Here is a 56,606-nt window from a genome sequence, read left to right as displayed (position 1 = left end):
ATTTATTCCTGTATCTCAATGCTGCCCATTTCTGTTTCCAGCTCAAACTGCACCCAGTCCCCGTAGTTCCCGTTGCTTTGTTCACCGTCATAGCTGCCTCTATCCGCCACATCGGCACCAAACAGATGGATTGCACCCATTCCAGATTCTGTTTTGCACTCCCAGCTGTAACGAGCAGGTTTTGGCATGGTGAGTTTCACCTGGCCCATATCCGTTTCCAGTTCCACATAGGAGACAACATTGCCTGTCAGATCCACTTCTCCCATATCCGATTCTACTTTTAGGGTAACTGCTTGCAGATCATCCACCACTACCTGGCCCAGGCCTGCCTCAATCTCCATTTTTTGTGTATGAATGGAGTCGGCATGGATGCTTCCTGTTTCTGTTTTCAGCTCCACCTGTTCCATCGTCTCTCCTGCGGGCAGGGTCAGATACAGCACGCCATCTGGATCTGCTTTAGAGTCCACCTTAATTTCCCAGGTTCCTTTGTGCAAGCTGCTTTTAATGTATTCGGTGGGGATGTCCTGAGCTTTTAATGCAAAGGCCTCCCCCTGGTTAATTTCCACCTTGACCTTTTTGCCGGAAACTTCAATTTGCCCCAAAAATCCAGAAGGAACAAACAGCTCCTGGGCGCTCTGGGTTTGGCCTGTCAGCTTGCCCAGGGTGGTATTCAGTCCACCAACCCAAACCGTAATTCCCTCATCTGCTGCATCCTCTACGCTGATGATGCGGTTGTTGGCCAGCGCCTGCATCCAGTCTGCTTTAAAAAACGCCCCCAAGGCCAAAAACGCAAGGCCCAGTACAAAACAACCAACCATTCCGGATAAAATGCCCTTAATCCATCGTTTCATGTCCACTTTCCTCCTTTTCGGCCTGGCGTTTGCTCTGCCAGTTTTTCAACCTATGCCAAATCCACAACGGAATTTTTACCACAAGGGTTGTAAGCCCCAGCATGGCAAAGCCCAGCGCAAAATCAAAAAACGCCATGGATATGGTCATAAGCACGGTGCCAAACCCCTGGTCCATGCTTAGGAATGCCCGAATCAGTGCTCCAATGCCGCCGGCAAAGCACCCCAGTGCAGAGACAGCAAACCCTACAATGATTCCCAAAACACTTAGCGCTATACCAACTACGCAAGCTGCTGCGCCAATCCAAAGGGGAAACAACACCACCAGCAGCAAAATCATAAGCCCTTTTTGGGACTTCAAGTTCTTGATTGGGCTGGTTGCAGGCTGATTGTACACGGGCGCTGCCGAAGGCTGTACCGGAGCACCTGGTGCTCCATCCGTTTCCGGTTTGCATTGCGGCACATTGGCCCGAATAATTGCAGCCACCTTTTCGGGGCTGCCCAGCTGCTCAATCAGTTCCTGCTCTCCTTCGGGGCCAGCTTCCTCAAAGCATTCGCTGTAATACTGCATGGCCTCCTGCTGCTCCTCCGGTGCAAGGTCTGCCAGCAGCTGGCTCAGCCGATTCAAAAATTCCTGTTTTGTCATTGGACCACATCCCCCTCTAAAAGCATTTGATCAATCTGCGCCCGGTATTCCTGCCATTCTGCACGATACTGCTCCAGGGCCTGGCTGCCTGCAAGGGTCACACGATAGTACCGCCGGTTACGCCCTGCATATTCCTGGTCGTAGGTATCCAGATACCCCTCTTTTTGCAGCCGCCGCAGCACTGGATACAAGGTGCTTTCACTCACCGTCATAATACTGCGCACCTCCTGTGTGATGCGATACCCGTAGCTGGGCTCCTTTGCCACAACACTCAGTACTAACGCATCCAGCAGTGCCGCCCCAATATTGAAGGCCACAGCCATTCCCCCTTAAATTTATAATTGCAACTATATTATATTTCATATAATATTCTGTGTCAAATAGTTTTTATCTCCAAACGCTTCTGCACAAAAATACACCCCCTGCGCAAAGCGCAGGGGGTGTATAAAGCGATTGCTGTAACCAGCACCATCGGTTATGCCGCAAGGGTGGGGGTTATCTTACTGCTTTTTAAAAATAATAAGCTTGGAAAAAATATAATTGAACACAATCACCAGCACCTGTGCCGTAAGCTTTACCAGCAAAAACCACAGGTTCTGCCAGGCCTGCGGCACCAGCATGGCGCCAATGATGTCCACTCCCAGCCACATCAGCAGTACATCCATCACCATGGTACCCAGCCGGCAGCCCACAAAGGAGCCAAATTCCCGCAGGGCCTCCATGCCCTTGCTGGTGCTGCAAAACACCCAGGTTCGGTTGGTTCCATAAGCAAACAGAATGCACAGGATGTTATCCACCAGCGTGTTAACGGCAGTGGACAGGCCCATCCACCGAAACACCACTGCCAGCACAACATTCAGCAGGGTGGCAAGCCCGCCAAAAAACAGATAGCTGATTTGCTCTCTGTAAGTGACCAGCAGCTTTTTCAGCTGTTCCATCAAGCTTCCACAATCTCCATGGAGCGGATAACCACCGGCTCCACGGGCTTATCCTGCATACCGGTGCGCACATTAGCAATCTCGTCCACAACATCCATGCCATTTACCACACGGCCAAAGGCTGCATAGCCGCCGTCCAGGTGGGGAGCATCCTCGTGCATGATAAAGAACTGGCTGCCTGCGCTGTTGGGGTCCATGGCACGGGCCATGCTGATTACGCCACGGGTGTGCTTGATGGGGTTCTGCCAGCCGTTGCGGGCAAACTCACCCTTGATGTGCCAGCCGGGGCCGCCCATGCCGGTGCCTTCGGGGCAGCCGCCCTGAATCATAAAGCCGGGAATAATGCGGTGGAAGGTCAGGCCGTCGTAAAAGCCTTCCTTCACCAGCTTCAAAAAGTTTTCTACGGTGATGGGTGCGGCCTGGGCATCCAGCTCCAGGTCGATGGTCTTGCCGTTTTCCATGGTGATGCGTACCATATTCAAATCTCCTTTTATACCATTCATTCTGTACCGTGGCCCCATGGGCTCGGTGCACTCTGTTTTTTATTATACCACGAAGCCGTCCAGGATGGTATACCTGGTTCTCCATCGGATTGCTGCACCGCTCCAACCCCTTGGCAGCTTCCCTTCCGCTTTAATCAAAAGGGCGGGGCGCAAACTGCGCCCCGCCCCTTTGGTGTATCACTGCAATAGCTGCTGTGCTGGGTCAATCCTGCATCTGGGCAGCCTGCTCAATGATTTTGGTGCAAACATCCTCGCCCAGTGCCGCATTCAGGCACAGATCATAGTAGCGGGCCTCACCCCAGCGGTTTTGGGTGTAGTAGTTGTAGTATCCGGCCCGGCGTTTATCCTCCTTGCTGATGGCCAGCTCCATCACACGGTCCTCTGTGCCGGGGGCAAAATCACCGCAAGCCAGCGCAAACTGTTTGCGGTACTCCATGGGTGCGTGCAAAAATACCCGCAGTACATCCTCCCGCTGGCGCAGCACATAATCTGCACAGCGGCCCACAATCACGCAGGGTCCCTGCTTTGCCAGATCCTCAATGATGCGGGCCTGAATAATATACACCTGGTCATTGAGGGGCAGTTCGCTGCCCATGGTGTACAGATTGTACAGCAGGCTTGTGGTGTGCCGCCGTTCCACCGCAGCCACCGACTCCTCGGACAGGCCGCTTTCTCTGGCCGCCATGGTAATCAGTTCCTTGTCGTAAAAGGGAATGTTCAGTTCCTGTGCCACACGGCGCGCAATGTTCAGTCCTCCGGTGCAGTGCTCCCGGCTGATGGTAATGATTCTGCGTTTCATACAAAAACCCCCTTTATTTTATCCCGACCCAGCGCAGAGCGCCGGATTATGGGTTACGACCCCTTCAGCTCTGCCACCAGGGCATTGCCGGCGGAATCGATGGAATACACAGTGATTTTGCCCTGTCCCAGCAGCTGGGCGGGAATTTGCACAGCTCCTTCGGGACTTTGTTCCAGGTAATGGAATGTTTTATGTCCTGTGGTTGCACGGGCCACGCCGTCTGCCACGGTGCAGGCCAAGGTTCCCTTTTGGGAAGCAGGCAGCTCCAGCAGCTCCCCTTCCAGGTCCTCAAAGGCATAGCAGCCTGCCTGTTCCAGTATACGCAGATGGCAATGCTGCCGATGAGGACAGCCAACCTCCGGCTCCTTCTGCTTGCCGGTAATTACCACCGCATCCCCCGTGTATACCGCCCAAAATTCCTGCGCCAGGTAACGATGTTCGGCCTGACGGTCGGTGGGGGCCAGGCTGTCGTTTACCAGCACATAGACCTTGTCATTCTCCAGCTCAAACCCACGAATGGACATACACTGATCCACAGCTGTTTCAAAGGACCCCGGCAGATAGGGCAGCCCTTTTTCTGCCGCCTGTTCCGGGCTGCTTGCATAACGCACCCGAACGGCCACCGAGTTGCCCAGTTTAACCTGCTTCCAGATTTCCTCCGGCGTCAGGTAGGCTCGGTAACCCTGGTAGCCATAGCTGCTGGCCAATGCCACCAAAAATGCATGGTTGAAACAATTGCCGGCTCCATGGTCGTACATCCCCCAGGCCAGCTCCTCCGGCAAGGCATCCTTGCCCCAGCGGTTGATCATGCTGGCCAGGGCAATGGGTGCGCTCATAGTGCCTTCAAAGTGAGGATCCCGGTTTTTTTCGCTGTAAGCAGGCAGCCGCAGCAGCCGCCCATAGGGCTGGGCCTCCTGGTGGTGCCACTCAACAGGGCGCACGCTGGCTGCCAGCAGCCGCACCAGGGGGGTAATGTGCACATCACTTGTGTAAAGGTAGATGCGCATCTGGGCCTGCGTGGCCCGTCCTGCGGGAATATGCAGGGTGTCCCCCTCTATATAGGCAGGCTTTGCCTGGGCTTGCTGGATGCTTTCCCGGGCAATATGTGGGCTCCACTTGCCAAAGCTCAGCCAGCCGGTCCACTCCCCATCCACCAGAACACGAGCCTGGGCCTCTACCACCGTGCCCGGTGGTGTTTGTGCATTCCAGCTGATGCCCAACTGCCGGAACGCAGGAAAGCGGATTTCCGGCGAGGTAAAGCACCCATATTGCAGATACCCCCCTGCCGCTTGTTCCAGGCATACGGCATTTTCGGTGAGAGCCACATTGTCCAGCCCACCCTTTGTAAAAGCGTCCGTGCCGCTAAGGATGTATAGATTTTTCAGCATCGGGTATCCCCTCTTTCTTGGGGGCACAAAGCTTGCTCCCCGCTGTATTGCATAATTTTGGAATAACTTTATGGTACCGGTTTGCGGCCTGGCTGTCAAGCATTGCTCTGCCCACCGGTACGGCGGGCCTGCCAGCGGCCATCCGGTTGCCGTTGAAAGGCGCTTCCGCTGGCGGCATTCAGCAGCGGCAGAATGCTGCAATCATAGTTGCACAGGGTATTCAGGTGATAAAACTCAAAATGTTCCGGCTGCTGCATATACTCGGGGCTTTCATCCCCTGCAAACATCCGCCAGCCGCTGTCTGCCACGCCGGGCAGATTCAGCGGCTGCTCCCTGTAGAGGTATCCCACCGGCATGCCGTCCACGGTAATCCGGTCGCTGGCCAGGCAGGCTACCTGTTCGCCTCCTTCGTAGCCCACCAGCAGGGGCCGCATCTGGGAAGGCGGTATTCTGTACTGTTTGCCGGGCTTCTGGTACCAGGCATACCCCTGCCAGCCCTCCTGGCTGGTGAGCAGCCGTTCCAGCAAGCGGCAGTTCAGCTCCACATATTCCTGCATCTGGGCCTTATCCACCTGGCCGGAGTCCTTCATGGCCCCCCGGAACAAATCGTAGCAGGCACCGCACAGATAGCTGGCGGCATATTCCAGCCAGCTATGGCAGCGGCGGGCGGCTTCGGTGCTCAGTTTGTCTGCCCGCTGCCAAAATTCCTCCTCCTCCATCCAGCCGGCTGCGTAACCCAACCGAAGCAGGGTCAGCCGCTCGGCACAGTCAAAGGCAAAAAAGCCCTGGCGGCCCGCAATGGGAGCCAGCAGCTGGGCAAAGTCCCGGCAGGCTTCAAACAAAAACCGGCCCTCTGGCTTCAGTTCATTCACATCAAAACAAGGGCTTCCCTTCCAAAAAGTTCTGAACTGCTCGTATTGCATCTGGGTGTTGTACTCTTTATCCAGAAATTTTTCCAGGCTTTCCAGGTTATGCACTCCATAAAGGCGGTTGCAGTGGCTGCGCAGCTGATCTCGGCTGGGCTGGTCTGGGCAGCGGTACAGCCGGTGAAAGCTCAGCGGTCCCTCAACGCCGGGCACCTTTCGCAGGGCTCCCACGCCGCTAAGCAGCAGTGCAAAAGTTTTGGCATCGCATTCCTTCGCCTGGGCATTGGCTGCCATGGGTTTCATTTTATCCAAAAAGGCCAGCAAGGCCCCCGCCACATCGTAGCGCTGGGCCTGCTGGGCCCGGCGCCGGTTGTGATTGAATACATTCATACAGTTGTTTACTCCCTCGTTGCTGATGTTGCCGGTTGAAGGGGCACACCGGTGCTCCTTCGTTCCTGGGTTTGTTTTCATTGTAGGCTTGCTGAGCAGGAATTGCAAGTGCCAGCTGGTATACCCCGAGCACTTTTCCACAATTGGCAGCTCCCGCTGTGGAAAAGTCTATCCGACTGCACCGTCTCCCCCTGTTTCGTAGGGTTTTGCCTCACCGGTTCAGACGAACCAAGGCCCCCGGCACTGCTGCCGGGGGCCTTGGTTCTGTGTATGATGACTCAAAATTAAAGGAGAAAGGTTAGTTTGCCAGCAGCTCGCCGCTTACAATATAGACCACCCATTCAGCCAGGTTGGTGGAGTGGTCACTCATCCGCTCCAGGTATTTGGCAATCATCAGCTGATCCACACGCTGGCGGATTTCATCCGGATTCTGCTTCATGCGTGTGCACAAATCTTCCACCACCTGCAGGAAGTAATCATCCTGCAAATCGTCCTGGGCAATCACACTGCGGGCCTTTGCTTCGTCCGACTCCACAAAAGCAGTTACGGTGCTGTTCACCATGGATTTCATCAGGCTGAACATCTTTTCCATCTGAGCGGGCAGGTCCACAGCAGGCTTTACTGCCATCTGAACCACATATTCCGAAATGTCGCTGCAATGGTCCGCAATGCGCTCCAGGTCGGAAATCATCCGCATGATGGAAGCAATGCGCCGCCAGTCGCTGGCCACAGGGCCCTGGGTGATTACCAGCTCCAGGCAAGCCTTTTCGATGCTGCGCTCCATCTGGTCAATCACATCATCCCCCTGGATGATTTCCTGAGCAGCCTTCACATCCACCTTTTGCAGTGCCTTCCAGGTTTTGTCGATGGAGTCCTCAATGGCAAGGCCCATCTGTTTAACAGAATCGCAAAGCGCCTGTAATTCGTTGTTGTAGTTCCTACGCATGATATTTTATCCTCCCATCAACCAAACCGGCCGGTGATGTAGTCCTCGGTCTTTTTGTCCTTGGGGTTGGAGAACAACTCCTTGGTGGGACCATACTCCACCAGAGTGCCGGTCAGGAAAAATGCAGTCTGATCCGAAATTCGGGCAGCCTGCTGCATGTTATGCGTTACAATAACAACAGTATACTGCTTTTTCAGTTCATCCATCAAGTCCTCAATGCGCAGGGTGCTGCCGGGGTCCAGTGCGCTGGTGGGTTCGTCCATCAGCAGCACCTCCGGCTGCACAGCCAGGGCACGGGCAATGCACATACGCTGCTGCTGGCCGCCGGAAAGGCCCATGGCGCTCTTTTTCAGGCGATCCTTCACCTCATCCCACAAAGCAGCACCACGCAGGCTCTTTTCCACCAGTTCATCCAGCTCGGCCTTGCTGTGGTTGCCATGCAGCCGGGGGCCGTAGGCCACATTGTCGTAGATGCTCATGGGGAAGGGGTTGGGCTTTTGGAACACCATGCCAATGCGGCGGCGCAGCTCGGTTACATCCACATCCTTGGCCAGCACATTCTTGCCGTGGAACAAAGCCTCGCCGGTGATGGTCACATTGGGCACCAGGTCGTTCATGCGGTTGATGGTTTTCAAAAAGGTGGACTTACCGCAGCCGGAAGGGCCAATGAAGGCAGTAATCTGCTTTTCGGGAATCTCGATGTTGATGCCCTTCAGGGCCTCGGTCTCACCGTAATACAGGTGCAGGTCCTTTGCCTGCAAGATGGTCTCGCTCATTTTGCCTTCTCCTTACCATTCAGTTTCTTTTGTGCAATGCGGGTAGCCACATTGATGAGGAATACCATCAGCAGCAGGATGGCTGCAATGGCAAATGCCACCTCAAACTCGCCTCGCTCCGAAGCGTAGATGTACAGGGCAACGGACAGGGTGCCGCCGCCGCGGGTGTAAGCTTCCAGCAAATTGGAAGCGATGATGCTGGCAGAACCGGCGGTAAACAGCAGCGCTGCGCTCTCGCCCACAATACGGCCCACCGCCAGAATGCAGCCGGTGATAATGCCGCTGAGGGAGGAGGGCAGAATGATGGTGCGAATCATGTACCACTTGGTGGCGCCCAGTCCCAGTGCGCCTTCCCGGTAACCGGCGGGCACGGTTTTCAGGCTTTCCTGGGTGGTACGAATGATGGTGGGCAGAATCATAACCACCAAAGTCAGGCTGCCGCTCAGCAGGCTTACGCCAAAGCCCAGCACCTGCACAAACACCAGCATACCCACCAGACCATAAATGATGCTGGGAATACCGGCCAGAGTCTCGGTGGTAAATTCCACCACTGCAATAAACTTTTTACTGGTGGCGTACTCGGTAAGATATACCGCCGCACCCACACCCAGGGGCAGTGCAATCAACAGAGTAAGCACAATCATGTATACCGTATTTAAGATGTTGGGCAGAATACCAATGGTGCCCCGCAGAATGCTGGGCTTGGTGGAAATCAGCTGCCAGGAGATTTGGGGCAAACCCCGTACAAAGATATAGCCCAAAATGCTTACCAGCACGGCCACGGTCAAAAAGGCACAGCCATACACAATGGCCTGTAACAAGCCGCCCTTCAGGCGGCGCTTTGCAGTGTGATTCACCCTCATTCACCTCGTTTCAAAAAAGTATGCAGTGCCCAGTTGATGAGCATAATAAACAAAAACAGAATCAGACCAATGCTGAACAGGGCCTGCTTTTGCAGGCTGCCCTCCGCTGCATAGCTCATTTCGCTGGCAACGGCGGTGGTCAAAAAGCGCACGCTCTTAAACAGTCCGGGCATGTTGGCCACGTTGCCGGCTACCATCATAACCGCCATGGCCTCGCCCACGGCACGGCCTGCACCCAGAACAATGCCTGCCACAATGCCGCTTTTTGCAGCGGGAATGCTTACTTTAAATACAGTTTCAATCCAGGTGGCACCCAGGCCCAGGCTGGCTTCCTCGTATTCACGGGGTACCGCCCGCAGGGCGGTTTCGCTTACCGAAATAATGTTAGGCAGTACCATGATGGTAAGCACCAGAATGGCACTGAACAGGGTGCTGCCGCTTTTCAGTTTAAAGAAATCCATTACAGCGGGCACCAGCACAATCATACCAATCAGGCCGTATACCACGCTGGGAATACCCGCCAGCAGTTCCACGGCCGGGCGCACCGCATTGGCCAGCTTGGCCGGGGCCAGCTTGGACAAAAACACAGCAGTGAGCACGCCCACCGGCACGCCCAGCAGCAGTGCACCAATCATACCCCACACACTGGTAAGGATAAAGGGCAGAATGCCAAACTGAGGTTCTGCTGCGGTGGATTTCCAGACGGTACCCAGCAGAAAATCCACCGGACCTACCTGGATAATGGCAGGCAAACCTGCCCAGATCATGTACAGGGTAATGAGCGCCACTGCGGCAATGGACACCATGCCGCACACAAAGAACACCCCGTTCATGATGCGCTCAATGCTTTGTTTTACTTTCATTGGTTTTCCCTCTCCATAGCAAAGTTTTGAGTCTATCCTTTACACACAACGCAGCGGGTCACAAATCCGCTGCAAAAAAACCGCCGGAAAAACGCTCAGGGAGAGTGTGTTGTTCCGGCGGTAAAACCTTGTTTGCTTCTTCATTTCGCCGGCTGTACCGACCTTACGAATTCACAAGCAAAGGCCTTTAGCCTTCCGCTCATACAACAGGAACTGCACCTGCGGCACGGATGAGATCTGCTGCATCCTCGCTGAGTGCAAAATCAAAGAATGCCTGGGCCTCGGGCTTGAGCTCCTTGTCCGCCTTGGTCACGAACACAAAGGGACGCTGAATCTTGTAGCTGCCGTCCTTCACGGTCTCCTCAGAAGGAACAATACCGTCTACGGTCACAACCTTGGTGTCTTCATCCACCGAAGCCAGAGAAATATAGCCAAAGGCGTTGGGGTTTGCTGCCACAGCAGCCTTTACTGCGCCGGTGCTGGTGAGCTCCTGCTCGTATGCACAGACATCCTCCACGCCTACAACGCTTTCAAAACCATCACGGGTGCCGGAACCAGCCTCACGGCCTACCAGTACCACCGGCATATCAGGGCCGCCAACCTCACTCCAGTTGGTGATTTCGCCGGTTGCCAGCTGAGCAATCTGCTCCATGGTCAAATCTTCCACGGTGTTTTCCTGGTTCACCACAATGGCAATGCCATCCAGTGCAAACACAGTTTCTTTCAAGCCCTGCTCCAGCTCGGAGTCCTTCAGGCTGCGGCTGGACAGGCCAATGTCCAGGGTGCCGTCTGCGGCACCGGTAACGCCTGCACCACTACCGGTGGGGTCATAGGTTACGGTTACCTGACCGTCCGCTTCCATAAATGCTTCGCTCAATGCGCCAATCACTTTTTCCACACTGGTGGAACCGCCGGTGGCTACCGAGCCGCTCAGGCCAGTACCTTCTGCCCCGCCGCCGGAAGAAGCTCCGGAACAGGCGGTCATGCCAATCATCATTGCACAGGCTGCGGCCATTGCCAAAACTTTCTTCATCTTCATGGTTCGTTTCTCTCCCTCTTGGTTGTATTGCAAACCGTATGGTCTTTGGTTGTTGTGGTGCGCCGGCATCAGGCCTGTTCTGCCGGCAAAATGGTTGGTGTTTTGCTATCCCCCTTTGTCGGGGGGCTGAGATTATTATACCTGTTTGTTTGAAAAATCCTCTTGCACATTTATGTTAGGGTTTTGTTAAATCCATTCCCAAATTGTAAAGAAACTTTACAATTCTTTCTAAGACTCTCCTAGCCTTTCAGCTCACCACAAAAAAGCTCCTGCGTCTTGCACCAGCGTCTTTGGGCCTTGTTTTTGGCATGCGCTTGCTGTTTTGCCTGCACCCTTGCTTATGGCAAACAAAAAAGCCGCCTGCGCAGTGCGCAGGCGGCTTGCCTTACGGCCTTGTTTGACCGCTGTTTCCATAGGTTACAGTTCCAGCTGCTGCAGCCGAACCAAAGAAAGAATATAAATTTTAAGGGCTTCCAGCAGTCGGCTAATCTGTGCTGCCTCGTTGGCGCCGTGCATGGGGCCGCCAAACTCCGGCAAAACCGTATCGGCCCGCTCGGGGCCAAAGCTTACTGCACAGGGGAAGTGCCGGGCATAGGTGCCGCCGCCCATGGTAAAGGGCTTTGCATCCTCGCCCGTTACCTCGTTGTAGGTTTTCAGCAACACCTGAATGGGCTCTGCATCAGCGCTGATGTAGAAAGGCTCCCGCCAGCTGGCACCCTCCACATGGCCGCAGCCCTCAAAAGCCTGGTTCAGACGGGCTTCAATCTCCTGGCCAGTGATGCTGGTGGGGAACCGGCTGTCTAAATCCTGGCGCAGCCGGCCATCCTTCAGCACAATCATACCGCCAATGATGGTCAGGGGGTCAAAGGCCTCGTCGCTGGCTGCAACCCCTACACCGCTGCCATCGGTGGCCTGGTGCAGCTTGCGCAGCCGCTCCAAAAAGGCGGTTTCCTTGGGGGTGCACAGCTGGTTGTCCAGCAGATAGTCCACAATCAGGCCGATTGCATTCACGGTACCCTGGGGCATAGCCGCATGGCCGCCCTTGCCCCAGCCACGAATGCGCACTGCACCGTTTTCCTGCTCCAGGGTAATGCCTTCCCGCTCCTGCAAAGTCTGGAAGTCGGCCTTTACCAGGCAGCTGGCCCGGTCCGGCACCACATTGTGGGCCACGCCACCGGTGAATTCCAGCAGATTGCCCTCACCCAGCGGCTCCGAAACAATTTCGCCATTAAAGCCACCCTTTTCGCCGTTGCACAGAGGGAACTCCGCATCTGGAGAGAAGCAGAACGCCGGGGCAGGATAATGCTCCAGGTAGTAGTCCACATCCTTCATGCCGGTTTCCTCGTTGGCTCCCAGCAGGGCCCGCACGGTGTAACGCAGGGGGATGTTGTGCTCCTTCAAAAATTTCAGGGCATACAGGCACAGCACGCTGGGGCCCTTGTCGTCTGCCACGCCACGGCCAATAATCCAGTCCTCTTTTACCTGCATATCAAAGGGGTCGGCGGTCCAGCCGTTGCCCTGGGGCACCACATCCAGATGGGTGATGGTGGCAATCTGCCGGTCGCTCTCACCTTTCAGCTGGGCCCAGCCCATGTAACCCTCGCAGTTGTTGGTTTCCAGGCCCATTTCGGCGGCCATCTTCAGTGCTTCTTCCAAGGCAGCGGCGGGGCCTTCGCCAAAGGGCTTGCCGGGGGCCGGAGTGCCTTCCACACTGGGAATATCCACCAGGCGTTTGATATCGGCCAGCAGAGCCTCCCGGTTGCGCTCCACAAACTCATCCACTGCTGTGCGCAGCTGTACATCTATCATGGGTTCATCTCTCCTTATGTCCGCAGGGCGCAAAGCACCCTGGTAATTGGTTTGCTTTATTGTAGCACAAACCGCCGCAAAATGGTATAGTTTTTGCTCTTGCAGCCCAATTGCGGCGGGCTGCTGCCCATGGTATACTGAACAGGTTCCCCCTGGATTTTGTGCCCGGTCTTTGGGCCGGACTTTCGTTTATTTTTAATAGTAAGGAGTTCTTCCATGAACAAACAACGGCTGAATCTTGTTTTTGCACTGATCATTCTGGCCGCCGCCGGGGTGCTGTTCTGGTTCAACAGCCAGCGCAGCAGCGGCGGCATGGCCCGGCTCACCTATGGCGATGCCCCCAACCAAACCATCCTGGACATCCCCCTGAACCAAAACAAACGCTACGACATTGACACCGGCAGTTACACCATTCATTTGCAGGTTCAGGACGGCCGCATCGCCTTTGTGGACTCTCCCTGTCCCGACCACAACTGCGAAGGCTTTGGCTGGCTCAGCCAGGAGGATGACTGGGCCGCCTGCCTTCCTGCAAAGGCCAGCTTGCTTGTGCTCAAGGGAGAAAGCTAGTGCTTTTGTGCCATTTTTTCAAAAACAGCGCAAATCCCGTGGTTTTCCTCCAAACCTCTATTGACAACCACGCTTTAGAGTGCTACCCTAAAGGTACAGCGGTTAGCATCCGCTAACTTAAAAACAAGAATCTCTTCCAGCTGCACCACAGCAGCTGCTGTCCAACAGCCCTCGGCCTGTGGCCGAGCCCCAAATCAAGCTCTGGCGGTTTGCAGTTTGCTGCCCCAGCGCTTGGCCTGTTTTGTTAAGGAGGAACACCCTTTATGACCTTGAAAGATGCAAAGGTAGGCAGCACCGTAACCGTTCGCAGTGTGGGGGGCGAAGGTGCCTTCCGTCGCCGTATTATGGATATGGGCATCACCAAAAAAACCCAGATTCACATCCGCCGCCTGGCCCCTTTGGGGGACCCCATCGAAATCACCGTGCGGGGATACCAGCTTTCCCTGCGTAAGGACGACGCAGCCTGTGTGGAGGTGCAGCCTGCCTGACGGCAGACCGCCCCGCTGCGTCTCCTTGGGCCGGTGGGTTAGCAAAGTCTAACCCGCTATGCCCCACATTATTTTTTGGAGGAATCAACATGGCCACTACCATTACCATTGCTTTGGCCGGCAACCCAAACTGCGGCAAAACCACCATGTTCAATGCCCTCACCGGCTCCAACCAGTATGTTGGCAACTGGCCGGGCGTTACGGTGGAAAAAAAGACCGGCAAGCTTAAAAGCGATACCTACCTGGAGGACGCCAACATCACCGACCTGCCCGGCGTGTACTCCCTTTCTCCCTATACGCTGGAGGAAGTCGTTACCCGTGACTACATTCTGCAGGAGCACCCCGATGTAATTTTGAACCTGGTGGACGCCACCAACATCGAGCGCAACCTCTACCTTACCACCCAGCTGATTGAAACCGGCATTCCGGTGGTGATTGCTCTGAATATGTGCGATTTGCTGCGCAAAAGCAAAACCACCATCGATATTCCGGGCCTTTCCGCCCGGCTGGGCTGCCCCATTGTGGAAACCAGCGCCCTCAAGGGCACCGGCCTGGTGGAGGCCGTAAACCAGGCCATCCAAACCGCAAAACGCAAGGCCCCCAAGCCCGCCCCCATCTTTGACCAGGCTTTGGAGCAGGTACTGGGTCAGATTACCAGCCAGCTGCCCAGCTCGGTGCCCGCTCAGCAGCAGCGGTGGTATGCCATTAAGCTGCTGGAGCAGGACAGCAAGGTGCTGGAGCAGCTGGGTTTTGCCAAGGACTCCAATCCCTTCCTGGCCTCTACCAAGGCGGTGGAAGCACAGTTTGAGGACGACGCAGATGCCGTGGTAACCGACCAACGGTATCAGTACATCCAGCAGCTGGTGGCCGCCGTGGTAAAACGCCATCAGAATGAGCGCACCTTGTCCGACCGCATCGACCAGATTGTTACCAACCGTGTGCTGGGCCTGCCCATCTTTTTTGCCATCATGTGGGCGGTATACTTTATTGCCGTTTCCACCGTAGGCACCTGGGTCACCGACTGGACCAACGATGTTCTGGTAGTTTCGGTGCAGGAGGCAGTGGCTGGCCTGTTTGCCTCGGCAGGTGTAAGCGAGGTTCTTATCGACCTGGTTTGCAATGGTATTATTGGCGGTGTGGGTGCCGTGCTGGGCTTTGTTCCCCAGATGGCCATTCTGTTTTTGTTCCTGAGCTTTCTGGAGGACTGCGGCTACATGGTGCGCATCGCCTTTGTGATGGACCGCATTTTCCGCCACTTTGGCCTGTCCGGCAAAAGCTTCATTCCCCTGCTGATTTCCTCCGGCTGCGGCGTGCCCGGCATCATGGCTTCCAAAACCATCGAGCAGGAAAGTGACCGCCGCCTCACCATCATGACCGCTACCTTTGTGCCCTGTGGTGCAAAGCTGCCCGTGATTGCTCTGCTGAGCGCCGTCATGGTGGAATACGCCACCGGCAGCAAGCTGCTGGCCGCCAACCTGGCCCCCATCATGTATGTGGTGGGCGTGGCTGCGGTGCTGCTTTCCGCCATCATGCTCAAAAAAACCAAGCCCTTTTCCGGCAAGCCCGCTCCCTTTGTTATGGAGCTGCCTGCCTACCATATGCCCTCTGCAAAAACCGTTCTGATGCATGTATGGGATCGGCTGAAGGGCTACCTGATTAAGGCAGGTACCGTTCTGTTTGTGGCCTGTGCCATCATGTGGTTTTTGTCCAGCTACGGCTTGGAAAACGGCACCTTTGGGCTGGTGGAGGAAACTCAGAACTCCTTCATGGCCCTTCTGGGCGGCCTCATCGCCTTTTTGTTTGCTCCCCTGGGCTTTGGCGAGTGGCAGCCTGTGGCCGCATCGATTTCCGGATTCACCGCAAAGGAAGCCATTGTTACCACCATGGCTGTGCTGGCCAATGTATCTGAGGACCTGGCCGAAGAAACCAGCGTGGTGGCCGGTGCCATCCACTCCTGGTTCCCCTCCATTGCTGCTGCGGCTTCCTTCCTGGTATTTAACCTGCTCAACAGCCCCTGCCTGGCGGCCATTGCCACCATGGCCAAGGAGATGCAGGACCGCAAGTGGTTCTGGTTCGCCATCATCTACCAGAATGTATTTGCTTATGCCGTTGCCCTGATGGTTTTCCAACTGGGCGGCCTGGTAAGCGGTGCCGTATCCTTTAATTTCTGGACTGTGGTGGCCCTGGCGGTGCTGGCAGGCATGCTGTTCCAGCTGTTCCGGCCAGACCCCAACAAGGCCAGCAGCTCGGTTTCTAAAACCGCTGTGGAGTCTGCTCGCTAAACAATTTTAATAGTTCACCCGGCCAGCTGGCCTGGTGCTCCGGCATCCGGCAGCCCCCTGGGCTACCGGATGCCTTTTTTCAAGAAAGAAGGTAGATTTTTTATGTCCCCTGCGGATTTTGTTGTAATTGCCGTTCTGGCCCTGCTGCTGGTTCTGGCTCTGGCTTTCATGACCGGCCGCTTGGGCGGCAAAAAAGGTTGCTGCGGCGGCTGTGCAGGATGCAGCAGCGCCGGTGCCTGCGGCATTTCCTCCCAGCAGCAGGCCCAGGCCACCCACACCTTTCGGGTGGAGGGGTTACAGTGCGAACGGTGCGCCAAAGCCGTGGAACAGGCTCTGGCAGCCCTGCCCGGCGTAAACCTGGTACACTGCGATGCAAAAACCGGCACCGGCTGGCTCAAGGCAGAGGGCGAGGTATCCCCTCAAAGCATGGCCCAGGCGGTGGAAAAAGCCGGCTATCGGCTGCATCAAGGCTGACCCCTGCCCCGCTCTGTGCAAAGGCCCGCTTCTGCCTTTTGCACAAGCGGGCCTTTTTTTAGCCGATTTATCACAAACGCCCCTGCACTTTGTGCAGGGGCGTTTCGCTTTGTTATGGGCAAGCAGGGCAAAAAGCCTGTCTCTTTTTGTTATGCCAAACTCTCCGGCTATGGCTTTTATCCCTGCTGGGCGGGAGCGCTGCGCTCATCCGGCAGGCCGGACAGGTAACTGTTGGAGCCAATGCACTCCATAGCCTGCTCCATGCTCTGGTTGCCGTCCCACACCTGCTGGGCCGCCTTCATGCACTGGGCGCTGCGGTGGGCAGCCTGCTCCAGCAGCTGCCACACCGTTTCGGTCTGCTGCTGATGGGTAAAGGGGTTTTTCCATACCTGGGGCAAACCCTGGCCCTCATCTCCGCCCCGCAGGTGGGCCGGAGTTACATGGCCGGTGATGAAACCTCTGCCGCCAAACAGCGGCTCCACCAGCCAGAACAGCCCGTATTTCAGCCGCAGTCGGCTCACAAACAAGCTGCGCATCAAGCGGGTGTGGGCAAAGGTATCCTGCAAGGCTGCAAGGCTCACCTGCTGGCCCAAGGTCTTTTGCAGCGCCGTTTGCAGCAGTGCTGCCGCCTGGGTACAGCTCTTACGGCTCATAAGGGGGGTGGTGTCCTGCACCGGAACGCTCCCCTTGCCGGTATCCCGTTTGTGGAGCACGCTGTCCAGCGCAATTTCAAAGTAGCCATGCCCCCCCGCCATGCCGTACAGCTGGCCCGGCCGGGTAATGGCCACCACATAAGGATGCACCACGCAGTCGGTGGCATAATGGCACAAAAAGCCCAGCACATAGCTGCGCTCCTGGGGGGTCTTGGCCTGTTCAATCAGGCTCTGCAAAAACACTCCGGTATTTTCATCGTGAAGCCTGTCCCCCAAAAGGGGCAGATTTTCGCCCCGCTTGGCCGCCTTGCGCCATACCCGGTAGCAAAACAAAACATCCGGTCCGTTGGCTCCACAGGCAAAGGCCTCCCTGTCCGGCACCATGATTTCGGCCAGCTGGGCCGCCTGCCGGGCGGTGCGCACATGGGTATACCCTTCGGGCATACACTCACCTCTCTCACATAAGTTATCCTAATTTCTGTTAATTGCAAAGGGCGGGCAGAGTGCTGTTATCCCCTCTGCCCGCCCTTATTTTACACTTTTCGAGTTCTTTTTTCAAACATTCTGTCCACAGGCAGTCTGCTGCTGCTTATTGATGCACCGGGGCAATACAAAAAAGTAAAGACCGGCACCCACAAAAAAGATGAGCAGCAGGCTCAGAATTCCCCAGGGTGCGGCAGCGCTGTCCACCATTTTAAGCACCTCCGGCTCTGCCTGGCTGCGGGTTAAGCCCATCTGGGCCAGCTTTACATTGGCCGCAACCGAGCTGCTTACGCCCACCAGCGCCGGGCCCATGATGGCACTGAACTTGCCAAAAATATCATAGAAGCCAAAAAACTCGCCGCTGCGCTTTTTATCGGGAATCATCTTGCCAAACATGCTGCGGCTCAATGCCTGGATACCGCCCTGGCTGGTGGCCACCAAAACCGCCATCACCCAAAACTGCCAAACTTCTCTTAAAAAGAAGGCATACACCGTTACGCCCATGTAAATGCAGATGGCCACACCCACCATGCGCCAGGCCCCAAACCGCTCGCTGGCCTTGATGTACAGCAGGCAGAAGGGCAGGCCCAGCACCTGCACCAGCAGCAGCGCCAGCATCATGCTGGTGGAGTCCAGACCCAGGGTATCGCCGTAGCTGGTGGCCATGTGAATGATGGTGTTCACCCCATCGATGTAAAAGAAGTATGCCAGCAGATACACCAGCATGGCCTTGTGCCGAACGATTTCCTTTATCGTACCTCCAAGGCCCAGCACCGCCCGGCGCACAGCACCCTTTGGCGCCTCGGTGTAGCTTTTCTGCTGGACATTTTTCAGCATGGGAAGGCTGAACACAAGCCACCACACGGCGGTCATGCCAAAAGCGAAGGACAAACAAAACAGGATTTTATCGCTGCCCAGCACCAGATTCAAAATCAAAAACACCAGCAGCGGAATGGTAGAGCCGCCAATGTAGCCCATGCCGTACCCCATGGTGGATACCTTGTCCATCCGGTCCTCACTGGTAACATCGCTCAAAAAACTGTCGTAGTAAAGGTTTGCTCCCGCAAAGCCAATGGTGGATAGGATGTACAGCACAAGCACTGCCATACCCACCCGCTCCGCTGTGCCGGGGGTAACAAAGTCCATCATGGGGGCAGCAGCCAGCAACCCGCAGGATACCACGCCCACCAGCATAAAGGCTGTAAACAGCTTTTTGCGCATTCCTTTAAAATCGCCCAAAACACCCAGCACCGGGGCCAGCAAGGCCACAATGCCCATGGCCGCACTGGTGGCATAGCCCCAGGTGCTCATGCCAGAAGCAGCATCCGCCATGTAGCCCACCACCGTATTGTAAAAAATCGGCAGGATTGTAACCACAATCACCGAATGGGCACTGTTGGCCCAGTCATACATCATCCAGCTTTTTTCCTCTTTTGAATAGCCGTTCAAAAGCTTTTTCATGTTCCACCTCTCCAAAGCCCCAAAGGGAAAAATAGTTCTATTTTTTGAAGGATTCCTAGTCAGTTTAGCACGGCAGACCGGAAAGCACAACCAAATTTTCGCAAAATATTCCCTTATCCGCCCCAAACAAACTTTGCGTTCCTCTGCCAATCCCTTTTGCCCAAGGGTTTGCTCCCTGCGCAAACCTGCAAAAATCAGCCCCCTGCACCAAGGTGCAGGGGGCTGCTTTTTGTGTTGTAATATGGCGTTAAAATCCGGGAACTCGCTGCAGTTCAGCCGGCTGGAACACTTTTAAAAAACCATTCCATCAGGGGGCATCGGCATTTTCCGCCACGGCCTGCTCGTATCCCTGTCGAAAGCCTTCCTCGTAACCTTCGTTGCGGGCTTGTTCTTGCTGTTCTTCCTGTGCCATGGACTCCAATTCCTGCTGGCTGTACCAGCCGCCATCCTGCCAGTAGCCAACCTGTACTTTCTGGGTCAGGCCCTCCAGGCTCAGGCCCAGCTCCACCTGGCTGTTGCAATCCAGCGAGTACATGACCTCACGGCCCTGCTCATCCAGCCCTTCTGCTTTCAAAAACAGCCGCCTTGTGTGAATCTGTTCCAGTGCCGGTTTTATCTGCTGGGCCAGCTGGGCCAGTTCTCGGGCGCTGTTCACCGGGGCCAGCCCAACCGCGTCCACCGTAACATCCGCTGCCTTTTCCAGGGTGGGCTGGGTGCCGTCCAGCGGCGTGCTTGCCCACACATTGACTTTGCATTCCTTCAGGCTGTCCTGGGGCAGCTCCTTGACCAGAATCTCCATGGCCTGCTGCTCTAACCCCACCTGCTGTGCCGTTCCATAGGCTTGCTGATACCGCAGATACTGATAAATCAACCCTACCCCCATGCTGCCGCACAGCAGAAAAAAGCACAGGAACATACTCATTATATCGTACCGGAGTTTTGCCTTGGTTTTGCTGGCGGATGCCACCAGCACTTCCATACCCAGCGCCACCAACAGCAGCGGGCAGAGTTTTGCCGCCAGCTCCAGATTAATGGCTGGCACCCAGTAGCTGGCCGCAAGCACTGCGCCGCCCAGTACCAGGGCCAGGCCCATGGTCACGGTGCCCACCCGGCGCACCGGAGCCTCCGGGGCCCTGTGTGTTTGCGAGCCTTGGGCCATGGATTCCGTCTGCATCATAACATCTGCCCTCCTTTACTGTTCCGGGTCGTAGGGGATATAGTCCGGCTCCTTGTCTGCACCAATCTTTTCGTCCTTGCTGCTGCCGCCCCGAATAAGCCACACGCCTGCCGCCACAAACACCAGGCCCACCGCCAGATTGGGCAGCCCCTGAATCAGGGAGCGCACAATGTTTACCAGAGGGTTATCATAACCAAACCAGTCGCTCAGGTACCATACCCAGGGGTTGATGAAATTTTCGTACAGCATATAAACGCCCACCAGCACCAGACCGCCGCCCACCAGCTTGTTCTTGCGCCGGGCCAGCTCAAGGCCTTCCTGCCAGTGATCCAAGCCCAGGCAAAACTCATCGGGCGGGTAGATGCCGTTTTTCATCTGTGCACGCAGATTCAGCGCATCAAAAAAGCTGTACATATACGCCACACCGCACAGCACCAATACGGGGGTAATAAACATCGCCCCCACCATAATAATCAGGGCAAACACCAGCACCTGGCTCAAGCCTCGTTTCATGTAACCCTGATACATCTGGCCCGCACCGGGCACAAAGGCAAACAACAGGGTAAGCAATGGATTTTTAAGCATAATCAAATCACTCCTTTATGGAATCGTCTCGTTCAAATAGCTGTGCAAGCCAGCCTTGCAAATCCGGCTGTCGGTTTTGTTTTTGCTGGGTATCAGGGTGGTGCTGCGGCCCCAGCCGCTCCAGCCAGCCGGGCTTTTTGTCTGGCACCTGCTGGCTTTGGCTTGTGTGGGGCAGGGGATTGCTGCTTTTCTGCAAGGTATCCAACGCCCCGGTAAATACTCCGCTGTACCAGAAGGCCCCTGTAATGGCCACTGCTGCCACCGCTGCCGCATAACGCTGCACCTGCGTGCGCACCTTCCTGCCAAGCAGTCTGCGCATTACCGGCAGAACCTGGGGTGTGGAGGGCTCCATCAGCTGCGGTTCTTCCAGCAGCTGGGTATACCGCAGCAGGCACTCATCGCAAAAACTCAGGTGCTCTGCTGCTTCCAGCCTTTGCAGCTCGTCCAGCGTACCGGCAAGCAGGGCCTGCAATCCCTCATCTGTTAAATGTCCATTGTTGCAAAACAGCTCCGGCATTCACAAAACACCCCTTTCCTTGATTTGTTGCTGCAACAGTCTTTTGGCCCGGTAAATTTGGGTATGTACCGTTTTGGGCGGCCTGCGCAGCGCCTGGGAAATCTCATCCACACTTTTTTCCTCCAAGAAATACAACACAGAAACCTGTAAATAGGGCTCCTTCAGCTGCCGTACCAACTTGCCAATGGCCTGGGCCTCCGCCTTGCTCACGGTTAAATCCTCCGGGCCGGGTTCAAAGGTAAGGGCCGCAGCGGTGGAACCCTGAGGCATTTTTTCATCCCCAGGTGCTGTGACCCTGCGGTTCCAGGCACTTTTTAAATGATCCTTTGCCTTGTTGGTGGCAATACGGGCCAGCCAGGGCCGGTAGCTTTCCGGCGGGCAATCTTCCATATGGGCAAAAGCAGACACAAAGGTTTCCTGGGTCAGGTCTTCTGCCAGCTGATGGTCCCGCACCAGCTGGTAGCACACGGTGTACACCAGCCGCTGATATTGCTCCACCAAGGTGGAAAATTGTGCATGGGTCACACCGCCCGACCTCCCTTCTGTGTTTCTTTCTCTCATGTAACGACGGAGGGGCTTCAATCTACTTCAATCTTCTGCAAAAATTTTTATCTGCCATTGGGCTCCTTTCTGTTCCGCAAGCAGTTTGCATTTATTTTACATGATAACAAGCCGGGCAAACAAGCAGCAAATGCCAGCATTAAGCCAATTTCTTTTGGGGCAGGGCATTTGGAGCCTCAAGTTGCTTTAAAAACCAGCTGGCAATTTAACCAGCTTTTTACGCTGTACTGCAAGCAAACCTTACAACCCCTTTGCTACACTAAACGCAATCCCTTTTATTTCATCGACAGGAGGAATTACCATGAACACCCCCCATTGCGGCCAGCCCACTGCTGCCCAAAAACGAATGATTTTTATGCTTAGTATGTCTCTGTACGGCCTTGCCACCCTGTTTACCGAACTCATCCCCAAAATTCAGGTGGGCCTTGTGGAATTTTCGGTGGAGTACTTTTTGTTCATCCCCCTTACCCTGGCCATTCTCTTTGACCCCCTGAGCGCAGCGCTGGGCGCTTCCACCGGCGAGCTGGTATTCAGCGAGATTATGCTGGGCCAGTTCAGCGGGCTGGGCGAGCTGGAAAAGTTTGCAACGGTGGCCATTGGCGTTTATGTGGCCGGCCGGATGGTGCGGGACCCCCGCAACAAGCTTTCGGTGGGCATTGCCGCCTTTACCGGCACCGCACTGCAGCTGCTGATGGGCACCATTGTGGACATCCTGAAGGTGCAGCTGGCTGTGGAGGACTTTGAAGCCGTTGCCGGCCTGCCGGAAAGCGTTTATATTACCGAGGGCTTTGCCTTTTTGAACGATGTTTTGTTCTCCGGCATTCTGTTCTGCCTGCTGCCCACCCTTTACCTGGTGCCCCGCCTGTACGGCAAAATGGAACCCCTGCTGGGTATGCAGCCCCGCACCCAGCGCATGGGCGGCGTAAGCCCCCTGCTGGTTGTTGGCTGCCTGGCCACCTTTGCCGCCGCCTGCGCCGCAGAACTGGCCGCTACCGCCGGTCTGGAGCTATTTAGCTGGGAAGCCAGCTGGGCCGAAAGCGGCACCGCCCTGGCCATGGGCATGACCTTTGCCGCTGCCCTTGCCGTTGCGGTACTGCTGGTGCTGCGCCGCCGCAGCAAGACCCCCTGCTAAACACAGAAAGGAATCGTTTTTTGCTATGAATGCCCTTCAACTTTCCCATGTTACCTTCACCTACCCCGGAGCGGACCGCCCCACCCTGCGGGATGTGAGCTTTGCTGTAAAGCAGGGGGATTTTTTGGCCATCATCGGCAACAATGGCTGCGGCAAATCCACCCTGTGCAAACTTCTCAACGGGCTAATTCCCCATTTTATCGCCGGGCAGCTGGAAGGCCAGGTTCTGGTGCAGGGCATTTGCACCCTGGAGCATACCGTGGGCCATCTGGCCCAGAAGGTGGGCTATGTGTACCAGGATTTTGAAAACCAGATTGTGCGCCCCACCGTTCTGGACGATGCTTCCTACGCCTGCCTGAACTACGCCCATGCAGACTATCTTGACCGGGGCCGTCAGGCCCTGGCTCAGTGCGGCCTGTCCGGTATGGAGCAGGAGTATGTATGGCAGCTCTCCGGCGGCCAGACCCATCTGCTGGCTTTGGCCGGGGCTGTTGCTCTGGGGCCGGATATTCTGATTTTGGATGAACCCATTGCCCAGCTGGACCCTGCCCATGCAGACCAGATTTATGAGGTTTTGCAGTACCTGAACCGGGAACTGGGCAAAACCATTGTGGTGATTGAGCACCACACCGAATACATTGCCCACTACTGCCAAAGCGTGCTGCTTTTGCGGGATGGCGCCGTACAGTGGCAGCTGCCTACCCAGCAGGCCCTCCAGCGTGTGGAGGAACTGAGCCGCTGCAGCATTGTGCCCCCTCAAACCACCCAGACCGCCCACCTGCTGGTCCAGCGGGGGCTGCTGCATCCCGGTGCAGAGCTGCCCACCACCCCCCAGCAGGCCCGGCAGGCACTGGGCCATCTGCGGCTGGCTCCACCTCAAAATTTGCAAAACCCCGCCGGCATTGCGGCAGATGCACCCCCTGCCATCCAGCTGCAAAACATTCACCTGCACCACAGCACGGTACAGGGCAAACCCCGTGCCCTGTTTCAGGGGCTGGATCTTTCCATTCTGGAAGGGCAGCGGGTAGCCTTGGTGGGCTCCAACGGTGCGGGCAAATCCACCCTGCTCAAATTGCTGGTGGGCCTTCAGCGCCCCACCCAGGGCGACATCTCCCTGCTGGGGGAGAGCATTCTGGGCAAGCAGCCGGAGGAACTGGCCCAAACCATCTCCCTTGTGTACCAAAACCCGGAGGAAATGTTCATTAAAGATTCCATCCAGGCAGACATCGCTTATGCCATGGAGGTGCGCCAGGTGGAGCAGTGGCCCCAGCGCTGCCAGGAGCTTCTGCGCCGGTTTGCCCTGGAACCGCTGGCCCACCGGGATGGCCGGCTGCTTTCCGGCGGACAGATGCGCCGGGCCAGCCTGGCCATTGGCGTGGCCTTGCAGCCGGCTGTGCTGTTGCTGGACGAACCCACCGCCAACCTGGACATTGCCACCCGCCGGGAGGTGCTGAACCTGCTGGTGGATTTGAAGGACAGCCTTCATACCGCCATCATTGCCACCCATGATATGGAGCTGGTTTGCCAGTGGGCGGACCGAATCATTGTGCTGTGCCAGGGCCAGGTGGTGGCGGACGGCAGCCGGGAGGAAATTTTCGGCAATGTCCAGCTGGCCCAGCAGGTGGGCATCCGGCCGCCGGAAATTTTCCGTCTGGCCCAGCAGCTGAACCCGGAGCTTCGGTGCTATACGGTGGAAGATTTTATTAACTGCGTGCAGGAGGATGCAGCTCATGCTCAATAAACTTTCGGAAAATATTTTAGACAAGTTTTCCATGGAATTTTTGCGCACCCAGGTGCTCAAAAACGCCTACGGCAACACCGATACATTCATTGCCCGGCTGGATCCCCGGGTGCTGCTGGTGTGGTATCTGTTTTTTGGTCTGGTGCCCTGGTTTGTACAGGATGTATTCTTTTTGCTGGGCTGTTTTTTGCTGGTGGCACTTACCACCCTCATGGCCCGGGTGGCTGGCCTTGTGCTGTTTTTGTTTGGCCTTGGTGTGTTTTCCCAAACAGGGCTGCTGCTGTTAACCACCCTTTTCTTTGGGGGCAACGGTACAGCCCTTGGCCCCCTGCTGGTGCTCAGTCTTAAAATTGCCACCGTTTCGCTGGCTTCCATTACGGTATTTTCCGGCCTGGACCCGGACCGTCTCAGCTGCGGCCTGCTGTGGTTTGGCTGCCCGGATCAGCTAAGCTTTTCCATCTCCTATGCCTACCGGATGCTGCCCATGCTCATGCAGGAATTCCAGAATGTGCTGCTGTCCTTCCGGCTGCGGGGCAATCCCCCCTCCCATGCAACCCTCTGGGGCAAGGTAAAGTATCTGGCTTACCAGATTAAGCTGATTGTATGGGCCTTTTATCCCCTGATGCTGAACACCGCCAAGCGGGCCCGTACCACCGTAGAAGCGCTGGAACTGCGGGGCTTTCGGCAGGCAGGCGAAAATAAAGCAGTACGGCAGCTGAAACTCAGCTGTCTGCGCATCCGCTGGGACGATTTGCTGTTCTGTGCCGTTTCTGCCCTGTGGGTGTGCAGTGTCATTCTGGTAAGCACCCTGGTGTAATTAAAATGAGGTGATGTTGTGCTGATTGATTTTCATACCCATGGCAAGCTTGCCAAAAAGCTGCCCTTTTCGGTTGTTTATACCCGCTGGCTGTTTGAGGAAGCCCGCCGGGCCGGGCTGGACGGTCTGTGCCTCACCGAGCATTTCAACACCCTGCAATTTGACCAGCTCTATTCCTTTGTTGCCTCCATCAGCAGCCGCCAGGGGGATTGCCTGGTGCTGGAAAACGGGCTGCACATCCTGCCCGGCATGGAAACCGATGTGGCCGAAGGCGGTCATATTTTATCCATTGGCCCTCTGGAAGCAATTCTGGAACTGAACCGGCGGCTGGAACCCTATAAAGAGCGGCAGAACTTTCTGCCCTTTGCCCAGCTTTTGGATTTGCTGGAACAGTATCCTGTGCTCATTGGTGCCGGCCACCCCTACCGGGCACCGGGCCAGCTGCCCACCCTGCCCCGCCAGCAGCTGGAGCGGCTGCACTTTTTGGATCTGAACGGCAAGGACATGGCCCTGGATGCCCAGCGCACCCAGGCTCTCACCCAGCAGCTGGGCCAGGAGCTGGGTCTGCCGGTGGTGGCTGGCAGCGACACCCACCAGGCGGTGCAGTACGGCACCATTGCCACACGGTTTGAGCAGCCCTTCACCCAGCTAGAACAGCTGCATCAGCTAATGAGCGAGGGCCGTTATTCCATCGAGCTGGCCCCCAACGCAGCCTTTCTGGTGCGCACAGCCGGGCTTTTAAAACGCTCCCTCAAGGAGGTGCACGCTTTGGGGGGCGACTATGTCTCCCTGCTTACCGCCACCGGCCTGGACTAACCCCATACAGCACAGCAGCCCCCAACGGCAAAGCCGTTGGGGGCTGCATTTTTTGCCCCGAAGGGGCGGATTTAAAATTCCAAATCCAGAACAAGGCCCACCGGGCAGTGGTCACTTCCCTCGATGGCCGGGTAAATCAGGCTGTCCTGCACCTTATCCATCAGCCGCTGGGACACAATAAAATAGTCAATGCGCCACCCTGCATTGTTTTTGCGGGCGTTGAACCGGTAGCTCCACCAGCTGTACGCTCCCACTGCATCCGGGTAGAGGGTGCGGAAGGTATCGCAAAAACCGCTGTCCAGCAGCTGGGTCATCTTGCCCCGCTCCTGGTCCGAAAAACCGGCGTTGCCCCGGTTGCTTTTGGGGTTTTTCAGGTCAATCTCCTGATGGGCCACATTCAGGTCTCCGCAGTAGATCACCGGCTTTTTGGCGTCCAGTTCCAGCAGGTAGCTGCGCAGGTCATCCTCCCACTGCATCCGGTAGTCAATGCGGGCCAGGCCGTCCTGGGCGTTGGGGGTGTATACATTTACCAGATAAAACTCCGGGTATTCCAGGGTAATAGCCCGGCCCTCATGGCTGTGCTCCTCCTTGCCAATGCCGTACTGCACGCTCAGGGGCTGGTGGCGGCAGTAGCAGGCCGTGCCGGAATAGCCCTTCTTTTCGGCACTGTAAAAATACTGGGTATAGCCCTCCGGCTCAAACTCCGCCTGGCCGGGCTGGCATTTGGTCTCCTGCAAACTAACAATGTCTGCATCCAACTGGGCAAAGGCTTCGGCAAATCCTTTTTTTAGCACAGCCCGCAGGCCGTTCACATTCCAGCTAATAAGCTTCATGGGCAAAGGCTCCTTTTGTTATAATCGTATTGGTTCTGATTATAGACCATTCTGCCCCAAATCGCAAGGGCCGCCAAGTTTCCCACACAACAGCTCTTTCCCTGTTAAAAACTCTCCCCTTTTTGCCCTGCTCAACCTGGCTATGGCTTTGTGATTCAGCGTTGCCGGCAGCTTTTGGGGGTTCTGTAAGCGGGTGGGCCTTACAAACCGATGCAATCCTTTATGACTGCACTCTTTTGCCGGTGCCACTTTGCTGCATTTTCTGGGTATGGTGCTGCCTGTGCAAAAACCCCTCCTGCTGTCATTGCAGCAGAAGGGGTTTTGTTGCTATAGGATTTGAGGGTATTGTTATTGGCCTTACCCGTTGCGGAAACGGGCCAGAAATTCCTGGGTTCGCTGGTTTTGCGGTGCTTCAAAAATCTGCTGGGAGGTGCCCTCCTCGCAAATCAGGCCGTCTGCCATAAACACTACATGGTTGCTCACATCCCGGGCAAAGGCCATCTCGTGGGTTACCAAAATCATGGTCATACCCTCGTTGGCCAGGTCCCGCATGACCGAAAGCACCTCGCCCACCATCTCCGGGTCTAGTGCGCTGGTGGGTTCGTCAAACAGCAGCAGTTCCGGCTCCATGGCCAGGGCACGGGCAATGGCCACACGCTGCTGCTGACCGCCGGAAAGCTGCCGGGGCTTTGCGTTCACATACTCCGCCATACCCACCTTTTGCAGATAGGCCAGAGCCTTGGCATGGGCTTCCTCCTTGCTGCGGCCCAGCACCTTTTCCTGCCCAATCATGCAGTTTTGCAGCACGGTCATGTTGCTGAACAGGTTAAAGGACTGGAACACCATGCCCACCTTGGTGCGGTACTCGGTAAGGCTGCGGCCCTGCTGCACCGGCTGGCCGTGGAAGCTCACCTGGCCGCCGCTGGGTGTTTCCAGCAGGTTCAAACAACGCAGCAGGGTAGATTTGCCGCTGCCGGAAGGGCCGATGATGGTGGTTACATCGCCCTTTTTAACGGTAAAGTTAATATCCTTCAAAATGGTACGGGTGCCAAACTTTTTGCTCAGATGGCTTACCTGTACAATGGTATCGGTTTGCTGGCGCATGCGGTTACTCCCCCTTCTTGTTCAAATCCAGATTGCCGCTGGCCTGTGCCTTGCCGGTGTGGCGGGGGGCGTTCAGGCCGCCGGTCTGCTTTACCAGTGCATACTCGGACTCACCGTCCATGCGGCGTTCTGCCCAGCGCAGCACCGCAGAGCAAACCAGTGTCATAATCAGATAAATACCCATCTCAATCACAGCGGAGGGGAAGTAGGCGTAGGTTGCACCCACCACACCCTTGTGCACGCTGAACAGCTCGGCCACACCAATGATGAACAGCACCGAGGTATCCTTGATGTTGATGATCAGGTTGTTGCCCACCTGAGGCATAATGTTGCGCAGAGCCTGGGGCAGTACCACATACAGCATGGTTTGCAGATGGTTCATGCCAATGGCCTTTGCGCCCTCGGTCTGGCCCACAGGGATGGAAAGAATGCCGCCCCGCACCGACTCTGCCATGTAAGCGCCGGTGTTGACCGAAACAATAATCAACGCTGCACTCCACATATCCAGGTTCATGCCAAACAAAAAGGCCGCACCGTAAAAAATCAGCACCGCCTGCAAAATCATGGGCGTACCACGGAACACCTCCACATAGATGCGTAGCAAACCACGCACCAGCAGCAGAACGGCTTTTTTAACAACGCTGTCCCCCTGCTCCATGGGAATGGTCTGTACCACGCCGCAGGCCAGGCCGATGATGCAGCCGATGAGGGTACACACCACCGCAATGGCCACGGTAATGGCAGCACCTTTCAGGTAGCTGTCCCCGTAATTTTGCAGCAGGTAGGCAATCTGGGCAAAAAAGCCCTGGGGCAGACCGTCCGAAATCGGCTGGATGGCGATGGCCTCGTCCATCATGGCCTCAAAATCCTCGGCGGTCATGGTGTTCAGCACCTGGTTGATGGCATCCTTCAGCTGGGTGTTGCCCTTCTGCACCGAAATACCGATGTTCACATCCTCGCTGGATACCTGGAAGTTATCTTCCTGGCCGGTAAAGTCCAGCAGCACAAAATCGTGGTAGGCATTCAAAGCCGCCTTGGCGGTGGGAATATCGGTAACAATCAGGTTTACTCGGCCGGTTTCCAGTGCCATCAGCATGGCAGGTGCAGACTCCTGGGCGGCAAGGATGTTGCCCTGGGGAATCTGGGGCAGGCAGCCGTCGTACCAGATGGTGCCCAGCTGGCTGGTGGCGGTGGCGCCTTCCAGCTCAGAAAGGCCCTGGGCCTGAGCATAAGGGCTGTCCTGCCGGGTCAGGCCCACGATGGATGCGTAAAAATACGGTGCCGTAAAATCCACCGACTCCAGCCGTTCGCTGGTAATGGACTGGCCCGCAATCACACAGTCCACGGTGCCGCTCTGCACGGCAGGCACCAGCGAATCCCAGTCCAGCCGCTGAATCTCCAGCTCCATGCCCAGCTCCTGGGCAATCTTTTTGGCCATCATTACATCATAGCCGTTGGCGTAATCGCTGCTGTCCTTAATGGGCACTGCACCGTTTGCATCGGTGGGCTGGGTCCAGTTGTAGGGGGCATAAGCACACTCCATGGCCACGGTGAGCACATTGTCGCTGAGGGTATCCTGGGCATAAACCGCCGGGGTCAGGCCCACCAGCAGACAAAAGGCGGTGCAAAGGGCCAGCAAACCCGCCATCCCCGGCAGCCGCCGCCCGGCTGCCCGATTCATTTCTTCTCTCACTTACAATACCTTCCTTCCTGTTTTGCATCGCTGCGTATTGCCGCAAAAAAACAGCCGCCCTCCCGTTTGGGAAGACGGCTATCTGCAAAAACAGCGGAATGGTGCCCTGCTGGCCGCAACGGCCCAGGGCCACCGGGCAGGGCAAAAACTGCCCGCACCGATTCTGTTTTTGATAGCGCTTCACGAAACGAGGTTCGTGACAGTCCGGCGGATTTTCTCCGACGGCCCAGGCAAAGCCCCACAGACATGGGCACTTCCCTTCGGCGGTGTTCCCTTTCACACATGGCGGGGTGGTCTGCCCCAAAATGCCATGCGCTACTCATGCGCACCGCGCCTCTATCACAGCGATTGTTTGGATTTGCTTTACAAGTTACTATGTTTTTCCCGGTTTGTCAAGGGATTTTTACAAAAACCCAAAAATTAGCCGGTGTATGCCTTCAGCAGCTCCAGAGTGGCCATCATGCCCTTTACATGGCTGCGCTCGTACCCGTGGGAAGCATACACGCCCGGGCCAATCAGACCGTGCTTCACATCCCAGCCTGCCCGCAGGGCCGCTTCCGCATCCGAACCATAGAAGGGGTACACATCCACAGCGTAGTCCACCCCTGCCTTTTGTGCAGCCCGAACCAGGCCGTCCACCACCTGCCGGTGGTAGGGGCCGCCGCTGTCCTTGGCACAGATGGAAACCTGGTGCTCCTGGCAGTCCAGCCCCTCGCCTACACAGCCCATATCCACGCTGAGCACCTCGCCCACCTGCTGGGGCACCGAGGCGGAACCGCCATGGCCCACCTCCTCGAATACAGTCACATGATGGTAAATGGCACGCTGGGGCTGCACACCGCTCTCCTTCAGCCAGCGGGCATAGCCCAGCAGAATGGCCACGCTGAGCTTATCGTCCAGAAAACGGCTTTTAATGTAGCCGCTTTCGGTTACCTGGGTACGGGGGTCAAAGCAGACCACATCCCCATTGCCAATGCCCAGCTCCTGCACCTGCTGGCGGTTGCTGACCATCTCGTCAATCAGTACCTCCATGGTGTCCCAGCCACGCTTGGTGTTGCTGTATTCGCCGTTCACATGAACCGAGGCATCGGCCAGCTGGCAGGTGCCGGTGTACACCTGGCCGCTGCAGGTGTAAATGCGCACATTCTCGGCCTCGGCGTTGTTGGGGTTCATGCCGCCCAGGGGGGTAAGGGCCAGCCGGCCGTTGGGTTTGATGCGGCACACCATAGCACCCAGAGTGTCCAGATGTGCCTCCATCTGCAAGGCGTTATCCGGCTGGGTGCCGTCGCCCTCACACAGCTGCACAAACACGCCCCCCTTGCGGGTAAGGGTGGGCTGGTAGCCCAGAGCACGGTACTGCTCCATCAGATAGTCCGCAGCTGCCTGGGTAAAGCCACTGGGGCTGTCGATGGCCAGAATGGCCTTGGCCTGGCCGAGCATATAGTCCTTTTGATTCATGGAAAATTCATTCCTTTCTTGGTTTATTGTTCCTTCAGCTGGCGCACCTGTTCCAGCCAGAGGGTGGCACAGGCATCGCTGGGCATCCGCCAGTCCCCACGGGGGGAAAGGCTCACAGTTCCCACTTTGGGGCCGTCCGGCAGGCAGCTGCGCTTAAACTGCTGGGCAAAAAAGCGGCGGTAGAAGTTTTCCAGCCAGTGTACCAGCTGCTGCCGGGTGTAGGCAGTGCCAAAGGCCCGCTGGGCCAGCCAGAGAATTTTACCGGGGGCAAACCCCCACCGGATGGCATAGTACAGATAAAAATCGTGTAGCTCATAGGGCCCCACAATCTGTTCGGTCTGTTGAGCAATGTTGCCCTCCCCGTCTGCCGGCAGCAGTTCGGGGCTTACAGGGGTATCCAGAATATCCAGAAGTACCTCCTTCAAATCGGGGGCACTGGTGTAGGCCACTGTTTCCACAATGTGGCGCACCAGGGTTTTGGGCACCGAGCCATTCACCCCGTACATACTCATATGGTCACCGTTGTAGGTGGCCCAGCCCAGTGCCAGCTCCGAAAGATCGCCAGTGCCAATCACCAGGCCCCCCAGCCGGTTGGCCAGGTTCATCAGCACCAGGGTGCGCACCCGGGCCTGGGTGTTTTCGTAGGTTACATCCAGTACATCCTCGCTCTGGCCAATGTCTGCAAAGTTGCTGCGCACGGTCTGAGCAATGTTTACCTCCTGCAAGGTCACGCCCAGGGCACGGCAGAGCAGCTCTGCATTGGAGCGGGTGCGCTTGGTGGTGCCAAAACAGGGCATGGTCACCGCCACAATGTCCTTCAGGGGTTTGCCCATCCGCTCAAAGGCACGGGTCACCACCAGCAGAGCCAGGGTGCTGTCCAGCCCGCCGGAGATGCCCAGCACCGCACAGGCTGCATGGGTATGCTCCATCCGCTTGCGCAGGCCCTGGGCCTGCATCTCCAAAATGGCCTGGCAGCGGCGGGCACGCTCCTGGTCCTGGGCGGGCACAAAGGGCAAGGGTGCCACCGGCCGCACCGGCTGCCAATCGGTACAGGTGGGCTGCATGGCAACGCAGTGGTAGCCCTGGCGCTTTTGCGGGCCAAAGCTGGTGTTTTTCAGCCGCTCCGCCGCCAGCTTTTCCACATCCACCTCACTGACCACCATCTGGTCTGCAAAGAGGGGGCTTTCTGCCAGCACCGCTCCATTTTCGCAAATTAAATTGTGCCCTGCAAACACCAGGTCGGTGGTGGACTCGCCGCTGCCTGCATCTGTATAGAGGTAGCCGCACAGCAGCCGGGCGGACTGGCTGCTCACCAGACTGCGCCGATATTCTGCCTTGCCCACCAGCTCATCACTGGCCGAAAGATTCAGCACCAGGGTAGCCCCTGCCAGGGCGTGGGCTGCACTGGGCGAAACCGGCGCCCATAAATCCTCGCACAGCTCCACCGCCAGGCACAAAGCAGCATTTTGAGGGTGGCAGAACAGCAATTTGCTGCCAAAGGGCACCTGCTGGCCCAGCACCTCCACCCACATAACCTCCTCCGGCCCGCTCACAAAGCGGCGGCCCTCATAAAATTCGTTGTAGCTGGGCAGGTAGGTTTTGGGCACAAGGCCCAGCAATTTTCCTGCCTGAATCACAGCGGCGCAGTTGTAGAGTTTGCCCTGCACCACCAGGGGCAGGCCCACAGCGCAGAGCACCGGGCAATCCCCAGTGGCCTCCAGCACCTGGTTCAATGCCTGCAACGCTCCCTGCTGGAGCACCGGCTGCAAAAACAAATCCTCGCATGTGTAGCCGGTCAGGCCCAGTTCCGGCAAACAGAGCACCTCCACCCCCTGGGCATGGGCTGCCAGAATGGCCTGGATGGTCTGCCGGGCATTTGCGGCACAGTCCGCCACCCGAACCTGGGGTGTGGCACAGGCCACCTTAACAAAACCGTATTGCATACAAATGTCCCGCTCCTTTTACACCTGGAAATAGCCGTTTTCGCACAGCACTTCCAAACAAAAATTCACCGTTTCATCCTCAAACAGCTGGGCATACTGGCTGCTGCACACCACCGCTTCGGGGCTAAGGTCCAGCCGTCCCTTTGCCCGCAGCAGTTCAAAGCCATCGCTCACAGCACCCCGACGGGCGGCCTGCTCCATAACACGCTGGGGGCCGGTGCGTTCCAGCCGGGCCAAAAAGCCCTCCGGCTGCCAGCCGCACACCAGTTTGGCCTGGCCTGCTTTTTGGGTTACTTCCTGCAAAAATGCCTGTTCCATGGAATTCATTGCTGCTGCTCCTTTCCCTGCGGCTGCAGGTCGATTACATCCAGGTCGTAGGGTACATGCAGATCGCCGGTGTAGTACTGGTGGCCCTCTGCGGTATACAGCTCCTGACGCTGGTCGTAGGTTTTATCTTCGGTATGCCACAGCACCAGATGGGGAATCTGCAATTCCTGGGCCAGCTGGCAGGCATCCTTTACGGTGCTGTGGTTCTTTTCGTAGGGTTTAAACCGGTCCCGGTGTTCGTACAGGCAAAAAGCCTCGCACAGCAGCCACTGGCTGCCCTCCACATACCGGCGGCAGAGGGGGTTGTAGGGCTCGTCCCCCAGGCAGGTAATCACCTGACCCTCTTTGCAAACACTAAACCCAAACTGCTTTGCCTTGGTGGAATGGATGTCGAAAAAGGTAACGGTATGGCCCAGCAGCTGCTCCTGCTGGCCGTCGGCAACCGGGTGCAGCACAATGACCGTGCCCATAAGCTTTTGCAGCTTGGGGGTGAGGGTCAGCTGCACCAGGGTGGCAATGGCCTGAGCCAGCTCATCGTGGCACCAGATATGGAACACGCCCTCATAGCTGCCTTCCAGAGCCAGGGTGCCGATTTTGCGCACCACCCACACCACGCCCAGCAGATGGTCGGTGTGGGCATGGGTCACAATCAGATGACGGATTGCGTTGTAGCTGATTTGCGCCTGCTGAAGCTGCTTTAAAATGCCGTTGCCGCCGCCCGCATCCACCAAAATGGCCTGCTGGCCCTCATGGAGTGCAAAGCAGGTGTTATAGCAGCGCAGTGCCATTGCATTGCCTGTGCCCAGTACCGTTAGTTTTTCCATGCCTGTTCTCTCCCTTTTGCAGCCTTGGGGCTGCCATGTCTGCCCCTTTTGTGCAGGGGTGTTTCTTTAATAATAGTAGTTCCCTTGCCGCTCGTCAATCAGCAGACCTTCTCCCCCATGGCCGCAGCGGTGGCTGCTTGGCCTGCCTTTGCGGCCGCCGGGTTTATGGCCATCCGTCTCAAAATCTGCACTGTTCCGGCCCCTGTCCAAGACTTTTTGTATCGTTTGTTATTATTTAATCAATTTTTTGATGTTTTTTATTTAACTTTACAACTTCTTGTGGCTTTTTGCGGAATATCGTGTATAATGGGGAGCAGTGTTCAATTTCAAAATCAGGAGTGACTAGTTATGGCGATCCATGTTGTAAACGAAGCCCGCCGCTGCTTAAACTGCAAGGTCCCTCAGTGCCGCAAGGGCTGCCCCATCAATACCCCCATCCCGGACATGATTCAGATGTTTTTGAACGGTCAGATGGAACAGGCCGGCACCATGCTGTTTGAAAACAACCCCCTCAGCGTAATCTGCTCGCTGGTATGCGACCACGAAAAACAGTGCGAGGGCCACTGCGTCCTTGGCCATAAAGGCGCTCCTGTTCATGTTTCCAGCATCGAAAACTATATTTCCGACTCCCATCTGGACCGGCTCCAGCTGGAGCAGCAGCCCAAAAAGGGCCAGCGGGTTGCCATCATCGGCAGCGGCCCTGCGGGCATTACCATTTCGGTGCTGCTGGCCCAGCGTGGCTACGATGTAACCCTGTTTGAAAGCCGGGATAAAATTGGCGGTGTGCTGCGGTACGGCATTCCGGAATTCCGGCTGCCCAAAACCATTCTGGACCGTTACAAAAACCAGCTTACCCGCCTTGGCATCAAGATTCGGCCCAACACCTCCATCGGCGGCGCCCTCACGGTGGACGACCTTCAGCGGGACGGCTACCAGGCCATCTTCATCGGCACCGGCGTATGGCGGCCCAAAAAGCTGGGCATCAAGGGCGAAAGCCTGGGCCATGTGCACTTTGCCATCGACTACCTGGTAAACCCGGATACCTACGACCTGGGCGAGCATCTGGTGGTGGTGGGTGCCGGTAACTCTGCCATGGATGTGGCCCGCACCGCCCTGCGCAAGGGCGTGCCCCATGTAACCGTGCTCTGCCGGCGGGATAAGCCTTCGGCCAGCGTGCGTGAGGTGGATTATGCGGTGGCAGACGGTGTGGAGTTTGTGTACTACGCAAACCCGGTGGAAATTACCGACCAAGGCGTGCTGGTGCAGTACAGCAAGCCGGATGAAGAAGGCAATCTGGTGCCCTGCGGTCAGCCGGAGCTGCTGGCCTGCTCCAGCGTGGTGATTTCCATCAGCCAGGGCCCCAAAAACAAAATCGTCAGCACCACCCAGGGCCTGCAAACCACCAGCCACGGCCTGCTGGCTACGGACGAACAGGGCAACACCACCCGCAAGGGCATCTTTGCCAGCGGCGATGTGGTGCTGGGTGCCCGCACCGTGGTGGAGGCAGTGCGCTACTCCAAAGAGGTGGCCGACCATATGGATGAGTACCTCACCCGGCTGCGCAGCGAGAGCGGCGCACAGGATTGCTGATTGCACCTTACCGCAATGATTGCCCTGCTGGGCGCCTTTTATCAAGTTAACCCCCGCCGCCCAATGGGCGGCGGTTTTTTTAAGGCAGCATGCCCGGTGGTGGAGCACACGCAAAAATTGTTTGAACCATGAACCCAAAAGCGCAAGCCCATCCCTGCCGGATTGGTAAACATTCCGGCAAACAATTCCCGAAAGCTTTTGGCGCAATATGCCCCTTGAGCTTTTTGGCCCAAATTGTGCGGTACTGCCCTCCCTTTGCCGGTCTGCTTTTGGCAAATAAGCAACGGGAAGCCCAATTTGTGTTACAATAAAACCAGCCTCCTCACAAAGGGGCTGGTTTTATTGCATTTTTCTTAGGAAAGGTTGTTTTTGTATGAAACAGCGTGATTTGCTGATTTTCTCCCTGCTGCCCACCGTGTTTGGCATTGGTTCCATGCTGCTGATGCAATCCACTCCCCTGTGGGTTTTGGCACAGCTGGCCCTGCTGGCGCTGCTGCTGTGCATCTGGTGGGTGCTGGGCCGCTGGTGCGCCGGGCAGCAGCTGGCCTTCTGGCCCTGTTTTTGGATGCTCCAAGGCTGGGGCCTGGCCAGCGTTCTTTGCTGCCTGCTGCTGGGGGTGCCTGGGCTGGTTGCCCTTGGCATGGTGTACAGCCTTACGGTAGGCTCGCTGCTGGCAGTCATCAGCCCCCTGGGCTACCTCACGCCGGTAGCTGCCCTGGTGGTATTTGGGCTGTTGAGCTGTAGTTATTGCCTGGGATACTTTTTCCGCAAAGGCAAGAGGGTGCAGCTGTGAACATTCGTCCTGCCACCCTGGCAGACCTGCCCCAGCTGGAGCAGCTCTACGCCCAGGCCCGCCGCTTTATGGCCCAGAGGGGCAACCCCACCCAGTGGGGCTCCACCTACCCGGACAGCACTCTGCTTACCCAGGACATTCAAACCGGCAGCCTGTATGTGTGCTGCCAGCAAGGGCAGCTGCTGGCGGCCTTTGTGTTTGCCCCCGGCCCAGACCCCACCTACCGCACCATTCAAAAGGGCAGCTGGCTGCCGGAACCCATGCCCTACTGGGTGATTCATCGGGTGGCTTCTTCCGGGCAGGTAAAGGGAACCGGAGCCTACTGTCTGGAGTGGTGCTTTGCCCAGCACCCCTGTCTGCGCATCGACACTCATCGGGATAACCTGCCTATGCAACGGCTTCTGGCTCGCTGCGGCTTTGTCCAGCGGGGAGAAATCACCCTGCCGGACGGCAGCCAGCGGCTGGTGTATCAGCGCATGGGCAGCCCAGCGGAATAGCCGCATCCCCCACCTGGAGCCAATTTACACGGCTCCAGGTGCTTCTGCTTTAACGCCTTTTTCAGGTTCTTGCCTGTGGTTTTTTCATCGTTTCATCTGTTTTCACACGGCTCCGTGTGTTTCTGTTTTTTCGTGTTATCTGTGCCTGAGCACAGGCTGTTTTGGAGCAGTTCGCCCGCTTTTACACGGCGCCAGGTGAATCATGTTTTCTGCTGGCTGCCTCCGCATTTTGCCCTGTAACCTCAAGCACAGCAATCCATCCAATGGTAAAGCGCACTAGTTTACACGGCTCCAGGTGTTTCTATTTGACACGCCGGGAATGGTGTACTCCATTTCCCGCTTGTGACTTGCGTCCGCTTTGCTCGGAAACTATACTGTGGCTGGAAGCAGTTTTTTGTGCTGTACAATCTCAAATCGGAGGGCTGATTATGAACATCGGTTTTTGGTTCTGTATCGTGCTGGTACCCTGCTTTGGGTTAATAGCTGTTCTGTTTTGGGCTATGGGCAGCAAAGCTGCCCGTTTTGTAAGCGGCTTCAGCAGCCTGTCCCCTCAGGAACAGGCTCAGTACGACCAGGCCCGGCTGGCAAGGGATACTGGCAACAACCTGTTTTTGTGGGCAGGTATTATGCTGGTGGGTGCTGTTTTATCGGCACTGTTTGGCCCTTATCTGGCCATCCCTGCCTATCTGGTATGGGGTGTGCTGTTCTTTGGTCAGGTTCATCTGGATGTATACAAAGCCTTTGAATCCTACAAACTGCACTAACCCCTCTCCGCACCATTGCACTGTGGGCTTAACTAACCCTATGATATACCAGCCAAGTTCACTGCACTCGTTTGCATTTTGGCACCATAAGCAAAAGAGCCACCCCAGCGGGGTGGCTCTTTTGCTTTGTAAGGCAGCCTGTTTTGCTGCTTTTTGTGTTATTCCTTGCAGTCGGTGGCTTCAAACCAGAAGCAGGTGCCCTGGCCCAGGGTGCTTTCTACCCCAAACCGGAAGCCATGGCTTTGCAAAATCGCCTTGGTGATGGAAAGGCCAAGCCCGGTGCCCTCCTTGCCTGCATTGCTGCGGCTGCGGTAATACCGGTCAAAGATATAGGGCAGGTCCTCCTTGGAGATGCCGGGGCCGTGGTCCTCCACCTCAATGCGCACCGTGCCCGGTGCAGCTTCCAGCAGCCGCAGTACAAACACCCCATCCTCGCCCCGGTGGTGCATGGCATTGCCCAGCAGGTTGTGGAGTACCCGCTCCATCATGGCCGGGTCGGCATATACCTTGTATTCTTTGTTGGTGTCTGGCAACTCCAGCTGGAGGGTGCAGCCATCCTTGGCGCAAACAGCCTCGTACCGCTGGGCTACCTCGTCGCAAAGCTGGGCCATGTCAAATTCCACCCGCTCCGGCTTGTCGGTTCCGCTGCTCATCTTGGAAAGCTCCATCACGCTGTTCACCAGGCTGCTCAGCCGGTCGGTCTCGTCCACAATCACATCCAGCTGGCTGCTGCGCTTGACGGGGTCATCTCCCGTTAAATCCCGCACCGTTTCGGCATAGCCCTTAATCAGGGTGAGGGGTGTGCGCAGATCGTGGCTTACATTGGCCAGCAAATCCCGCTGAAGCTGGGATGCACGATTGATTTCCCGTGCCATGTAGTTAAAGTCCTGTGCCAAAAGTCCAATTTCATCGGTCTGGTCCACATCCACCCGCACCGAATAATCCCCCTGCGCCAGCTGGCGGGTAGCCTTGGAAAGCTTGGTGAGCGGGTCGGTAAACCAGCGGCTGAACAGCCACGCAGCCAGTACCGAAAAGCCCATCAGGCACAAAAAGATTAGAGGCATCAGCTGCCCCAGCACCAGACCGGCTTCCTCGATGCGGGCCAAGTTGGTGGAAAAAATCACGGTATAGTCATCGTAATCGCCATTGTGCGCTACCCGCCCCACAACCATCTGCCGGGTGGTGGTGCCCAGGGTACCGTGAAATTCTCCGTCCTGGGCTACCTTTGCCCGCAAAGCCCGAATCAGCTCTCCGTTCTTTTCGGTCTCCTGGGTACTTTTAAAGGGATTGCTGCTGCTTTTTTCGGTGTGCAGCAGGCAGGGGTGAAGGGTATCCACCCCATTTACATACTGCTGGGTGGAGTCTGCCACATCAATGCACACATTGGAAAAATTCAGTTGACCCTGGGCAGCTGCCTGGTTCACCTGTTCCCAAAATTCTGCATTGGGCTGAGCGTTGGAAAACAAAAAGGCCCGGGTGCTTATGGGCTCCTCGCTGCTTTCAATCATATTCACCAGCACATCCACTTGGCGGGAAAGCTGCTGATAGATGTAGTGGTTGTATAAGGGCTGCATCAGCTGGGTTACAAACAGCCACACCAGCCCCAGCACAAAGGCGCTGGCCAGGCACAAAAACAGCATCAGCCGGGAGCGCAGGCTCCAAAACCCTCTTTTTTTGCTCTGCATGGGGATCACCGCTCCTTACTTGACCGCATCCGGGTCAAACTTGTAGCCAATGCCCCACACCGTCACAATGGCATCCCGGTAGCTGCCCAGATGGCTGCGCAGCATCTTGATGTGGGTGTCCACCGTGCGGTCCTCGCCATAGTAGTCGTAGTTCCATACCTTTTGCAGAATTTTTTCCCGGGAGAGGGCAATCCCCTTGTTGGCAGCCAAAAACACCAGCAGGTCAAACTCCTTGGGGGTAAGTGCCACCTCGTTGCCATCCAGCTTTACGCTGTGGCTTACAGAATCAATGGTCAGCCCTCCAAAAGCATAGCTGCCCCCCTCGCCCTCTGCCTTGGGCATGGTTCGATTGAGCACCGCCTTCACACGGGCCACCAGCTCCCTGGGGCTAAAGGGCTTGACCACATAGTCATCCGCCCCGTTTTCCAGCCCGGCCAGTTTGTCGTATTCCTCCCCCCGTGCGGTGAGCATAATCACCGGTGTGGTAATGCGGCGGTTGCGCATCTCTCTCAGGCAGGTCATGCCATCCACAAAGGGCATCATAATATCCAAAATCACCAGGTCAATGCCTCCCAGCGACAAAACCGCCAGCGCTGCACCGCCATCGCTGGCTTCCTCGCACACAAAATTTTCATGCTCCAGATGGGCCCGAATCAAATCCCGAATACGGGGCTCGTCGTCCACAATCAAAATTTTAGCCATAGTAACTCCCCCTTGCTATTGTTGTATGGGCAGGTTGCATCGGGCTCATACCAGAACCCTGTTTTTTTCTTTATAGTATCATATTACCGCCGCCTTGTGGGGGAAATGTGAAAATCGCCCCTTTATTTTATGCATAGCCCTGCCGCCAGGTTCATATAAGTAAAACAAACCCGCGTTCATATCACACAGCCGCACTCCATGCGGCAGAGGAGGAGTTACAGGTGTTTGTTTTTACATTGGGCAAAAAGGGACTGAAACGCTTGGGTGCGGCAGCGGTGTGCGGCGTGGTGCTGTGTGCTGCTGTGTTTACCGCCACCCGCAGTTTGGATGCACGGGAGGCGGCTGCCACGGCGGCGTCTGCCCCCCAGCAGGCCGCAGATTTAAAAATTCAGGGAGCCAGCCAGGTTAGTGAGTTTTTTCAGCTGTACGGCCTGGAAATTGACCTTGCCAGCGCAACGGTGGACAAAGTAAAAATCCCTAAAAAATGGGACGAAAGTTTTTCTGCTTTCAATACGGTGGTTAAGGCCAGCGGCCTGGATTTAAGCCGCAGCAAGGGCAAAACGGTGGAAAAATGGTCGGTGCTCTGCCCGGGCCGTTCCGCCGGGGAGCAAAGCTGCTATGGCGTGGTTTTGGTCTACAAGCAAAAACCTGTGGGGGCCTACCTGCTGAACCAGCCCTCCGGCGAGGTACTGGGCCTGGATGTGGTAAGCCAGTCTGCCGCCGCCCTCACCGATGAACAGGCCGAGAGCACCGCTGCACAGTTTGGTTCCCAGGCCGACAGCCAGCTTGCCGAAACCGCCAGCGCCGACAGCCCTGTTTCCCAGCCAGAGCAGACCGTCGCTGCCTCTGCCGATTCTCAGGACGCCCAGATGGCCAGCACCGATGGCCTGGAGGATTTTCTGGCACAGGACGCCGGCGCCGTTCCGGTGGAATGATACAGCCCCGCCAGCCGGGCAGCTTTTGCCCGGCTGGCGGCATCTGCTTTTTAATTTTTAATTTTTTTAAAAAATCACTTGACAATCCCGCAACCCCATGGTATGCTATATAAGCACTCAGTTGAGTGGCCAGATATCGCGGAGTGGAGCAGCCTGGTAGCTCGTCGGGCTCATAACCCGAAGGTCGTCGGTTCAAATCCGGCCTCCGCAACCACCAAACCGCTGGAACCTTACGGTTCCAGCGGTTTTCTTTTTGTGTTTCTGTGCCTTCCGCAGCGTTTTTTGCGCCTGCAATGCTCCCTCTTGCTTGCTGGTTTGCTTATAACCCAGTCCCACTGGGGCGTGGCTCTAAAATACCCAAAAACACCCTGTCCATAGGTTGCTTGTTCTGCCAGGTGCACCAGCTGGGTGGGCAGGCAATAGCGTAAAGGGTGGAAGCCTGCCTGATTTGGCTGGCTTCCACCCTTTTTTGATTGGCTCTATTTTGAGATACCTCTCTGGCATACTATCGATTCTGCCTTCGGTACTGGGTTGGGGTTTGCCCCTGTGATTTTTTAAAGAGTTTGGTAAAATAATTCACATCCAAAATTCCAACCTGCGCCGCCACATCCGATACGCCCAGCTTGGTTTTTACCAGCAGCTGACAGGCCCGACGGATGCGCTGGCCATTGATGTAGTCAATTAAGGTTTCCCCTGTTTCTCGCTTGAACAGGTTGGAAAGATAGCTTGGGCTAATAAAACACATGGCCGCCAGCGATTTCAGCGACAGGGTGCTATCCAAATTCAGATTGATATGGTTGATAACCTTTTGCACCAGCGGCGAATACTCCTTTAGGGAGTATACCTGCACATATCTGCAATATTCCCGCACCATATCAACGCCCAGCTGATACTGGTCCTCGGCTGTCATTTCCTGAATGCGGCAGGCATACCGGGTGCTGATTCGGTCGATGTAATAGGGGTGCACCATACTACTTTCAATGGATTTGCGCAGCAGTGTGTTCAAAATCACGAACATGGTTTTTATCTCGTACAGACTGTCTGTAAAACGCCCTTCAATGCGTATGCGGGTCATTCCCTCCCATGCGCCCACAGCCGCATCCACATCCCCCCGTGATACAGTCTCCATAAAACGGCTTTCTCCTGCATAGCGCCGCTCCAAAACCTCGGTTGGAATCTCTTTTTTGAATTCCGGTTCGTTAAAATACCGTAAGTCGGGCTTAAAATTCAGGGGCAGCGGCTCTCGTGCCTCTCTCACTGTAAATTCACCCTCCGGCCACGCCGCTGATGCCAAGGTGCGTATCACCGGCATAATCCAGGTTTCATCCACCTGGCTCACGCCGTTGTAAAATTGCCGGATTGCCTGGGCAGCTTCGCTGCCAAGCAGACGCTCCATCTCCTTGCTGAGTTTGCTTTCGATGTGTGTTGCCCGCCATGGCCCTAAAATATATACCGTTTGTTCGGTTTCTTCAATTCTCAAAAATGCAAAGCGAAGGCCAAAAGTATCTTCTACCAGCAGCAGCTCTTTGGGGTTTGTAAGGTCCAAAATCAGCTGTCCAAACTTATCCCACTCGAACATGGGGTCCAGTGCCTGCCGCAATCCGTTGTCAAACCGCTTCAGCTCGTCAAAGGGAGCCTGCACCTGTGTAACCGGAATGTTATACGAAGCCATCAATCGGCGTATCAGGTGAACTAAATCAACCTTCATAACATCCTGTACTCCTTTCCTTTATATTGGGCAATCCTAAGGCACCACCGCGCAATCCATGCCCAAAGGCTGGGGCAGCGCACTGTCTTACAATTTGCTGTAATGGTTTTGCAAAACACTGGCCAGCCCCCCAAGGATTGGCCAGTGCTCTGGTTCATCCCTCAAAAGATTTTCCGGCGCCTTCCGCCGCCTGGATTGCGGGGCGCTGCCCTAAAAAGAATTTTGCTTATTGTAACACAGTGATGGATGGAATGTCCAAAATCACGCAAAAGGATACCGAGGATTTTCTTGATCCTCAGTATCCTTTTTTGTTGCCTCATTTTGTTGTTTTTATGGATTTTTTGCGCCGCACAAGGGTTGCATGGGGTGCGTCAGGCTTTGGCTCCGGCCGCATCCTTAACTCATACAGGCCAGCGGCATTGCTGCGCTGAACCTGCACCCTTTGGCCCCAGCCTTATAAGTAAATTGCGCCCTTTTCATCGGCTTTCATGGGAAGCACCGCCATAACATCAATCAGGGTCATGGCAATGGAAATCCCCGTCCAGCAGGTTGCAAGATACACCGCCGCTGTAAACCACTGCTTTGCATACATCCGATGAATGCCAAATGCACCCAGCCAGCACAATTTCAGATAGGTGCTCTTTTGCACCGGCTGCAAAACACGCCGCTCCCGCAGATTCATCAGGTAGTCTATCCCCCGCCAAAGGGGGCCGTGCTGTTCCGTGCAGGGGTCTCCCTGTGCATAGCGCAGATGGTTCAGCTGGTCCTGGGCAATGGCCAAATCCAGCACATCCGTCGGCAGTGCCTTTGCTTTTTTGGCTGTGGTCTCCTTCACTGCAATCACCTCATATCAACCGAATGAACCGTAAATCCAAAAACAACGGCGTTGCTTTTGTTTTTAAATCTCAGCCCTGCTGCGCAGCCAGGCTCTTTTCCTTAATCATGCGAATTTCGTTTTGAAGCTGGGCCATCTTTTCCTTGTTCAGCGGATAGAACTTCATGGCAATCAGGTTGCATACCAGGCCCAGAATAATCATTCCGAACGCCAAGAACACAACGCCCAAACGCAGGGCAGGGGTAGCGATGTCTCCCTGTACAGGGTTGTGATCCACAAAGCCGCAAGCTGCAAATACCAAGCCTGCCACCATGGGTGCAAAGCTGGAAATAATTTTATCCACAAAGCTGAACAGGGTGCCCATCAAGCCGGGCACATACTTGCCGGTACGGTATACCTCGTAGTCCGCACAGTCCGCCGTCATGGGAATTACGATGTTGCCGGAAATACCCTGGAAACCAGCCTGCAACACGCTAAGCAATACATGCAAAATCAGGAAGTAGCCCCAGTGAAAGCTACCGGTGGCAGGGTCATTGGTCATGGTGGTGGGGTCGCCAAACAGCCACAAGGCGCCCAGCAGTGCGTTGATAATAATACCGCCCACCGAGCCAATTACCATGGCAGATTTTTGGCCCACACGGGTAGCAATGAGAGAAATCGCCAAAAAGGTAATAATGGTGGAGGGCACTATGGTAATCGCTGTTACATTGCCTTGCAGCACCGTGGAGCCTGCAATGCAGGCAAACATGGCCACGCTTACGGCGCTGGTTTTTGCGGAAGCCGCCAGCTTATCGGAGGAGGCTGCCAGAACCAGCATCTGGATGGCTCGGTTGTTTTTAAGGGTGTCCCAGTAATCCTTCAGCCCAATCTTGCTGTATTCTCCCGTACCAAAAAACTCGTTGCGATCCTTGGGTGCAATGGCTACCACGGCCAGCAAGGTCATAATGGCAGAGCCAATGGCAGTGAACAGCCACAGGGTATGAAAAAACTCCACCGAGCTATAACCACCCACATCCTGCAAATTATTCGCCATGTTTGCAGCAACCACGGCTACGCCGGCAAACAATACGGTGTTATACGCAGCATCAAACGCCGCAAAAACCGGCCGCTGTTTTGGGTCGTTGGTCAGGCAGCTCTGGGCGGATTTGGTCACCACGCACTGGCAGGTGTAGCCCAGGTAGTAGATGCAGGAAATTACAATAAAAAAGATGAACCGAACGCCCTGGGGCAGCAGATGGGTCACATGGAACATGATAAAGCTGGTAACCAGCAAAATCACATTGCCCACCACCATGAAGGGCCTGTTTTTGCCAAACCGGCCACTGGTTTTATCCACCAAAAATCCCACAAAGGGGTCGGTAACGCCATCCCAGATACGCATACACATAGAAAAACTGGAGGCTACAACCATACCCACGCCCACAAATCCCATCAGGTAGTAGCTGATATACATAAGTAAAAACATATACAGGTTGGTGGCCGTATTGTTCAGGGCAAAACAGCCAATCCGCCACAGCGGAACACGATGGATGCCATTGGTTTCATAGTCTTTGTCGTAGAAGTGATCCGGAAGTGTACGAGTATTCGCCATGATTCATTCTCCTTTATCGGTATGGTTTTTTCAATCACCTGTGGCTTCCGTTGCGTGATTGAAATTCTTGTATCCATTATGGCCGATTGGCCTTGCCTGCGGTGAGTAAAATTTTGCACTGCATCCAGATAATTTTAATCATTTGCAATGGTTTTATCTTGTTTTGTTGTTTGTTTTTGTTTTAATAACCCATTTTTAATGGTGCCGCAGCCTTCCCGGCTGGCAGCTGCCTTGAAGGGTTGCACTGCACAGCAGGCATAGCTGCACGGGGGTTTTTGCCCAAATTCGGTTTGGGATATTCTGCCTTTATGCAGCCCTTGTCTGGCCTGGAAGGTGCGTATATAGTTCTGATTTCCCCAAAAATTCTACTAACTGTCCCTTTCTGGTTTATGCGATAATAAACACATCCTAAAGTTACTCCAGCGGTCTGTTTGCTAAAGCACATCGCAAACAATCATCAGATTCTGTAATGGGAGGTATTTTACTTATGAAAGACTCTTTGCTGTACCCGGTTTCCTCTTCCACCCGTCGTGTGGTCAGCCTGGATGGAATGTGGCGCTTTCAGTTTGACCCGCAGAGCGAAGGCATTGCCCAATCCTGGGCCAGCGGCCTTCCCGCACCCATTCTGATGCCCGTTCCCTCTGCATTCTGCGATTTATTTACCGATAAGGACAGCCGGGAATACTGCGGTGATTTTTGGTATGAAACCGATTTCTTTGTACCTGGCGAATGGGCTGGCAACGAGGTAGTACTGCGTTTTGGCAGCGCCACCCACCGGGCCAGAGTGTTTGTAAACGAGGTGGAGATTGCCCAGCATGAGGGCGGCTTTTTGCCCTTTTCTGCTGTGGCCACCGATATTGTACGGTATAATCAGTACAATCGTCTGTCGGTTTTGGTAAACAACGAATTGCACGAGGCCATGCTGCCTGCCGGCAAAACCACCACCCTTACCAACGGCAAAAAGGTAGCTGCTCCTTACTTTGACTTCTACAACTATGCAGGGCTTCAGCGCCCGGTGAAGCTGCTGTGCCTGCCCCAGGAGCAGGTGGTGGATTTTACCGTAAACCATCGGCTGGAGGGCCGTGATGCCCTTGTGGACTATGTGGTGGATACCAACGGTTCGCATGAGTGTCTGGTGGAGGTATACGACGCCCAGCGCAACCTGGTGGCCCAGCAAACCGGCAAAACCGGAACCCTTCGGCTGGAAAACGCCCACCTGTGGGATGTTCACGCCTCCTACCTGTACCAGTTTGTGGTGCGCATTGTGGACGGCAGCGCCGTGCTGGATGAATATTTTGAAAAGATTGGCGTTCGCACCTTTGAAATTTCCGGCGGGCGGTTCCTGCTTAACAATAAGCCTGTGTACCTGAAGGGCTTTGGCAAGCACGAGGATGCAGACCTGCGGGGCAGAGGTCTTGATTTGGTAACCCTCAAGCGGGACTTTGAGTGCATGAAATGGATTGGCGCAAACTGCCTGCGCACCAGCCACTACCCCTACGCCGACGAGGTGTATCAGCTGGCCGATGAGGAAGGCTTTTTGATTATTGACGAGGTGCCTGCCGTAGGCTTTATGGAAAGCACCCTGAACTTTTTGGATGCCAGCCAGGGCAGCCGCAAGCCTGTGGGCTACTTTGAAAAGGAAACCACTGCCCAGCTGCTGGAAAACCACAAGCAGGCCCTGCGTGAGATGATTCAGCGTGATAAAAACCATGCCAGCGTCATTGCCTGGAGCATTCTTAACGAGCCCCAGTGTACCAGCGAGGGCACCGAAGAATACCTCAAGCCTCTGTTTGACCTGGCCCACGAGCTGGATGTGCAAAAGCGCCCCCGTACTTACGCCATCATTATGATGAGCCAGCCCCACAACAGCAAAGGCCAGCAATTTGCAGACTTCATCAGCCTGAACCGGTACTATGGCTGGTATGTGCTGGGCGGCAATGCCCTGGTGGATGCTCAGGCCGCTTTCCATAAGGAGATGGAGGCATGGGCTGGCGTGCTGGAAGGCCGTCCCCTGATTTTTACCGAATATGGTGCCGATACCCTGCCCGGCGAGCACAAGCTGCCCAGCGTTATGTGGAGCCAGGAATACCAGAACGAGTACCTGGACATGAACCATCAGGTGTTCGATGCCTACGACTTTGTACAGGGCGAGTTGGTTTGGAACTTTGCAGACTTCCAGACCACCGAAGGCATTTTGCGGGCAAACGGCAACAAAAAGGGTATCTTTACCCGTCAGCGTCAGCCCAAGGATGCCGCCTTCCTGTTTAGAGCACGGTGGACCAACCTGCCCCGGGATTACAAAGCCTGACCTTTACACCCCCATTGATTTCACTGCATGAAAGGAACTTTTATGAACAAAGCAAGCGAACGGTTCCGTCGCATCCAAAACCCTCAGGGTGCCTGCATCAGCACCGTCAGCCGTGCCGTGCTGGAACAGGATGGCCTGTATTTCAAAGACATTGATGGCACCGGTAAGGTGAGCCCCGTCAACGACTGGCGGCTGCCCGCCCGCCAGCGAGCCGAAGCCTATGTAAAGCAGCTTACTGTGCAGGAAAAACTGGCCCAACTGTTTGTGGCTGATTGGCGCATGGGCAAATACCCTCCCACCGGCCCCATGGCCATCAAGGTGGAGAATCCCGTGCTGGATGAAACCGGCCTGCTGGACGAAACCGAATGCGATGTGCAAACCATTTTTGGGCAGCAGCACATCATCGGCTCCACCCAGATGCTGAAGGAAAAATTTTATCGCCATGTGATTCTGCGGGCCAGTGCCACCCCCACTGATTTGGTGGAATGGATAGACCAGATGAACGCTGTCTGTGAGGAGTGCACTCATTTTATCCCCCTGAGTGTCACCTCCAACTCCCGCAACGAAAACGGCGAAATTGTGTTTGGCATGAACGACGGCACCGGCAAGATGGCCGCCTGGCCCGGTACGCTGGGCATTGCCGCTGCCCTCAAGGGCACCGGCCGGCTGGAGCTGGTGGATCGCTTCGCTCAGGCGGTACGGCAGGAATGGAATGCCTGCGGCCTGCGCAAGGGTTATATGTATATGGCCGATGTAATCACCGACCCCCGCTGGCAGCGTTCCTACGGCACCTTCGGCGAGGATCCTGCCCTTGTAAGCACCATTCTGGAGCGGCTGATTCCCGGCATCCAGGGCAGTGCCGAGGGCGTTACCCGGGAAGGTGTGGCCCTTACCACCAAACACTTCCCCGGTGGCGGAGCCCGTGAAAACGGCTTTGACCCCCACTATGCGGCAGGCCAGTGGAATGTATATGCCACCCCCGGCAGCCTGGAAAAATACCACCTGCCCCCCTTCCGCACCGCTGTGGAGTGCAACACCGCCTCCATTATGCCCTACTACTCCAAGCCCTCCCAGGAAAAAAGCGCACCCCAAACCGATGGCCAGGGCGGCCCGGTACCCATGGAGCCCTACGGCTTTGCCTACAACCAATACTTCATTGACACCATGCTCCGCCAGCAGATGGGCTTTAAAGGCTACATCAACTCGGATTCCGGCATTACCCGCAACATGGCCTGGGGTGTGGAGATGCTGGACATCCCGGAGCGAATCGGGTTTAGCGTCAATCACGCAGGAGTAGACATCATCAGCGGCATTTTTGAGCTGGAAGCAGCCCAGGAAGCCTACAACCGTGCCCACAACGGCTATTACGATACCCACCCTGTACCCGCCGGGTTCCAGCCCCAGCAGCTGGTGCTTACCGACGAGGCATTGGACCGGGCCGTTACCAGAACCCTGACCGAGCTGTTCCAGGCAGGGGTGGTGGATGACCCCTACCGGGATGCGGCACAGGCCGAGGAAATTGTGTCTACCCCCGCCCATTGGCAGGAGGCCGACCGGGTACACCACGAAAGCGTGGTGCTGCTGAAAAACCAGGGGGTTCTCCCCCTGCCTGCTCCCGGCTCCCAAACGCTGTTTGTGCAGGCCTGGCACAAGGACGAGCGGCTTTCGCCTCAAACCACCCAGACTTTGCGCAGCCTGTTCAGCCACTACACCCTCACCGATGACCCCGCTCAGGCAGACTATGCCCTGCTGTTTGTGTACCCCCAATCCGGGGACTACTTCACTGCCACCCCCGGCTACCTTGAGCTGGACTTGTGCGACGGCAAGTCGGTGCCCGATGTGGACGAAAACTGCCGCCCGCTAAAAACCAGCCACCTGGAAACCACCGTAAAAGGCATGAACGAGGTAAGACAAATTGCCCAAACCGTGGCTGCCCACGGGGGCAAGGTCATCGCCCATGTGAATGTTACCCTAGCCTGGCAGCTGGGCAATCTGGAACCCCTTTGCCATGCCCTCACCGTGGGCTTTGATACATTCCCCCAGGCTGTTGTGGATGTAATCACCGGCAAATTTGCTCCGGTAGGTGCACTGCCTGTTACCCTGCCCCGAGGTGATGAGGTGCTGGCGGTGGATGCCCAGGGCGTGTGCATCAGCCCCAACGATGTTCCCGGTTTTGATAAAGACTTGTATCTGCCCGATTCCCTCAAGGATGCAAACGGCAAGGCCTATGCCTACCGGGACAGCCAGGGCAACTACTATGAATACGGCTTCGGCCTGCATTACACCTGATTAAATTATTAGGAGGTACTTATGGCACAATTCGTAAAACTGAAATCTGGCAGCTTGCCCACTCTGCGCACCGTGGACGAGCGGCTGGTTTCTTACAATGTGGAGATGACCGAGGTAACCGGAGGCACCTTTTGGAAGGCATACACACCCGGCCAGATTGCCGGCACCGAGGCGTTCAATGGGCCCACCGGCAGCCTTACCAACCACACTGCAATGACTTCTCTGATGCAGTACTATCCTCCCATCGACCTGACCAGCCCCAAGCTGCGCAAGCTGGCCAAGGACATTGGCCCCGCCTGGGTTCGTGTATCGGGCACCTGGTCCACCAAAACCTACTATGATTTTGACGGAAGCACCGGCGGCAAAGCCCCTGCTGGCTACCAGAGCGTGCTCACCAAGGAACAGTGGCTGGGCGTATTGGATTTTTGCCGGGACATTGGCGCAAAGCTGATGATTTCCGTAGCCAACTGCGAGGGACTGCACAGCGCCCACGAACCCTGGAACCCCAGCCAGGCCGAGCAGATTTTTGCATTAAGCAAAGAATACGGCGTTCCCATCCTGGCTGCTGAATTTATGAACGAGCCAAACATCCTTTCGGTGAGCGGCGCCCCCGAAGGCTATACTGCCCAGGATTTTGTACGGGACCAGGATCTGTTCAACGCCTGGCTGCATCAGCACTACCCTGAATGTATGGCTGTGGGCCCCTGCTCCACCATTGCTGGTTCCATGACAGAGGACGAGGATGCCTTGGGCGGCGGCATTGCGGATGGGCTGGTGTCGGTTGATACCGAGGATCTACTCCATGGCTCCACCGAACCCATGGAGGTATACAGCTACCACTACTACAACGGCATTTCCGAGCGTCTGGCCTCTTTGATGCCCAATTCTCATTGGCCTGCGGAAAAAGCCCATACCGAAGCGTATCTGGCAGTTGCTCCTGCCATGGCACGGGCCAATGTTCCCCTGCGGGACAAGTATGTTCCCGGTGCCCAGATGTGGGTTACCGAATCCGGCGATGCAGGCGGCGGCGGAAACACCTGGGCTTCCACCTATCTGGATGTGCTGCGCACCCTGAACGAGCTGGGCAGCTTTGCCACCATTACGGATGGCATTATCTTTCACAACACCCTGGCCTCCAGCGATTACGGCTACCTGAAGCCGGAATGCTTTGACCCTCGGCCAAATTTCTTTGCCGTTGTACTGTGGAACCGCCTGATGGGTACCACCGTATATGATGCCGGCGAACCCATTCGTGAGGGTGCTCATGTGTATGCTCACTCCCGCCGGGACGGAAAAGCCGGCAAGGCCTATCTGGTGATTAACAACTCCATGACCGAGCCCACTCAGGTGGAGCTGCCCGGCACTGTTCAGGTTTACCAGCTCACTGCCGAAAGTTCTCGCTGCGCCGTTATGCAGTGCAACGGCACGCCCTTGGTATTGGGGGAAAACTTCCAGCTGCCCTCCATGAATCCTGTTGCTGCCAGCGGCACGCTGGAACTGCCTGCACTTAGCTGCACTTTCCTGCTGACCGAGGAATAACACAGCCTATCCTTTAAAAAACCTATTCACAAACAAACAGCAAGCCGCCCCGCCAGAATAACCTTGGTGGAGCGGCTTGCTGTTTGTCTTTGCGTTCTGTTGGCTTTATAGTATAATAATAGTACCACATCCTTTGCGGTGTTCTTGCCTTGCTCAAAGGAGACTATCTTGTTTGAATTTTGTTTTTCAGTAAGGAGTGCTGTATTTATGAACGCTCGCTACCTTGGGCTGGCCGCTGTGCTGGCCGCTCTCTGCCTTACCGCCTGCACCCCTGTTTCCAGTTCGTCCGGGGTGTCCTCCTCCAGCATTGCGGCATCTTCTGCCGCCAGCCAGTCTTCCAGTCAGCCCGAAAGCCAGGCCGAAAGCCAGACTGAAAGCCAGCCTGCTTCCTCCAGCAGTTCGCCTGAGGTAAGCGCTGCCCCCAGTCAGCAGGCAAAGCGGATGACCAGCCGCACCCAAACCGACCCGCAAGGCAGTGTTTTGCAAACCAGTCAATTTGAATACGATGCCAAGGGCCGGCTTGTGCGTTCCGAAGAAACCACCTTTGGGCCCGATTCCTCCCGTGTGGTGGAACAGCAGTGGAGTGCGGACGATATCCTGACACAGCAAACGATTACCTTCAGCAGCCGAAACAGCGACACGGCCGTTCAGCAGATTCGCATGGATGACCACGGCAATCCCATTGAGGAAATCAGTACTTCCAACGGAGAAGTCATCCGCACCGTAACCTATGCATATACCTACGATTCCCAGGGCCGGGTCACACGGATGGACACCACCGAAAATGACACCTTAACCAGTACCACCACCTACACCTATAGCCAAGATTCCAGCTTTACTTTGCCGGTGGAGGAACTGGTGCGGGATGCTCAAGGAAACTTGACACAGCAGTGCGTGCGCAAGCCAGGCGTTCCCGAGCCGGAACTGTACCTGGAAACCATTACACGGGCGGATACTTCTGGCACAAAAATTCGCCATCTGCGCATAGTGGACCAGCAGCCTGTGTTTGAAAAGGATACCACCATAGCCCGCGGCGCAATTATCCTCTCGTATGCTTACGATGACTATGGTCATCTTACCCAGCTTACCGGCAAGCGTGCTGGTTCTGCCGTGCAGGAGGAGCACCAATACCAGTTGGATGACCAGGGCAATGTGCTTCGCTGCACCAACCTGAACCAGGGGTCCGTTGTCTCCATCGAGGAATATGTGTACGAACTCCTGCCCATTGGCTAAGTATCCCATATCAGCCAGGCTTCACCCCCATTCTTTGCGTCAATAGTCCCCATCGTGCGCTTATGGCTATATGGCTGCTTCCTGTCATTGCATATCTAAACAAAAACAGCACGGTGATTGCAAGCAATCACCGTGCTGTTTTTGTTTGGCGGAGATGGAGAGATTCGAACTCTCGCGCGCTGTTACACGCCTACCGCATTTCGAGTGCGGACCCTTCAACCGCTTGGGTACATCTCCATGATTGATTGGTTTCTTTCCAGGTTTCACAACCCAAAATCACCTGAATCGTTTTTTATTATACCAAAAAGGCAGACCTCCGTCAATGGTTCCCTTGCGGTGGCATTTATCCCCTAGCCGCCCTTGTTTTGGCCCGTCTGCTTCCACCAGCGGACTATGATTCACCCCAATTGACTTTTCTTCCCGGCTTGCAAAAAAGAACTCCGAACCTTGTACAAGGTTCGGAGTTCTTTTTGGTGGAGAATTAGGGACTCGAACCCCAGACTTCCTGCGTGTGATGCAGGCACTCTAACCAGCTGAGCTAATCCTCCATAACAAAATTTATTATAACACTGGTCTTTTAAAAAATCAACCATTTTTTCTGATTTTCTTCCAGTATTTTTTATGTACAGATTCTGGCTTTTTAGTTGCAATCCCTCATAAAGCTATGGTATTATTTTTAAGTTAAAAGCAAACCACCGCTTTCGGAGCCCTCTTTTTTGGAGGGCTCCGGGCCATTTTATCACCTGGGAGGGATCTGTATGCAGTTCGGATTTGACAACAACCTTTATATCCAAAAGCAGACCGAAAACATTCTTGCCCGTATCGATCAATTTAAGGGCAAACTGTACCTGGAATTCGGCGGCAAACTGTTTGACGACTATCACGCTGCCCGTGTACTGCCCGGATTCGATGTGAACGGTAAAATCCGGCTGCTGCATGAGCTGCGGGATAAGGCTGAAATCATCTTTTGCATCAGCGCTGGCGACATCGAAAAAACCAAAATGCGTGCTGATCTGGGTATCAGCTACGACATGGAGGTTCTGCGTCTGATTGACGACATTACCGCCATGGACATTCAGGTTAACAGCGTTGTAATTACCCAGTATACCGGCCAGCGTGCTGCCGACGCCTTTGCGAAAAAACTCACTCTGCGGGGCGTTAAAAACTACATCCACAAGCCCATTGAGGGGTATCCCCTGGCCGTGGATTACATCTGCAGCGACGAGGGCTACGGCTCCAACCCCTATGTAGAAACCACCAAACCCCTGGTGGTCGTAACCGCTCCCGGTCCCGGCAGCGGAAAGCTGGCCACCTGCTTGAGCCAGGTTTACCACGAGCACAAGCGGGGCATCATGGCTGGCTATGCCAAGTTTGAAACCTTCCCTGTTTGGAACCTGCCCCTTAAGCACCCTGTAAACCTGGCCTATGAGGCTGCCACTGCCGATTTAAACGATGTGAACATGATCGATCCGTTCCACCTGGAGGCCTACGGCAAAACCACCATCAACTACAACCGGGATGTGGAAGCCTTTCCCATTGTGCAAAACATTCTGGCTCGTATCACCGGCAATAAAGACTTTTACCGCAGCCCCACCGATATGGGCGTAAACATGGCCGGTTATGCCATTTTTGATGACGAGGTCGTGCGCAAAGCAGCTACCGAGGAAATCTTCCGCCGCTATTACAAGGCTGCCTGTGAAGTAAAGCAGGGCAAGGCCAACGAAGCCAGCTTGCATAAGATTGAAAACATTATGCAGCAGCTGGATGTAAACGCCGAAAGCCGTGCCGTTGTGGCTCCTGCCCTGGCCAAGCAGCGGCAAACTGGATACCCTGCCGCCGCTATTGAGTTGCCGGATGGCCGCATTGTAACAGGCAAAGCAAGCGATTTAATGAGCGCTTGCAGTGCCACTGTGCTGAACAGCCTAAAGACTTTGGCCGGCATTCAGGATTCCATTATGCTGATTCGTCCCGAAGTACTGGAGCCTATTCTGCGGCTGAAAATTGATTATCTGGGCAGCCGTTCCAGTGTTCTGAAGGTAGACGATGTTCTGGCTGGTCTGGCTGTAAGCGCCGCCACCGAACCAGTGGCAGCAAAGGCTATGGCCGCATTGGCCCTGCTGCGGGATTGTGATTTGCACTCCACCCAGATGCTCCATTCTGGTGACGAAGGTACCCTGCGCAAACTGGGCCTGCGAATTACTTCCGAGCCTCAGTACCCTGGTAAGGACCTGTTTTTCTAATTTTGCTCAGCAATAAACTGCCTTTCACAATATAGCCTATAACAAGCAAACCGCCCTTCCTCAAAAAAGAGGACGGGCGGTTTTTATATCTATTTTATAATTTCCATATTGCCTAATCTCTCTTGGTTTGATTGGCCTTTGTTGCAAAATCGATTTTCCACAATGTTGTTCTTTTTGTGTGGAAAATCAATTCGCCCGCAAAAACCACCTTGTTCTGCTTTATTCTTCGTGATATCATGGTGATAAATTCTGCAAAAGCAAAAGGAGAACCTATTATGGCAGAGGAAAAACGAGTACGCCGTACAACAGAACAAATGATTTGTGCAATTGATGAAGACATTGCTGCCTTGCGAGAATCCATCAAGGTTATTGAGGAAAAGAAAGCCGCCAGCGCGGCCGCGTTTGATAAAAAAATCGAAACAGTAGAAACAAAAATTGCAAAACTGAACGAGCGCAAAAAAAATTTGCTGAATCCCAAAAAGCGAAAACCCCGCAAGACCAAAGCACAGCAGATGAAGGAGCTGCTTCGTTTGGCCCAGAAAAACGGCTTAAAACCGGCAGAAATCGCAGAACTGCTCGGCCTGGAATTACCTAAGGACGAATGAGTTGGTTTCTGCATAATTTTATCTTTAAAAACGGTACATCTTCAATTCAGAAATGTACCGTTTTTCTTTGTTCCTAATGCCTATCCCTTTGCTTCTTCCTTTTTTCTTTCAGATTTGGATTCTGGTCTGGTTTCCACGGCATCTTGGTATGCACCTTTTTGTAAGGCTTAAACGATAATTTTGTTGAAGCGAGTCTTCTGTAACGCTCTTATTTTTAATTCTCTTTTTAAATCCTCTATCATGGTTTAAAAGAGTTTTTTGGCCCTAGATGTTTTCACAGAGGTTTGATAAACCACTCTACAATCAGCTGATGGAATTGAGACATAGAAAAACCCCTTTTCCAAAAATGGAAAAGGGGTTTTATCATAAAAAAGAGAAAAGCCGGCACCTACCTATTTTCCCAGGTCGTTTCCAACCAAGTATCTTCGGCACAACAGAGCTTAACTACTGTGTTCGGAATGGGAACAGGTGGGACCTCTGCGTCATCGGCACCGGCCGTACTACATGAAAGCTTTCTTGCTTTCGCTGTTTTCAGCCTTCATATATTCTCTTTTATAAGGGATGCACCCTCAAAACTGAACAATAACTGCTAGCATATTAGGAGTACCATCAAGACTTGTGGTCAAGCCCTCGACCTATTAGTACACACTAGCTGAATGCGTCACCGCACTTACACTTTGTG

At 55.4% G+C, this 56,606-nt stretch carries 52 protein-coding genes, 3 tRNA genes, 1 rRNA gene and 1 riboswitch; of the genes, 21 read left to right on the top strand and 35 right to left on the bottom strand.

Features of this window, described 5'->3' with window-relative positions:
• Positions 1 to 2: 2 nt before the first annotated feature.
• The 14 genes from ACH2EM_RS01970 to ACH2EM_RS01905 all read right to left on the bottom strand — a co-directional run bounded on the left by ACH2EM_RS01970 (position 3) and on the right by ACH2EM_RS01905 (position 12,674).
• A complete protein-coding gene (locus tag ACH2EM_RS01970) occupies positions 3 to 851 on the bottom strand; it encodes a DUF4097 family beta strand repeat-containing protein (RefSeq protein WP_395150374.1) in 849 nt (282 codons plus the stop codon).
• Entirely contained in the window at positions 835 to 1,494 is a 660-nt protein-coding gene (locus ACH2EM_RS01965) for a DUF1700 domain-containing protein (RefSeq protein WP_395150373.1), read from the bottom strand. Before ACH2EM_RS01965 ends, ACH2EM_RS01970 begins: the two co-directional genes overlap by 17 nt.
• Positions 1,491 to 1,811 carry a PadR family transcriptional regulator gene (locus tag ACH2EM_RS01960; protein WP_395150372.1) on the bottom strand — a complete coding sequence of 107 codons (321 nt, stop codon included), beginning with the start codon at positions 1,809 to 1,811 and terminating at the stop codon, positions 1,491 to 1,493. The genes ACH2EM_RS01965 and ACH2EM_RS01960 overlap by 4 nt, the downstream gene beginning before the upstream one ends.
• A 183-nt stretch (positions 1,812 to 1,994) precedes the next feature.
• Positions 1,995 to 2,432 carry a GtrA family protein gene (locus ACH2EM_RS01955; protein ID WP_395150376.1) on the bottom strand — a complete coding sequence of 146 codons (438 nt, stop codon included), beginning with the start codon at positions 2,430 to 2,432 and terminating at the stop codon, positions 1,995 to 1,997.
• Positions 2,432 to 2,908 carry a peptidylprolyl isomerase gene (locus ACH2EM_RS01950; RefSeq protein ID WP_395150371.1) on the bottom strand — a complete coding sequence of 159 codons (477 nt, stop codon included), beginning with the start codon at positions 2,906 to 2,908 and terminating at the stop codon, positions 2,432 to 2,434. Before ACH2EM_RS01950 ends, ACH2EM_RS01955 begins: the two co-directional genes overlap by 1 nt.
• Positions 2,909 to 3,137: 229 nt before the next feature.
• Entirely contained in the window at positions 3,138 to 3,734 is a 597-nt protein-coding gene (locus ACH2EM_RS01945; RefSeq protein ID WP_395150370.1) for an AAA family ATPase, read from the bottom strand.
• Between the two features lie 53 nt (positions 3,735 to 3,787).
• Positions 3,788 to 5,122, bottom strand: a complete 1,335-nt coding sequence (locus ACH2EM_RS01940; protein ID WP_395150369.1) for a hypothetical protein — start codon at positions 5,120 to 5,122, stop codon at positions 3,788 to 3,790.
• 95 nt (positions 5,123 to 5,217) lie between these two features.
• Positions 5,218 to 6,378, bottom strand: a complete 1,161-nt coding sequence (locus tag ACH2EM_RS01935; protein WP_395150368.1) for a DUF2185 domain-containing protein — start codon at positions 6,376 to 6,378, stop codon at positions 5,218 to 5,220.
• A 298-nt stretch (positions 6,379 to 6,676) separates the two neighbouring features.
• On the bottom strand, positions 6,677 to 7,324 hold the full coding sequence (gene phoU / locus ACH2EM_RS01930) for a phosphate signaling complex protein PhoU (protein WP_395150367.1): 648 nt from the start codon (positions 7,322 to 7,324) through the stop codon (positions 6,677 to 6,679).
• A 17-nt stretch (positions 7,325 to 7,341) separates the two neighbouring features.
• Positions 7,342 to 8,100, bottom strand: a complete 759-nt coding sequence (gene pstB, locus ACH2EM_RS01925; protein ID WP_395150366.1) for a phosphate ABC transporter ATP-binding protein PstB — start codon at positions 8,098 to 8,100, stop codon at positions 7,342 to 7,344.
• Positions 8,097 to 8,963, bottom strand: a complete 867-nt coding sequence (gene pstA / locus ACH2EM_RS01920) for a phosphate ABC transporter permease PstA (protein ID WP_395150365.1) — start codon at positions 8,961 to 8,963, stop codon at positions 8,097 to 8,099. Before pstA ends, pstB begins: the two co-directional genes overlap by 4 nt.
• Positions 8,960 to 9,826 carry a phosphate ABC transporter permease subunit PstC gene (gene pstC, locus ACH2EM_RS01915; RefSeq protein WP_395150364.1) on the bottom strand — a complete coding sequence of 289 codons (867 nt, stop codon included), beginning with the start codon at positions 9,824 to 9,826 and terminating at the stop codon, positions 8,960 to 8,962. The genes pstA and pstC overlap by 4 nt, the downstream gene beginning before the upstream one ends.
• Before the next feature lie 199 nt (positions 9,827 to 10,025).
• On the bottom strand, positions 10,026 to 10,859 hold the full coding sequence (locus ACH2EM_RS01910; RefSeq protein ID WP_395150375.1) for a phosphate ABC transporter substrate-binding protein: 834 nt from the start codon (positions 10,857 to 10,859) through the stop codon (positions 10,026 to 10,028).
• Between the two features lie 423 nt (positions 10,860 to 11,282).
• Positions 11,283 to 12,674 carry a Sapep family Mn(2+)-dependent dipeptidase gene (locus ACH2EM_RS01905; protein WP_395150363.1) on the bottom strand — a complete coding sequence of 464 codons (1,392 nt, stop codon included), beginning with the start codon at positions 12,672 to 12,674 and terminating at the stop codon, positions 11,283 to 11,285.
• A gap of 216 nt (positions 12,675 to 12,890) precedes the next feature.
• Between ACH2EM_RS01905 and ACH2EM_RS01900 the strand changes: the two genes are divergently transcribed.
• The 4 genes from ACH2EM_RS01900 to ACH2EM_RS01885 all read left to right on the top strand — a co-directional run bounded on the left by ACH2EM_RS01900 (position 12,891) and on the right by ACH2EM_RS01885 (position 16,485).
• Positions 12,891 to 13,241, top strand: a complete 351-nt coding sequence (locus ACH2EM_RS01900) for a NusG domain II-containing protein (RefSeq protein ID WP_395150362.1) — start codon at positions 12,891 to 12,893, stop codon at positions 13,239 to 13,241.
• 263 nt (positions 13,242 to 13,504) lie between these two features.
• Positions 13,505 to 13,729, top strand: coding sequence for a ferrous iron transport protein A (locus ACH2EM_RS01895; protein ID WP_395150361.1), 225 nt, complete (start codon positions 13,505 to 13,507; stop codon positions 13,727 to 13,729).
• Positions 13,730 to 13,818: 89 nt separating this feature from the next.
• The gene (gene feoB / locus ACH2EM_RS01890; RefSeq protein ID WP_395150360.1) at positions 13,819 to 16,011 is read left to right on the top strand and encodes a ferrous iron transport protein B; all 2,193 of its coding nucleotides are present in this window, start codon (positions 13,819 to 13,821) and stop codon (positions 16,009 to 16,011) included.
• Between the two features lie 102 nt (positions 16,012 to 16,113).
• Complete coding sequence (locus ACH2EM_RS01885) at positions 16,114 to 16,485, top strand: heavy-metal-associated domain-containing protein (RefSeq protein WP_395150359.1); 372 nt, start codon at positions 16,114 to 16,116, stop codon at positions 16,483 to 16,485.
• A gap of 176 nt (positions 16,486 to 16,661) precedes the next feature.
• On the opposite strand, the gene ACH2EM_RS01880 is transcribed toward ACH2EM_RS01885, so the two are convergent.
• The 6 genes from ACH2EM_RS01880 to ACH2EM_RS01855 form a co-directional block, all read right to left on the bottom strand.
• Entirely contained in the window at positions 16,662 to 17,582 is a 921-nt protein-coding gene (locus ACH2EM_RS01880; protein WP_395150358.1) for a zinc dependent phospholipase C family protein, read from the bottom strand.
• 111 nt (positions 17,583 to 17,693) lie between these two features.
• Complete coding sequence (locus ACH2EM_RS01875) at positions 17,694 to 19,082, bottom strand: MFS transporter (RefSeq protein ID WP_395150357.1); 1,389 nt, start codon at positions 19,080 to 19,082, stop codon at positions 17,694 to 17,696.
• Positions 19,083 to 19,389: 307 nt separating this feature from the next.
• Complete coding sequence (locus ACH2EM_RS01870) at positions 19,390 to 20,259, bottom strand: hypothetical protein (protein ID WP_395150356.1); 870 nt, start codon at positions 20,257 to 20,259, stop codon at positions 19,390 to 19,392.
• A 15-nt stretch (positions 20,260 to 20,274) separates the two neighbouring features.
• A complete protein-coding gene (locus ACH2EM_RS01865) occupies positions 20,275 to 20,844 on the bottom strand; it encodes a hypothetical protein (RefSeq protein WP_395150355.1) in 570 nt (189 codons plus the stop codon).
• Between the two features lie 7 nt (positions 20,845 to 20,851).
• Positions 20,852 to 21,361 (bottom strand): hypothetical protein, encoded by a 510-nt coding sequence (locus tag ACH2EM_RS01860; protein WP_395150354.1) that lies wholly within the window; start codon positions 21,359 to 21,361, stop codon positions 20,852 to 20,854.
• On the bottom strand, positions 21,362 to 21,886 hold the full coding sequence (locus ACH2EM_RS01855; protein WP_395150353.1) for an RNA polymerase sigma factor: 525 nt from the start codon (positions 21,884 to 21,886) through the stop codon (positions 21,362 to 21,364). It abuts the gene before it with no gap.
• Here ACH2EM_RS01855 and ACH2EM_RS01850 point away from each other — a divergent pair.
• From ACH2EM_RS01850 to ACH2EM_RS01830, 5 genes are read left to right on the top strand one after another with little or no spacing between them, the layout of a single operon-like run.
• Positions 21,878 to 22,285, top strand: a complete 408-nt coding sequence (locus ACH2EM_RS01850; RefSeq protein WP_395150352.1) for a hypothetical protein — start codon at positions 21,878 to 21,880, stop codon at positions 22,283 to 22,285. The two genes, ACH2EM_RS01855 and ACH2EM_RS01850, sit on opposite strands and share 9 nt — an antisense overlap.
• Positions 22,224 to 23,054 (top strand): cell division protein FtsQ, encoded by an 831-nt coding sequence (locus ACH2EM_RS01845; protein WP_395150351.1) that lies wholly within the window; start codon positions 22,224 to 22,226, stop codon positions 23,052 to 23,054. Before ACH2EM_RS01850 ends, ACH2EM_RS01845 begins: the two co-directional genes overlap by 62 nt.
• Before the next feature lie 25 nt (positions 23,055 to 23,079).
• Positions 23,080 to 24,795 carry an ABC transporter ATP-binding protein gene (locus tag ACH2EM_RS01840; protein WP_395150350.1) on the top strand — a complete coding sequence of 572 codons (1,716 nt, stop codon included), beginning with the start codon at positions 23,080 to 23,082 and terminating at the stop codon, positions 24,793 to 24,795.
• Positions 24,785 to 25,612, top strand: a complete 828-nt coding sequence (locus ACH2EM_RS01835; RefSeq protein ID WP_395150349.1) for an energy-coupling factor transporter transmembrane component T family protein — start codon at positions 24,785 to 24,787, stop codon at positions 25,610 to 25,612. The genes ACH2EM_RS01840 and ACH2EM_RS01835 overlap by 11 nt, the downstream gene beginning before the upstream one ends.
• A gap of 18 nt (positions 25,613 to 25,630) precedes the next feature.
• Entirely contained in the window at positions 25,631 to 26,428 is a 798-nt protein-coding gene (locus ACH2EM_RS01830; protein WP_395150348.1) for a PHP-associated domain-containing protein, read from the top strand.
• A gap of 71 nt (positions 26,429 to 26,499) precedes the next feature.
• On the opposite strand, the gene ACH2EM_RS01825 is transcribed toward ACH2EM_RS01830, so the two are convergent.
• From ACH2EM_RS01825 to ACH2EM_RS01795, 7 genes are all read right to left on the bottom strand, one after another.
• Complete coding sequence (locus ACH2EM_RS01825; RefSeq protein WP_395150347.1) at positions 26,500 to 27,261, bottom strand: exodeoxyribonuclease III; 762 nt, start codon at positions 27,259 to 27,261, stop codon at positions 26,500 to 26,502.
• 357 nt (positions 27,262 to 27,618) lie between these two features.
• Complete coding sequence (locus ACH2EM_RS01820) at positions 27,619 to 28,365, bottom strand: amino acid ABC transporter ATP-binding protein (protein ID WP_395150346.1); 747 nt, start codon at positions 28,363 to 28,365, stop codon at positions 27,619 to 27,621.
• A gap of 4 nt (positions 28,366 to 28,369) precedes the next feature.
• Complete coding sequence (locus ACH2EM_RS01815) at positions 28,370 to 30,058, bottom strand: ABC transporter substrate-binding protein/permease (protein WP_395150345.1); 1,689 nt, start codon at positions 30,056 to 30,058, stop codon at positions 28,370 to 28,372.
• A gap of 165 nt (positions 30,059 to 30,223) precedes the next feature.
• Positions 30,224 to 30,405, bottom strand: a riboswitch (Lysine riboswitch).
• A 73-nt stretch (positions 30,406 to 30,478) separates the two neighbouring features.
• Complete coding sequence (locus tag ACH2EM_RS01810; protein WP_395150344.1) at positions 30,479 to 31,516, bottom strand: M42 family metallopeptidase; 1,038 nt, start codon at positions 31,514 to 31,516, stop codon at positions 30,479 to 30,481.
• 23 nt (positions 31,517 to 31,539) lie between these two features.
• Entirely contained in the window at positions 31,540 to 33,459 is a 1,920-nt protein-coding gene (locus ACH2EM_RS01805; RefSeq protein ID WP_395150342.1) for an NAD(+) synthase, read from the bottom strand.
• Positions 33,460 to 33,477: 18 nt separating this feature from the next.
• Complete coding sequence (locus tag ACH2EM_RS01800) at positions 33,478 to 33,786, bottom strand: hypothetical protein (RefSeq protein ID WP_395150341.1); 309 nt, start codon at positions 33,784 to 33,786, stop codon at positions 33,478 to 33,480.
• Positions 33,783 to 34,610, bottom strand: a complete 828-nt coding sequence (locus ACH2EM_RS01795) for an MBL fold metallo-hydrolase (protein ID WP_395150339.1) — start codon at positions 34,608 to 34,610, stop codon at positions 33,783 to 33,785. Before ACH2EM_RS01795 ends, ACH2EM_RS01800 begins: the two co-directional genes overlap by 4 nt.
• A gap of 348 nt (positions 34,611 to 34,958) precedes the next feature.
• Here ACH2EM_RS01795 and ACH2EM_RS01790 point away from each other — a divergent pair, with 348 nt between their 5' ends.
• The 4 genes from ACH2EM_RS01790 to ACH2EM_RS01775 all read left to right on the top strand — a co-directional run bounded on the left by ACH2EM_RS01790 (position 34,959) and on the right by ACH2EM_RS01775 (position 38,254).
• Positions 34,959 to 36,200, top strand: coding sequence for an NAD(P)-dependent oxidoreductase (locus ACH2EM_RS01790; RefSeq protein ID WP_395150338.1), 1,242 nt, complete (start codon positions 34,959 to 34,961; stop codon positions 36,198 to 36,200).
• A gap of 373 nt (positions 36,201 to 36,573) precedes the next feature.
• Positions 36,574 to 36,993 carry a hypothetical protein gene (locus tag ACH2EM_RS01785; RefSeq protein WP_395150337.1) on the top strand — a complete coding sequence of 140 codons (420 nt, stop codon included), beginning with the start codon at positions 36,574 to 36,576 and terminating at the stop codon, positions 36,991 to 36,993.
• Positions 36,990 to 37,490, top strand: coding sequence for a GNAT family N-acetyltransferase (locus ACH2EM_RS01780; protein ID WP_395150336.1), 501 nt, complete (start codon positions 36,990 to 36,992; stop codon positions 37,488 to 37,490). The genes ACH2EM_RS01785 and ACH2EM_RS01780 overlap by 4 nt, the downstream gene beginning before the upstream one ends.
• A gap of 428 nt (positions 37,491 to 37,918) precedes the next feature.
• Complete coding sequence (locus ACH2EM_RS01775) at positions 37,919 to 38,254, top strand: DUF3784 domain-containing protein (RefSeq protein ID WP_395150335.1); 336 nt, start codon at positions 37,919 to 37,921, stop codon at positions 38,252 to 38,254.
• A 158-nt stretch (positions 38,255 to 38,412) separates the two neighbouring features.
• Here ACH2EM_RS01775 and ACH2EM_RS01770 read toward each other — a convergent pair whose 3' ends face one another.
• A complete protein-coding gene (locus tag ACH2EM_RS01770) occupies positions 38,413 to 39,939 on the bottom strand; it encodes an ATP-binding protein (protein WP_395150334.1) in 1,527 nt (508 codons plus the stop codon).
• A gap of 15 nt (positions 39,940 to 39,954) precedes the next feature.
• Complete coding sequence (locus tag ACH2EM_RS01765) at positions 39,955 to 40,641, bottom strand: response regulator transcription factor (RefSeq protein WP_395150332.1); 687 nt, start codon at positions 40,639 to 40,641, stop codon at positions 39,955 to 39,957.
• Between the two features lie 221 nt (positions 40,642 to 40,862).
• On the opposite strand from ACH2EM_RS01765, the gene ACH2EM_RS01760 reads away from it, so the two are divergent.
• Positions 40,863 to 41,576 (top strand): DUF4830 domain-containing protein, encoded by a 714-nt coding sequence (locus ACH2EM_RS01760; RefSeq protein ID WP_395150331.1) that lies wholly within the window; start codon positions 40,863 to 40,865, stop codon positions 41,574 to 41,576.
• A gap of 137 nt (positions 41,577 to 41,713) precedes the next feature.
• Positions 41,714 to 41,790: transfer RNA gene (locus tag ACH2EM_RS01755), tRNA-Met, on the top strand.
• A gap of 291 nt (positions 41,791 to 42,081) precedes the next feature.
• On the opposite strand, the gene ACH2EM_RS01750 is transcribed toward ACH2EM_RS01755, so the two are convergent.
• From ACH2EM_RS01750 to ACH2EM_RS01740, 3 genes are all read right to left on the bottom strand, one after another.
• Complete coding sequence (locus ACH2EM_RS01750; RefSeq protein ID WP_395150330.1) at positions 42,082 to 43,284, bottom strand: helix-turn-helix domain-containing protein; 1,203 nt, start codon at positions 43,282 to 43,284, stop codon at positions 42,082 to 42,084.
• A 454-nt stretch (positions 43,285 to 43,738) separates the two neighbouring features.
• Entirely contained in the window at positions 43,739 to 44,119 is a 381-nt protein-coding gene (locus tag ACH2EM_RS01745; protein ID WP_395150329.1) for a TM2 domain-containing protein, read from the bottom strand.
• Positions 44,120 to 44,189: 70 nt separating this feature from the next.
• Positions 44,190 to 45,710: an MFS transporter gene (locus ACH2EM_RS01740; protein WP_395150328.1), complete on the bottom strand. Its 1,521-nt coding sequence runs from the start codon at positions 45,708 to 45,710 to the stop codon at positions 44,190 to 44,192.
• 487 nt (positions 45,711 to 46,197) lie between these two features.
• On the opposite strand from ACH2EM_RS01740, the gene uidA reads away from it, so the two are divergent.
• The 4 genes from uidA (at position 46,198) to ACH2EM_RS01720 (ending at position 53,079) form a co-directional block, all read left to right on the top strand.
• Positions 46,198 to 48,018 (top strand): beta-glucuronidase, encoded by a 1,821-nt coding sequence (uidA, locus tag ACH2EM_RS01735; protein ID WP_395150326.1) that lies wholly within the window; start codon positions 46,198 to 46,200, stop codon positions 48,016 to 48,018.
• A gap of 42 nt (positions 48,019 to 48,060) precedes the next feature.
• Positions 48,061 to 50,307, top strand: coding sequence for a glycoside hydrolase family 3 N-terminal domain-containing protein (locus tag ACH2EM_RS01730; protein ID WP_395150324.1), 2,247 nt, complete (start codon positions 48,061 to 48,063; stop codon positions 50,305 to 50,307).
• Positions 50,308 to 50,328: 21 nt separating this feature from the next.
• A complete protein-coding gene (locus ACH2EM_RS01725; protein ID WP_395150323.1) occupies positions 50,329 to 51,846 on the top strand; it encodes a beta-glucuronidase in 1,518 nt (505 codons plus the stop codon).
• A 207-nt stretch (positions 51,847 to 52,053) separates the two neighbouring features.
• Positions 52,054 to 53,079, top strand: a complete 1,026-nt coding sequence (locus ACH2EM_RS01720; protein WP_395150322.1) for a hypothetical protein — start codon at positions 52,054 to 52,056, stop codon at positions 53,077 to 53,079.
• A gap of 146 nt (positions 53,080 to 53,225) precedes the next feature.
• On the opposite strand, the gene ACH2EM_RS01715 is transcribed toward ACH2EM_RS01720, so the two are convergent.
• Positions 53,226 to 53,316 (bottom strand) — tRNA-Ser (locus ACH2EM_RS01715).
• A gap of 234 nt (positions 53,317 to 53,550) precedes the next feature.
• Positions 53,551 to 53,627 (bottom strand) — tRNA-Val (locus ACH2EM_RS01710).
• Positions 53,628 to 53,837: 210 nt separating this feature from the next.
• Between ACH2EM_RS01710 and ACH2EM_RS01705 the strand changes: the two genes are divergently transcribed.
• Positions 53,838 to 55,319: a DUF1846 domain-containing protein gene (locus tag ACH2EM_RS01705; RefSeq protein WP_395150321.1), complete on the top strand. Its 1,482-nt coding sequence runs from the start codon at positions 53,838 to 53,840 to the stop codon at positions 55,317 to 55,319.
• Between the two features lie 275 nt (positions 55,320 to 55,594).
• Positions 55,595 to 55,924: a hypothetical protein gene (locus ACH2EM_RS01700; protein ID WP_395150320.1), complete on the top strand. Its 330-nt coding sequence runs from the start codon at positions 55,595 to 55,597 to the stop codon at positions 55,922 to 55,924.
• Between the two features lie 379 nt (positions 55,925 to 56,303).
• Here the strand turns inward: ACH2EM_RS01700 and rrf are convergent.
• A 5S ribosomal RNA gene (rrf, locus tag ACH2EM_RS01695) occupies positions 56,304 to 56,420 on the bottom strand.
• Positions 56,421 to 56,606: the final 186 nt, after the last annotated feature.

It is taken from the genome of uncultured Allofournierella sp., assembly GCA_944382705.1.
GTDB lineage: Bacteria > Bacillota > Clostridia > Oscillospirales > Ruminococcaceae > Allofournierella.
The sequence above is the reverse complement of the archived record's forward strand: the minus strand, read 5'-3'. Positions and strand labels throughout refer to the sequence as shown.

Excerpts from the sequence above, each read along its gene's own strand:
- ACH2EM_RS01970 (WP_395150374.1), bottom strand. The coding sequence starts at position 851 with ATGAAACGATGGATTAAGGGCATTTTATCCGGAATGGTTGGTTGTTTT.
- ACH2EM_RS01965 (WP_395150373.1), bottom strand. The coding sequence starts at position 1,494 with ATGACAAAACAGGAATTTTTGAATCGGCTGAGCCAGCTGCTGGCAGAC.
- ACH2EM_RS01955 (WP_395150376.1), bottom strand. The coding sequence starts at position 2,432 with ATGGAACAGCTGAAAAAGCTGCTGGTCACTTACAGAGAGCAAATCAGC.
- ACH2EM_RS01950 (WP_395150371.1), bottom strand. The coding sequence starts at position 2,908 with ATGGTACGCATCACCATGGAAAACGGCAAGACCATCGACCTGGAGCTG.
- ACH2EM_RS01945 (WP_395150370.1), bottom strand. The coding sequence starts at position 3,734 with ATGAAACGCAGAATCATTACCATCAGCCGGGAGCACTGCACCGGAGGA.
- ACH2EM_RS01940 (WP_395150369.1), bottom strand. The coding sequence starts at position 5,122 with ATGCTGAAAAATCTATACATCCTTAGCGGCACGGACGCTTTTACAAAG.
- ACH2EM_RS01935 (WP_395150368.1), bottom strand. The coding sequence starts at position 6,378 with ATGAATGTATTCAATCACAACCGGCGCCGGGCCCAGCAGGCCCAGCGC.
- phoU (WP_395150367.1), bottom strand. The coding sequence starts at position 7,324 with ATGCGTAGGAACTACAACAACGAATTACAGGCGCTTTGCGATTCTGTT.
- pstB (WP_395150366.1), bottom strand. The coding sequence starts at position 8,100 with ATGAGCGAGACCATCTTGCAGGCAAAGGACCTGCACCTGTATTACGGT.
- pstA (WP_395150365.1), bottom strand. The coding sequence starts at position 8,963 with ATGAGGGTGAATCACACTGCAAAGCGCCGCCTGAAGGGCGGCTTGTTA.
- pstC (WP_395150364.1), bottom strand. The coding sequence starts at position 9,826 with ATGAAAGTAAAACAAAGCATTGAGCGCATCATGAACGGGGTGTTCTTT.
- ACH2EM_RS01910 (WP_395150375.1), bottom strand. The coding sequence starts at position 10,859 with ATGAAGAAAGTTTTGGCAATGGCCGCAGCCTGTGCAATGATGATTGGC.
- ACH2EM_RS01905 (WP_395150363.1), bottom strand. The coding sequence starts at position 12,674 with ATGATAGATGTACAGCTGCGCACAGCAGTGGATGAGTTTGTGGAGCGC.
- ACH2EM_RS01900 (WP_395150362.1), top strand. The coding sequence starts at position 12,891 with ATGAACAAACAACGGCTGAATCTTGTTTTTGCACTGATCATTCTGGCC.
- ACH2EM_RS01895 (WP_395150361.1), top strand. The coding sequence starts at position 13,505 with ATGACCTTGAAAGATGCAAAGGTAGGCAGCACCGTAACCGTTCGCAGT.
- feoB (WP_395150360.1), top strand. The coding sequence starts at position 13,819 with ATGGCCACTACCATTACCATTGCTTTGGCCGGCAACCCAAACTGCGGC.
- ACH2EM_RS01885 (WP_395150359.1), top strand. The coding sequence starts at position 16,114 with ATGTCCCCTGCGGATTTTGTTGTAATTGCCGTTCTGGCCCTGCTGCTG.
- ACH2EM_RS01880 (WP_395150358.1), bottom strand. The coding sequence starts at position 17,582 with ATGCCCGAAGGGTATACCCATGTGCGCACCGCCCGGCAGGCGGCCCAG.
- ACH2EM_RS01875 (WP_395150357.1), bottom strand. The coding sequence starts at position 19,082 with ATGAAAAAGCTTTTGAACGGCTATTCAAAAGAGGAAAAAAGCTGGATG.
- ACH2EM_RS01870 (WP_395150356.1), bottom strand. The coding sequence starts at position 20,259 with ATGATGCAGACGGAATCCATGGCCCAAGGCTCGCAAACACACAGGGCC.
- ACH2EM_RS01865 (WP_395150355.1), bottom strand. The coding sequence starts at position 20,844 with ATGCTTAAAAATCCATTGCTTACCCTGTTGTTTGCCTTTGTGCCCGGT.
- ACH2EM_RS01860 (WP_395150354.1), bottom strand. The coding sequence starts at position 21,361 with ATGCCGGAGCTGTTTTGCAACAATGGACATTTAACAGATGAGGGATTG.
- ACH2EM_RS01850 (WP_395150352.1), top strand. The coding sequence starts at position 21,878 with ATGGGTCACACCGCCCGACCTCCCTTCTGTGTTTCTTTCTCTCATGTA.
- ACH2EM_RS01845 (WP_395150351.1), top strand. The coding sequence starts at position 22,224 with ATGAACACCCCCCATTGCGGCCAGCCCACTGCTGCCCAAAAACGAATG.
- ACH2EM_RS01840 (WP_395150350.1), top strand. The coding sequence starts at position 23,080 with ATGAATGCCCTTCAACTTTCCCATGTTACCTTCACCTACCCCGGAGCG.
- ACH2EM_RS01835 (WP_395150349.1), top strand. The coding sequence starts at position 24,785 with ATGCTCAATAAACTTTCGGAAAATATTTTAGACAAGTTTTCCATGGAA.
- ACH2EM_RS01825 (WP_395150347.1), bottom strand. The coding sequence starts at position 27,261 with ATGAAGCTTATTAGCTGGAATGTGAACGGCCTGCGGGCTGTGCTAAAA.
- ACH2EM_RS01820 (WP_395150346.1), bottom strand. The coding sequence starts at position 28,365 with ATGCGCCAGCAAACCGATACCATTGTACAGGTAAGCCATCTGAGCAAA.
- ACH2EM_RS01810 (WP_395150344.1), bottom strand. The coding sequence starts at position 31,516 with ATGAATCAAAAGGACTATATGCTCGGCCAGGCCAAGGCCATTCTGGCC.
- ACH2EM_RS01805 (WP_395150342.1), bottom strand. The coding sequence starts at position 33,459 with ATGCAATACGGTTTTGTTAAGGTGGCCTGTGCCACACCCCAGGTTCGG.
- ACH2EM_RS01800 (WP_395150341.1), bottom strand. The coding sequence starts at position 33,786 with ATGAATTCCATGGAACAGGCATTTTTGCAGGAAGTAACCCAAAAAGCA.
- ACH2EM_RS01795 (WP_395150339.1), bottom strand. The coding sequence starts at position 34,610 with ATGGAAAAACTAACGGTACTGGGCACAGGCAATGCAATGGCACTGCGC.
- ACH2EM_RS01790 (WP_395150338.1), top strand. The coding sequence starts at position 34,959 with ATGGCGATCCATGTTGTAAACGAAGCCCGCCGCTGCTTAAACTGCAAG.
- ACH2EM_RS01785 (WP_395150337.1), top strand. The coding sequence starts at position 36,574 with ATGAAACAGCGTGATTTGCTGATTTTCTCCCTGCTGCCCACCGTGTTT.
- ACH2EM_RS01775 (WP_395150335.1), top strand. The coding sequence starts at position 37,919 with ATGAACATCGGTTTTTGGTTCTGTATCGTGCTGGTACCCTGCTTTGGG.
- ACH2EM_RS01770 (WP_395150334.1), bottom strand. The coding sequence starts at position 39,939 with ATGCAGAGCAAAAAAAGAGGGTTTTGGAGCCTGCGCTCCCGGCTGATG.
- ACH2EM_RS01765 (WP_395150332.1), bottom strand. The coding sequence starts at position 40,641 with ATGGCTAAAATTTTGATTGTGGACGACGAGCCCCGTATTCGGGATTTG.
- ACH2EM_RS01750 (WP_395150330.1), bottom strand. The coding sequence starts at position 43,284 with ATGAAGGTTGATTTAGTTCACCTGATACGCCGATTGATGGCTTCGTAT.
- ACH2EM_RS01740 (WP_395150328.1), bottom strand. The coding sequence starts at position 45,710 with ATGGCGAATACTCGTACACTTCCGGATCACTTCTACGACAAAGACTAT.
- uidA (WP_395150326.1), top strand. The coding sequence starts at position 46,198 with ATGAAAGACTCTTTGCTGTACCCGGTTTCCTCTTCCACCCGTCGTGTG.
- ACH2EM_RS01730 (WP_395150324.1), top strand. The coding sequence starts at position 48,061 with ATGAACAAAGCAAGCGAACGGTTCCGTCGCATCCAAAACCCTCAGGGT.
- ACH2EM_RS01725 (WP_395150323.1), top strand. The coding sequence starts at position 50,329 with ATGGCACAATTCGTAAAACTGAAATCTGGCAGCTTGCCCACTCTGCGC.
- ACH2EM_RS01720 (WP_395150322.1), top strand. The coding sequence starts at position 52,054 with ATGAACGCTCGCTACCTTGGGCTGGCCGCTGTGCTGGCCGCTCTCTGC.
- ACH2EM_RS01705 (WP_395150321.1), top strand. The coding sequence starts at position 53,838 with ATGCAGTTCGGATTTGACAACAACCTTTATATCCAAAAGCAGACCGAA.
- ACH2EM_RS01700 (WP_395150320.1), top strand. The coding sequence starts at position 55,595 with ATGGCAGAGGAAAAACGAGTACGCCGTACAACAGAACAAATGATTTGT.